Source organism: Streptomyces sp. YIM 98790 (genome assembly GCF_011421595.1).
Lineage (GTDB): Bacteria > Actinomycetota > Actinomycetes > Streptomycetales > Streptomycetaceae > Streptomyces.
On record NZ_WTLH01000030.1, the window covers coordinates 1 to 44,154 of the forward strand.

General features: G+C 73.4%; 33 protein-coding genes and 3 pseudogenes. 15 read left to right on the forward strand and 21 right to left on the reverse strand.

The window, feature by feature from the left end; all coding sequences use genetic code 11:
- The first annotated feature begins 114 nt into the window (after positions 1-114).
- On the forward strand, positions 115-726 hold the full coding sequence (locus GQS09_RS07965) for a TetR/AcrR family transcriptional regulator (RefSeq protein ID WP_399552442.1): 612 nt from the start codon (positions 115-117) through the stop codon (positions 724-726).
- Between the two features lie 52 nt (positions 727-778).
- Here GQS09_RS07965 and GQS09_RS07970 read toward each other — a convergent pair whose 3' ends face one another.
- The 3 genes from GQS09_RS07970 to GQS09_RS07980 all read right to left on the reverse strand — a co-directional run bounded on the left by GQS09_RS07970 (position 779) and on the right by GQS09_RS07980 (position 4,416).
- Positions 779-2,806: a thioredoxin domain-containing protein gene (locus tag GQS09_RS07970; RefSeq protein ID WP_165985293.1), complete on the reverse strand. Its 2,028-nt coding sequence runs from the start codon at positions 2,804-2,806 to the stop codon at positions 779-781.
- Between the two features lie 440 nt (positions 2,807-3,246).
- Complete coding sequence (greA, locus tag GQS09_RS07975) at positions 3,247-3,744, reverse strand: transcription elongation factor GreA (RefSeq protein WP_165985294.1); 498 nt, start codon at positions 3,742-3,744, stop codon at positions 3,247-3,249.
- A gap of 258 nt (positions 3,745-4,002) precedes the next feature.
- Entirely contained in the window at positions 4,003-4,416 is a 414-nt protein-coding gene (locus GQS09_RS07980) for a DUF4307 domain-containing protein (RefSeq protein WP_165985295.1), read from the reverse strand.
- 165 nt (positions 4,417-4,581) lie between these two features.
- Between GQS09_RS07980 and mca the strand changes: the two genes are divergently transcribed.
- Complete coding sequence (gene mca / locus GQS09_RS07985; protein ID WP_165985296.1) at positions 4,582-5,457, forward strand: mycothiol conjugate amidase Mca; 876 nt, start codon at positions 4,582-4,584, stop codon at positions 5,455-5,457.
- A gap of 126 nt (positions 5,458-5,583) precedes the next feature.
- On the opposite strand, the gene GQS09_RS07990 is transcribed toward mca, so the two are convergent.
- From GQS09_RS07990 to ilvA, 5 genes are all read right to left on the reverse strand, one after another.
- Positions 5,584-5,763, reverse strand: coding sequence for a hypothetical protein (locus tag GQS09_RS07990; protein ID WP_165985297.1), 180 nt, complete (start codon positions 5,761-5,763; stop codon positions 5,584-5,586).
- A 126-nt stretch (positions 5,764-5,889) separates the two neighbouring features.
- Positions 5,890-9,147 carry a tetratricopeptide repeat protein gene (locus tag GQS09_RS07995; protein ID WP_243761216.1) on the reverse strand — a complete coding sequence of 1,086 codons (3,258 nt, stop codon included), beginning with the start codon at positions 9,145-9,147 and terminating at the stop codon, positions 5,890-5,892.
- 276 nt (positions 9,148-9,423) lie between these two features.
- Positions 9,424-10,290, reverse strand: coding sequence for an ABC transporter permease (locus GQS09_RS08000; RefSeq protein ID WP_165985298.1), 867 nt, complete (start codon positions 10,288-10,290; stop codon positions 9,424-9,426).
- Positions 10,287-11,348: an ATP-binding cassette domain-containing protein gene (locus tag GQS09_RS08005; protein ID WP_165985299.1), complete on the reverse strand. Its 1,062-nt coding sequence runs from the start codon at positions 11,346-11,348 to the stop codon at positions 10,287-10,289. Before GQS09_RS08005 ends, GQS09_RS08000 begins: the two co-directional genes overlap by 4 nt.
- 219 nt (positions 11,349-11,567) lie before the next feature.
- Positions 11,568-12,863, reverse strand: a complete 1,296-nt coding sequence (ilvA, locus tag GQS09_RS08010) for a threonine ammonia-lyase (RefSeq protein ID WP_165985300.1) — start codon at positions 12,861-12,863, stop codon at positions 11,568-11,570.
- Positions 12,864-13,127: 264 nt separating this feature from the next.
- Between ilvA and GQS09_RS08015 the strand changes: the two genes are divergently transcribed.
- Complete coding sequence (locus tag GQS09_RS08015) at positions 13,128-13,619, forward strand: MarR family winged helix-turn-helix transcriptional regulator (RefSeq protein WP_165985301.1); 492 nt, start codon at positions 13,128-13,130, stop codon at positions 13,617-13,619.
- A gap of 298 nt (positions 13,620-13,917) precedes the next feature.
- Here GQS09_RS08015 and GQS09_RS08020 read toward each other — a convergent pair whose 3' ends face one another.
- Entirely contained in the window at positions 13,918-15,096 is a 1,179-nt protein-coding gene (locus GQS09_RS08020) for a cystathionine gamma-synthase (RefSeq protein WP_165985302.1), read from the reverse strand.
- A gap of 148 nt (positions 15,097-15,244) precedes the next feature.
- On the opposite strand from GQS09_RS08020, the gene GQS09_RS08025 reads away from it, so the two are divergent.
- On the forward strand, positions 15,245-16,459 hold the full coding sequence (locus tag GQS09_RS08025) for a hypothetical protein (RefSeq protein ID WP_165985303.1): 1,215 nt from the start codon (positions 15,245-15,247) through the stop codon (positions 16,457-16,459).
- 12 nt (positions 16,460-16,471) lie between these two features.
- Positions 16,472-17,161, forward strand: coding sequence for a peptide-methionine (S)-S-oxide reductase MsrA (gene msrA, locus GQS09_RS08030; protein ID WP_165985304.1), 690 nt, complete (start codon positions 16,472-16,474; stop codon positions 17,159-17,161).
- Between the two features lie 230 nt (positions 17,162-17,391).
- Here msrA and GQS09_RS08035 read toward each other — a convergent pair whose 3' ends face one another.
- The gene (locus tag GQS09_RS08035; RefSeq protein WP_165985305.1) at positions 17,392-18,615 is read right to left on the reverse strand and encodes a helix-turn-helix domain-containing protein; all 1,224 of its coding nucleotides are present in this window, start codon (positions 18,613-18,615) and stop codon (positions 17,392-17,394) included.
- A gap of 168 nt (positions 18,616-18,783) precedes the next feature.
- Here GQS09_RS08035 and GQS09_RS08040 point away from each other — a divergent pair, with 168 nt between their 5' ends.
- Positions 18,784-19,059, forward strand: coding sequence for a hypothetical protein (locus GQS09_RS08040; protein ID WP_165985306.1), 276 nt, complete (start codon positions 18,784-18,786; stop codon positions 19,057-19,059).
- Positions 19,056-19,370 (forward strand): hypothetical protein, encoded by a 315-nt coding sequence (locus GQS09_RS08045; RefSeq protein ID WP_165985307.1) that lies wholly within the window; start codon positions 19,056-19,058, stop codon positions 19,368-19,370. Before GQS09_RS08040 ends, GQS09_RS08045 begins: the two co-directional genes overlap by 4 nt.
- A gap of 105 nt (positions 19,371-19,475) precedes the next feature.
- On the opposite strand, the gene GQS09_RS29215 is transcribed toward GQS09_RS08045, so the two are convergent.
- Both GQS09_RS29215 and GQS09_RS30625 read right to left on the reverse strand, forming a co-directional pair.
- On the reverse strand, positions 19,476-19,919 hold the full coding sequence (locus GQS09_RS29215) for a recombinase family protein (protein ID WP_399552443.1): 444 nt from the start codon (positions 19,917-19,919) through the stop codon (positions 19,476-19,478).
- Positions 19,883-20,050, reverse strand: a pseudogene (locus tag GQS09_RS30625) (recombinase family protein); the annotation flags it as partial. The pseudogene GQS09_RS30625 and the gene GQS09_RS29215, both read right to left, overlap by 37 nt.
- Before the next feature lie 571 nt (positions 20,051-20,621).
- Between GQS09_RS30625 and GQS09_RS08055 the strand changes: the two are divergent.
- Complete coding sequence (locus GQS09_RS08055; protein ID WP_165985308.1) at positions 20,622-21,116, forward strand: hypothetical protein; 495 nt, start codon at positions 20,622-20,624, stop codon at positions 21,114-21,116.
- A gap of 93 nt (positions 21,117-21,209) precedes the next feature.
- The gene (locus GQS09_RS08060; RefSeq protein WP_165985309.1) at positions 21,210-22,379 is read left to right on the forward strand and encodes a hypothetical protein; all 1,170 of its coding nucleotides are present in this window, start codon (positions 21,210-21,212) and stop codon (positions 22,377-22,379) included.
- Between the two features lie 194 nt (positions 22,380-22,573).
- Here GQS09_RS08060 and GQS09_RS08065 read toward each other — a convergent pair whose 3' ends face one another.
- The 4 genes from GQS09_RS08065 to GQS09_RS08080 all read right to left on the reverse strand — a co-directional run bounded on the left by GQS09_RS08065 (position 22,574) and on the right by GQS09_RS08080 (position 25,995).
- Positions 22,574-24,148: an AarF/ABC1/UbiB kinase family protein gene (locus GQS09_RS08065; protein ID WP_165985310.1), complete on the reverse strand. Its 1,575-nt coding sequence runs from the start codon at positions 24,146-24,148 to the stop codon at positions 22,574-22,576.
- Between the two features lie 130 nt (positions 24,149-24,278).
- Positions 24,279-24,860 (reverse strand): hypothetical protein, encoded by a 582-nt coding sequence (locus tag GQS09_RS08070; RefSeq protein ID WP_165985311.1) that lies wholly within the window; start codon positions 24,858-24,860, stop codon positions 24,279-24,281.
- A 100-nt stretch (positions 24,861-24,960) separates the two neighbouring features.
- Positions 24,961-25,515 (reverse strand): sigma-70 family RNA polymerase sigma factor, encoded by a 555-nt coding sequence (locus tag GQS09_RS08075; protein WP_313896043.1) that lies wholly within the window; start codon positions 25,513-25,515, stop codon positions 24,961-24,963.
- A gap of 111 nt (positions 25,516-25,626) precedes the next feature.
- Positions 25,627-25,995 (reverse strand): hypothetical protein, encoded by a 369-nt coding sequence (locus GQS09_RS08080; protein WP_165985312.1) that lies wholly within the window; start codon positions 25,993-25,995, stop codon positions 25,627-25,629.
- Positions 25,996-26,218: 223 nt separating this feature from the next.
- On the opposite strand from GQS09_RS08080, the gene GQS09_RS08085 reads away from it, so the two are divergent.
- Positions 26,219-26,512 carry a hypothetical protein gene (locus GQS09_RS08085; protein ID WP_165985313.1) on the forward strand — a complete coding sequence of 98 codons (294 nt, stop codon included), beginning with the start codon at positions 26,219-26,221 and terminating at the stop codon, positions 26,510-26,512.
- A 23-nt stretch (positions 26,513-26,535) separates the two neighbouring features.
- Here GQS09_RS08085 and hutH read toward each other — a convergent pair whose 3' ends face one another.
- The 5 genes and pseudogenes from hutH to GQS09_RS08110 form a co-directional block, all read right to left on the reverse strand.
- Positions 26,536-28,107 carry a histidine ammonia-lyase gene (hutH, locus tag GQS09_RS29225; RefSeq protein ID WP_243761220.1) on the reverse strand — a complete coding sequence of 524 codons (1,572 nt, stop codon included), beginning with the start codon at positions 28,105-28,107 and terminating at the stop codon, positions 26,536-26,538.
- A 570-nt stretch (positions 28,108-28,677) separates the two neighbouring features.
- A pseudogene (locus GQS09_RS29230) lies at positions 28,678-29,661 on the reverse strand (diguanylate cyclase domain-containing protein); the annotation flags it as partial.
- A gap of 124 nt (positions 29,662-29,785) precedes the next feature.
- Positions 29,786-30,610 carry an enoyl-CoA hydratase-related protein gene (locus tag GQS09_RS08100; protein WP_313896044.1) on the reverse strand — a complete coding sequence of 275 codons (825 nt, stop codon included), beginning with the start codon at positions 30,608-30,610 and terminating at the stop codon, positions 29,786-29,788.
- Positions 30,611-30,708: 98 nt separating this feature from the next.
- Positions 30,709-31,896: an adenylate/guanylate cyclase domain-containing protein gene (locus GQS09_RS08105; protein ID WP_165985314.1), complete on the reverse strand. Its 1,188-nt coding sequence runs from the start codon at positions 31,894-31,896 to the stop codon at positions 30,709-30,711.
- 261 nt (positions 31,897-32,157) lie between these two features.
- A complete protein-coding gene (locus tag GQS09_RS08110) occupies positions 32,158-33,057 on the reverse strand; it encodes a biotin--[acetyl-CoA-carboxylase] ligase (RefSeq protein ID WP_165985315.1) in 900 nt (299 codons plus the stop codon).
- Positions 33,058-33,183: 126 nt separating this feature from the next.
- Here GQS09_RS08110 and GQS09_RS08115 point away from each other — a divergent pair, with 126 nt between their 5' ends.
- From GQS09_RS08115 to GQS09_RS30315, 5 genes and pseudogenes are all read left to right on the forward strand, one after another.
- A complete protein-coding gene (locus tag GQS09_RS08115) occupies positions 33,184-34,779 on the forward strand; it encodes an acyl-CoA carboxylase subunit beta (protein ID WP_165985316.1) in 1,596 nt (531 codons plus the stop codon).
- Positions 34,780-34,915: 136 nt separating this feature from the next.
- A complete protein-coding gene (locus tag GQS09_RS08120; protein ID WP_165985323.1) occupies positions 34,916-35,125 on the forward strand; it encodes an acyl-CoA carboxylase subunit epsilon in 210 nt (69 codons plus the stop codon).
- Positions 35,126-35,244: 119 nt separating this feature from the next.
- Positions 35,245-35,397: a morphogenic membrane protein MmpB gene (gene mmpB / locus GQS09_RS08125; RefSeq protein WP_165985317.1), complete on the forward strand. Its 153-nt coding sequence runs from the start codon at positions 35,245-35,247 to the stop codon at positions 35,395-35,397.
- A 240-nt stretch (positions 35,398-35,637) separates the two neighbouring features.
- Positions 35,638-39,195 carry a S8 family serine peptidase gene (locus GQS09_RS30310; RefSeq protein ID WP_165985318.1) on the forward strand — a complete coding sequence of 1,186 codons (3,558 nt, stop codon included), beginning with the start codon at positions 35,638-35,640 and terminating at the stop codon, positions 39,193-39,195.
- Between the two features lie 1,031 nt (positions 39,196-40,226).
- A pseudogene (locus tag GQS09_RS30315) lies at positions 40,227-42,996 on the forward strand (S8 family serine peptidase).
- Positions 42,997-44,154 lie beyond the last annotated feature (1,158 nt).

Consider the following 44,154-nt stretch of genomic DNA (forward strand, 5'->3'; position numbering starts at 1 on the left):
GGCGGGCCGGCCGGCACCGCGGGGGGCGCGGAACCCGCCGGCAGCGGCCGCACGCCCGGTCCCGGCGGCGGCGCCTGACAGGGCGCGCCGCACACATGCCGGAAAATGGCACGCATGACCGCTCTTCCCTCCTCCACCAAGCTCGGCCTGCGCGAGCGGAAGAAGCTCCGCACCCGGCAGGCGATCCGGCACGCCGCCTACCGGCTGTTCGCGGAGCGCGGCTACGACGGCACCCGGATCGACGAGATCGCCGAGGCCGCCGAGGTCTCCCCCAGCACGGTCTTCCGGTACTTCCCGACCAAGGAGGACATCGTCCTCACGGACGAGTACGACCCGATGCTGGTGGCCGCGCTCCGGGCGCGGCCCGCCGAGGAGCCGCCGATGACGGCGCTGCGGCGGGCCGTCCGCGCCTCCATGGGGGAGCTGATGGCGGTGCCCGGCGTGGTGGAGGAGACACGCCAGCGGATGCGGCTGGTGATGGGCGTTCCCGCGCTGCGCGCCCGGATGTCCGAGGGGATCGCGGCCACCGGTGACATGCTGCGCGGCGTGCTGGCCGAGCGCACCGGCCGCGCCCGGGACGACCTGGAGCTGCGGGTGGTGGTCGGCGCCGCGCTCGGGGCCATGACCGAGATGCTGTTCCACTGGTCGGAGCACAACGCCGAGGACGACCTGCTCGACCTTCTCGACCGCACCTGGAGCGCCCTGGAGGACCCCTTCCCGGGCTGACCGGCCGGCCGGGCCGGCCGGGCCGGCCGGCCCGGGGTCCCCGGCCCGGTTCTCAGTCGGGGGACGCCGGCGTGAGCTGGGCGGTCAGCGTGCCGGGGTCGGTGGTCGGGGCGGCGCAGACGAAGCGGCGGCAGACGTAGGCCGTGGCCCGGCCGTCCCGCGGCGGGCGGTCGTGCAGCAGCGCGGGCCGCTCCTCCTCCGGGGTGTCCGGCTCGGCCAGCGCGATGACCGCGCCGGGCGCGGTGGCGCGCAGCGCGGCGGCGTGCAGCGCCGAGGCCCGCGGATCGTCCCCGGCGCCGACCAGCGCCACCTCGCGCGGCCCGTCCAGCGCGGCCTCGGCCACCGCCAGGCCCCAGCCGATGTACCGCGGGGCCCGCCCGGCGAGCACCCGCACGATGCCCAGCGCCTCCTCGGCCGCGGCGCGGTGGCGCTCGCTGCCGGTGAACGCGGCATAGGACAGCAGGGCACCCGCGGCGGCCGTCCAGCCGGAGGGTGTCGCGTTGTCGGTCGGGTCCTGCGGGCGGCGGATCAGCCGCTCGGCGTCGTCCGCGGTGTCGAACAGCGAGCCGTCCTCACCCCGGAACCGGGTCAGCACGGTCTCCAGCAGGGTGCCGGCAAGGTCCAGCCAGGCCGTTTCGCCGGTCACCGAGCACAGCGTGAGAAAGCCCTCGGCGACGTCTGCGTAGTCCTCCAGGACCCCCGCGCCGCCGCCGGGCACGCCGTCGCGGGAGGTGCGGAGCAGCCGGCCGTGCTCGTCGAGATGACGGGTGACCAGCAGATCCGCAGCGGCGACCGCCGCCTGCACCAGGTCGGGGCGGTCGAAGCAGGCACCGGCCTCGGCCAGCGCGGCGACGGCCAGGCCGTTCCAGGCGGCCACCACCTTGTCGTCCCGGCCGGGCCGGGGGCGCTCGGCGCGCGCGGCCAGCAGCCGCTCGCGCAGCCGGTCCGGGACCGGCTCACCGGGCAGCCGGAGCACCGAGGTGCCGTGCTCGAAGGTGCCCTCCTCGGTCACGCCGAGGAGTCCGGCCGCCGCCCGGCCGTCCTCCTCGCCCAGCACCCGGCGCAGCTGGGCGGGCGTCCAGACGTAGAAGGCGCCCTCGGCCTGGCGGCCGTCCGCCTCGCTGTCCGCGTCCAGCGCGGAGGCGAAGCCGCCCTGGGCGGTGCGCAGCTCCCGCACCATGAAGTCGGCGGTCTCCAGGGCCACCCGCCGGGCCTGCTCGGAGCCGGCGGCCCGCCAGAGATGGGTGTAGACCCGGCACAGCAGCGCGTTGTCGTAGAGCATTTTCTCGAAGTGCGGAACCACCCATTCCGCATCCACCGAGTAGCGGGCGAAGCCACCGCCGAGCTGGTCGTAGATTCCGCCACGGGCCATGGCGTCACAGGTGCGCTCGGCCATCTCCAGCGCCCCGGCCGCGCCGGTCCGCGCATGGTGCCGCAGCAGGAACTCCAGCACCATCGACGGCGGGAACTTCGGTGCGCCGCCGAACCCGCCGTGCACCTGGTCGAAATCCCGGGTGAGCGCCAGCAGCGCGGCCGCCTGGTCGCTCTCCTCGGGCGGGCGGGGCGCGTCGTAGCTCAGCCTGCGCCCGGCCAGTTCCCGGGTGATCCGGCCCGCCACCTCGCCGACCTCCGTGCGGCGGTCCTGCCATGCGCCGTGCACTCCGGCGAGGAGCTGCCGGAAGGACGGCATGCCGTGCCGGGGCTCGGGCGGGAAGTACGTGCCGAAGTAGAAGGGTTCGCCCTCCGGGGTCATGAAGACGGTCATCGGCCAGCCGCCGTGCCCGGTCGCGGCCTGCACCGCCTCCATGTACACGGAGTCCACGTCCGGGCGCTCCTCACGGTCCACCTTCACGGCCACGAACCGCTCGTTGAGGTACTCGGCCACCTCCGGGTCCTCGAAGGACTCGTGCGCCATCACATGACACCAGTGGCAGCTGGCATAGCCGACGCTGAGGAGGACCGGAACGTCCCGGCGCCGCGCCTCGGCGAAGGCGTCGGGCGACCAGGGCCACCAGTCCACCGGGTTGTCCGCGTGCTGGAGCAGATACGGGGAGGTCTCATCGGCGAGTCGGTTGGCCATAGCCCCATCCTGCCCGACTGCCGCCCGCCCGGCCGCCCGGAGACGCTCCCGGCGGGGCGGCCCGGTCCCGGCCCGGCCCGCCGGCCGTGATCGCCGGCGGTGATCGCCGGGGCCCGGCCCGGACCCGTGTTCCCGGTGGCGGAGCCATTCCGCACTCCGGCCTCATGCCGGGGCGGGCTGAGTAAGCGCGGGTAAGGGGAGCGGACACGCGCCGGACGGCCGCCGAAACCGCGCTCTCTCACCACGCGTGAATATCCCCGGAGCGGTGGCGTACTTCTTCCGGCACGGCAAACGATGCCGTGGCGCGGGATTGCCGCCGCTCCCGGCCGGGGACCCGCACGGAATTGCCGGGACCGGGCGCCGCGTGATGTGCGGCGCCCGGTCCGGTTCATGTCTGCGCGGGCGGGCGGGCCCGGCCGGCCGGGCCGGGGATCGCGTGCTCAGCCCTGGTAGGGCTTGGCCTCCAGGATCTTCACCATGGCCTGCTTGCCGTTGGGGAGCTCGTAGTGCGCGTCCTCGCCGACCTTCTTGCCGTTGACCCCGCTGCCCATGGGGGACTGCGGCGAGTACGTCTCGATGTCCGAGGTCGCGAACTCCCGGGAGGCGAGCAGGAACGTCAGGGTGTCGTCCTCGTCGCCGTCGAAGGCAACGGTCACCACCATGCCGGGGGCCACCACGCCGGTGTCCGCCGGGGCCTCGCCGACCTTGGCGCGTTCCAGCAGCTGGCGGAGCTGGCGCACGCGCGCCTCCTGCTTGCCCTGCTCCTCCTTGGCAGCGTGATAGCCGGCGTTCTCCTTCAGGTCGCCTTCCTCACGAGCCGCTTCGATCTTCTTCGCGATCTCGGTGCGTGCAGGACCCTCCAGATACTCCAGCTCGCTCTTGAGCTGGTTGAACGCCTCCTGGGTCAGCCAGGTAACGTTTTCGCTGGTCTGGGTCACAAGTGCTCCTTGGGTACGTGTTCTGCTAAAAGCAACGCCCGCCCCGGATGACGTCGCCTGGCGGTCTTTCCGGGTGGGCGAAACATCGATCATAACGAAGGCCGATCGAGTTTCGGAAGAATTACCCTCCGGGACCAGACGCAAACCGGTGACCCGCGGTCGAAAAGTGGCAGGTCCGGGCCTGACCCCGCGGGACCGGCGGGGCCGCGGGACCGGGCGGGCCGAAGGCGGGCCGGCGGCCGGGACGCGGCCCGCGGATCAGTCCGGGGCCGTGGTGCAGCCCAGCAGCTCGGCGGTGGTGGCCCGGCCGATGGTCTTGAGGGTGACCGCGCGGTGCACCTGATCGGCCTCGTCCTCGAAGCGGAACTCGGCCCGGCCGACCTCCAGGCCGTCCACCGCCTGTGACCGGACCGTGCACAGGGCGGCGGTCCCGGCCGGTTTGCGCACCTGGATACTGGCCTCGACCTCGGTGTCCGAGAGTACCTGGAAGCCGGTGAGCTCGCCGGAGACCGGATTCTGCGTGACGTGGCTCCAGCCGGCCCAGACCACCCCGGCGGTCAGCAGGGCGCCCAGGACCGCGCCCAGCTTCTTCAGCCGCCGGTCGGTGCGGGCGTCGGCACCGGCCGGGCGTCCGTACCGGCCCTGCGGCGGCTGCTGCGGAGCGGTCGGCATGATCACTTCCTCGGGGCGGCGGGGAACACCCGGATTCCGGAATACGGTCGGCGGGACGGGCGCTGAGCCTGTTGTCAGACCCTTCGGCAACTATAGAAGCCACTGGCCGGGCACCGCCGACCGGACCGGCCGGATCCAGGACCGCGAGACGACAGGGACCGAGCCTTGACTGAGCAGCTTCGGCTCATGGCGGTGCACGCGCACCCCGACGACGAATCGAGCAAGGGCGCCGCGACGATGGCGAAGTACGTCTCCGAGGGCGTCGATGTGCTGGTGGTCACGTGCACCGGCGGGGAGCGGGGGTCGATCCTCAACCCGAAGCTCCAGGGAGACACCTACATCGAGGCGAACATTCACGAGGTGCGCGCCCGGGAGATGGCCGAGGCGCGGGACATCCTCGGGGTGAGGCAGGAGTGGCTGGGCTTCGTGGACTCCGGGCTGCCGGAGGGCGACCCGCTGCCGCCGCTGCCCGAGGGCTGCTTCGCCCTGGAGGACGTCGACGTCGCGGCCGGGCGGCTGGTGCGCCAGATCCGCGAGTTCCGCCCGCACGTGGTCACCACCTACGACGAGAACGGCGGCTATCCCCACCCGGACCACATCATGACGCACAAGATCACCATGGTGGCGTTCGACGCCGCGGGTGATCCGGAGAGGTATCCGGAGGCCGGGGAGGCCTGGCAGCCGCTGAAGCTGTACTACAACCAGGGCTTCAACCGTCCCCGCACCGAGGCGCTGCACAACGCGCTGCTGGAGCGCGGCCTGGACTCGCCCTACGGCGAGTGGCTCAAGCGGTGGGACGAGTTCAGCCGCAAGGAGCGGACGCTGACCACGTTCGTGCCCTGCGCGGAGTTCTTCGCCACCCGGGACAAGGCCCTGCTGGCGCACCGGACGCAGATCGATCCGGACGGCGGCTGGTTCGCGGTCCCGCTGGAACTCCAGCAGGAGATCTGGCCCACCGAGGAGTACGAGCTGGCCAAGTCCCTGGTGGAGACGACGGTCCCGGAGTCGGATCTGTTCGCCGGAATCCGCGGGCGGGTCTGAGCGGAGGCGGTCCGGCGGGCGCCGGGGGAACGGAGGGCCGTCCGGTCACACCGCGGGCGCGGGTGACCGGACAGGCGGGCCGCAGGAAGGGGACGCACGGCGGGACACGCAGGTGCGCACGGCGGGTCAGTGGTTCTCGGGGTCGCGGCTCTCCTTGAAGTCGATCTTGTTGAGCTGCCGGGTCATCGACTTCAGCAGCAGCCACACGGCCAGGCCCATCACGGCGAACACGACGAAGCCGAGCACGCCGGGTGTCACCGTGTACTCGTTCAGCTCACGTGCCGCCAGGGGAACAAGCTCACTCATACCGCCATTGTCTCCCCACCGGCCCGGAACACCGCAAGCACCCCGTGCAGCCGCTCCCGGCCCGTCCCGCGCGGGGCCGTTCCGCAGGCCGGGCCCGCCGCGCATCCGGCTCGGAGCGCGGCGGGCTCAGAGCACGGCGAGGACATCGCGGGCCGCGCGGCGGGGCACCATGCCCAGCCGCCAGGCGGCCCAGCCGTCCTCCGGGCCCCGGCCCCGCTCCAGCATCAGGCCGTAGGTCTCGGCGGCGTCCGCCAGCCGCGGATCGCGCAGCGGGTGGGCGGCGGCCAGAAGCTGTTCCAGTTCCTGCTGGGCGACGGCCTGCCCCACCTCCGAGCCGCCGGGCGAGGCCAGCGGCAGCAGGGTGCAGCGCAGGAAGGCCGCCCAGTCGGCGCCGCGCCGGTCGGGCCGGCCCTCGCCGTACCCCTCGGTGAACAGCGCCAGGGCCTGGTCCGTCAGCTCCAGGGCGGCGGCGAAGCGTTCGTTTCCGGCCTCGATGACGGCCAGCTCCACCGCCGACCAGGCCTCGCCGTGCGGGGCTCCGGAGCGTCGGTAGTCGCGGCGGGCATCGGTCAGGAGCTGCCGGGCGAAGCCGCTGTTGCGCAGCGATCCGGTGGCCTCGGCCCGCAGGTCCCTGGTCACCCGGCCGGAGTGGTGCCGGGCCGAGGCCAGGCCGTAGCTGTCCGGCATCCGGCTGAACATGGTGCGGGCCTGTTCCAGGGTGCGGACGGCGCCGTCGAGGTCCCCGGAGTCCTCCAGGGCCTGGCCCAGGTTGTACAGCGCCCAGGCCTCGCCACGGGCGTCCTCGTTCTCCCGGTGGCGGGCGAGGGCGGCGCGCAGTTCCTCGGCCGCGGCGGTGGACTCCCCCTCGTGGATACGGACCACGCCGAGCTGGGTGAGCGCCCACGCCTGGCCACGCGCGTCGCGGGACTGCTCGTACAGTGCCAGGGAGGCGCGCAGCTCCGTGCCGGCCTCCCCGGGTGAGCCGCGGCGCAGCAGGTTCTGGCCCAGCTGGAAGCGGGCCCAGGCCTCGCCGTGCACGCTGCCGCTGGCCCGGTGCAGGTCCAGGGATTCGGCGAGCAGCGCGAAGGCGGAGCCCACCCGGCCGCGCTCCCTCTCCACGGCGGCCAGCGCGTGCAGGGTCCAGGCGCGGTCGCCGGCCAGGGGCTCGCCGCGCTGGAGCTCCAGGGCCTCGCGCAGCTTCTCACCGGCCTGCGGCAGGACACCCTGGTGCTGGAGGGTGATGCCGAGGTCCCGCAGGGCGCGGGCGGCGCCGGGTGCGTTGTGCGCCTCCTGGTAGAGGCCGACCACGGTGGACAGGGTGGTGCGGGCCTTGTCGAGCTCGCCGAGCTGCCGCTCGGCCACGCCGGTGCGCCATTTGACCGAGCGGGTCAGCATGGACTGGTTGACGGCCTGGGTGAGCTCGTTGAGCTCGCCGAGCCGGTAGAGGTCGCCGCGCAGCAGGCAGTGGTCGCACAGCGCGCCCAGCAGGTGCTGGACCACCTCCCGGTCCACGGCCGGGTCGGCGTGGCGCAGGGTGGCGGTGATGAAGCTGGACTCGTCGTCCAGCCAGCTCAGCGCGGCGTCCAGGGACTTGAAGCCGTGCCCGCCGGCCGCGGCGGGCAGGAGCCCGGCGCGGGTGGAGGTGTTGCCGTCCACCAGCCGGAGGACGGTGTCGGCGAGTTCGGCGTAGCTGCGGATGAGGCGCTCCTGCGCGGCGATGCGCTCCTGCGGGGTTTCCTCGTCCCGCATCCGGGCGCGGGCGAAACGGCGCACCAGGTCGTGCAGCCGGTAGCGGTTGCCGCGCACCTGCCGGATCAGCCCGGCCCGGGTCAGCTCCTCCAGCCGCAGGGCGCCCTCCCGCTGCGAGGTGTCCAGCAGCGCGGCGGCGGCCCGGGCGCCCAGGCTCGCCCGGCCCACCAGGGCGAGCCGGCGCAGCAGCCGGCGGGCGGGCTCGGGCTGGTCGGCGTAGCGCAGCCGCAGGGTGCGCTCCACCGGGTCGGTGCCGGTGCCCGCGGGGCCGTGGGCCTCCAGGTCGTCGGCGAGGATCTGCGGGGTGCGCTGGTCCAGGGCGGCGCCGGCCAGGTGCAGCAGCAGCGGGCGGGCGTCGCACAGCTCGATCACCCGGGCCCAGGCGGGGTCTGCCGAGGGGGTGGCCGGCCCGGGGCCCTCGCCGCCGGCCGCGGCGCGCAGCAGGGCCTCGGCGTCGGCCCGCTCCAGGGGGCCGAGCGGCAGGTGGTGGACGGAGGCGTGCAGCTCCGGGTCGAGGGCGAGCGGCTCCTCGGCGGTGACCAGCACCAGGGAGTTGGAGCGCTCCGGGACGAGGGCCCGGACCTGTGCGGCGTCGGTGGCGTCGTCCAGGATGATCACCACGCTGAGGTCGGTGAGGTGCTGGTGGTAGCGCTCCAGCAGGCGGCGCAGCCGCTGCTCCTCGCCGCCGGGGCCGCCGCCCTCGCGGAACAGCAGCTGCTCGCGGGGGGCACCGAACCGGTTGAGCAGGTGCAGCACGGCGTCCCGGGTGGGCAGCGGGTCCTGGCTCTCCCCGCGCAGGTCGACCAGGCAGGCGCCGCGGAAGAGTTCCCGCATGTCGTGGGCGGCCCAGCGGGCGAGCATGGTACGGCCCGCGCCGCAGGGTCCGTGCACCATCACCACGGTGGGGCGGGTGTCGGTGCGGGCCCGGTCGCGGTGCACCCACTGGGTGATCTGGGCCAGCTCGCGGTTCCGGCCGATGAAGGGGTGGCCGCGGTCCGGCAGGCGGTCGAAGGACCTGGCCAGGACCGCGCGGGTGCGGGCTGCCCCGCCGCGGCCGGGCTTGCTGCGGCGGGGCGGCGGCTCGCCGGCCGGGGTGTCGGCCCGCCGGGGGGCGATGACCCGCTGCTGTTCCATCCAGGGCCGGATGCCGCGGACCTCGGCGGCGGTCAGCCAGGCGAGCCGGAGCTGTTCCACGCCGCCGGGCTGGTGGCGGCGGCCGGCCTGGGACTCGGTGGACCACCCGTGGGCCAGCAGGGCCTGGCAGGTGAAGCCGAGGAAGGCGGCCAGGGCGACGACGGCGGCGCCGGAGAAGGCGGGGCCGGCGTCGGTGTGGCGGCCGATGAGCAGCAGCGCGGCCAGGGCGGCGGCCAGCGCGGCGGCGGTGAGGCCGCCGAGCGCCCGGCCGTTGAAGCGGTCGGCCAGCCGCCCGGGGGCGTGGGCGAGCTCGGCCTGGCGGTAGTGCTCCCACTCCTCGGCGGCGGGACGGACGATGTCGGCCATGGCGTCCCGGGCGCGTTGCAGCAGCAGCCGCCCGTCGACGGTGTCGCCGGAGCGGCGCACCTCTTCCTCCACCGCCCGGGCGAGGAGCCGTTCCACGTCCGCACGGTGCCGGTCGGTCATTTCCACTCCGGCCATCACTTCCCCCTCCGTGCCTTTCCTGTAGCAGGAGGCGTTCCCTCCACGGTGGTCCATCAAGCTGATTTTGAGGGGGGTTTGAGGCATTGCCCCGGATGGGGGGCCGCGCGGTGGGTAGTTGTTCATGTTCGCCCGGCGGCGGACACGCCGGGAATCAGGGGCAGGGTCAGGAGCGGGGCAGGAAGCAGGAGCGGGGCAGGACGGCCGCGGCCCCGCTCCGGCGCCGGGCGGGCGCGGGGCGGGGCCGCGGGAGGTGCGGTGGCGGCGGGCGGCGGCTCAGCCGGCGTTGCTCTTGTACTTGCGCACCGCCAGCGTGCGGAAGACCGCGATGATCAGCACCGAGTAGATCACCGAGGCCAGCACGGGGTGCTGGAGCGGCCAGGCGTCGGGCGCCTCGTAGCCGGGGGGCAGGTTGCCGAACAGGTCCCGGACGGCCATCACCACGGCGCTGAACGGGTTGTACTCGGCGACCGGCTGGAGCCAGCCGGGCATGTTCTCCGAGGGCACGAAGGCCACCGAGATGAAGGTCAGCGGGAACAGCCAGATCAGCCCGGCCGAACCGGCCGCCTCGGGGCTGCGCACGGACTGGCCGATGAGCGCGCCGATCCAGGTGAAGGCGTACCCCAGGAGGAGCAGCACGCCGAAGGCGGCGAGCGCCTTGAGCGGGCCCTCGTGGATGCGCCAGCCGACCAGGAAGGCGACGATGGCCAGCACCAGCAGGATGAGCGCGGTCTGCACCAGGTCGGCGAGGGTGCGGCCGGTGAGCACCGCGCCGCGGGCGACGGGCAGCGAGCGGAACCGGTCCACGATGCCCTTGCTCATGTCCTCGGCGATGCCGATGCTCGGGCCGGCCACCGCGAAGGTGACGGTCTGCGCGAAGATGCCGCCCATCAGGAATTCCCGGTAGGCGTTGGGGTCCAGCCCGGCGCCGGGGATGTTGATGGAGCCGCCGAAGACGTAGCTGAACAGCACGACGAACATCACCGGCTGGATGAGCCCGAAGATCACCACTTCGGGGATCCGCTTCATGCGCAGCAGGTTCCGCTTGGCGATCACCAGGGAGTCGTGCACGGTCTGGCCGACGCCTATCTTCCCGGACACGGGGGCCGGGGCGGCGGCGGGCCGGTCGGTGGTGGCGGTCACTTGGTCACCTTCTCCTTCGCCGCGTCCTCGGCGGCCTTCTCGCCCTTGCCCCGGGCGCCTCTGCCCCGGCCGCCCGCGGCGGCCGTGCTGCCCTCCGCGTCCTCCTCGCTCCCGGCGTCCTCGGCGGTGTGGCCGGTGAGGGAGAGGAAGACGTCGTCCAGGGTGGGGCGGCGCAGTCCGATGTCGTCGATGGGAACGCCCCGGGAGTCCAGCTCGCGGATGATCTCGGCGAGCAGCTTGGCTCCGCCGGCCGCCGGCACGGTGAGCTTCCGGGTGTGGCCCTCCAGCTTGGCCTCGCCCTCGCCGAGCCGCTCCAGGATTTCCCTGGCCACCGGGATCTGGTCGCGGTCGTGCACCACGACCTCGATCACATCGCCCCCGGTCTGGTCCTTGAGCTGGTCGGAAGTGCCGCGGGCGATGATCCTGCCGTGGTCCACCACCGCGATGGTGTCGGCCAGGTGGTCGGCCTCCTCCAGGTACTGGGTGGTGAGCAGCAGCGTGGTGCCGCCGGCCACCAGCTCCTGGATGACCTCCCACAGCGCCTGCCGGTTGCGCGGGTCCAGGCCGGTGGTGGGCTCGTCCATGAACATCACGGGCGGGCTGACCACCAGGGCGGCGGCCAGGTCGAGGCGGCGGCGCATGCCGCCGGAGTAGGTCTTGGCGATGCGGCCGGCGGCCTCGGTGAGGTTGAACCGCTCCAGCAGTTCCTGGGCCCGCTGCCGGGCCCGCTTGGCGGGCAGCTGGTAGAGCTCGCCGACCATCTGGAGATTCTCCAGGCCGGTCAGATACTCGTCGACCGCGGCGAACTGGCCCGACAGGCCGATCGAGCGGCGCACCTCGTTGGGATGCCTGAGCACGTCGATGCCCGCCACCTCGGCGCGGCCGCTGTCCGGCTGGAGCAGGGTGGTGAGCACTCGCACGGTGGTGGTCTTGCCGGCTCCGTTCGGCCCGAGCAGGCCGAGCACGGTGCCTTCTGGTACGTCGATGTCTACGCCGTCCAGTGCCCTGACATCGCCGAAGGTCTTGACAAGGCCCTCGGCGTATATGGCGCCTGGCATGTTGTCTCCCGGTTGGGGGTCTGATCGGTTTCCCGGGTGGTCCGGCCCGGTCGGCGGGTTTCAGGCTGGCCCGCGCAGGGCGCCGCCGCCACTTCACACTATCGCGATGTATCGCGTTATACGCAAGGCGCCGGCCGCACCGCGCGGTCCGGCACGGCGGCCGGACCGCCTCCCCCGTGGGCGGCCCGGCCGGGTCCGGCAGAGGCGGACGGCAGGCCCTCAGCCGAGGACCGTGTAGCCCGCCCGGTGCAGGGCGGTTCTCACCTCCGCGCAGTGCTCATGGCCCTGCGTCTCCAGTTGCAGTTCCACCTCCGCCTCGTCGACCCGCAGCCGCGGGTCCGTCCGCACGTGATTGACGGAAAGGACGTTAGCGTCGGCCACTGACAATTCCGCGAGCAGCGCCGCCAGCACCCCCGGACGGTCCGGCAGCCGCAGCCGCAGCGACAGGTACCGGCCCGCCGCCGCCATGCCGTGGCGCAGCGTGCGCTGAAGCACCAGCGGATCGACATTGCCCCCGGAAAGCACCGCCACCACCGGTCCGTCGAACGACTCCGGCGCCGACAGCAGGGCCGCCACCGGGCTGGCCCCGGCCGGCTCCACCACCAGCTTCGCCCGCTCCAGGCAGAGCAGCAGGGCGCTGGAGAGCTCGTCCTCGGTCACGGTACGGATGTCGTCGACCAGAGCGCCAACGATTTTGAACGGCACATCGCCGGGCCGGGCCACCCGGATGCCGTCCGCCATGGTGGACGCCGCCTCCAGCGCCACCGGACGGCCGGCGGCCAGCGAGGGCGGATAGGCGGCGGCCCCCTTCGCCTGCACGCCGACCACCGAGACGTCGGGCCGCAGCGACTTCACCGCCAGCGCCACCCCGGCGGCCAGCCCGCCGCCGCCCATGCCGAGCACGATGGTGCGCACCTCGGGGCACTGTTCAAGAATCTCCAGCCCGATGGTCCCCTGCCCCGCGATCACATCGGGATGATCAAAGGGGTGAATGAAAACTGCACCTGTTTCCTGGGCATACTCCTGTGCCGCGGCCAGCGTTTCGTCCACCACTTGACCGTGCAGTCGCACATCCGCGCCGTACTCCCGGGTAGCGGCGATCTTCGGCAGCGCCGCCCCGGCGGGCATGAAGACGGTGGCCGGCACCCCGAGCAGGGTGGCCGCCAGGGCCACGCCCTGGGCATGGTTGCCGGCGCTGGCCGCGACCACTCCCCGGGCCCGCTCCGCGGGGCCGAGGGCGGCGATCCTGGTGTACGCGCCACGGATCTTGAACGAGCCGGTGCGCTGGAGATTCTCGCACTTCAGATGCACCGGAGCGGAGACCAGCCGGCTCAGGTGGCGGCTGCCCTCCAGGGCGGTGACGCGGGCCACTCCGGCCAGCGTCTTCTGGGCGGCGAGGATGTCCTCCAGATCCGGCGGGGAGACCGGGTCGCGGTCGGCCGGGAGCGGACGGTCGGTCGGGGCGGGGGTACCGCCCGGGGCGTTGCTCGCGGGGTTCGCGGAATTCGCAGCCATGCGGCAAGTCTGGCAGCCGGCCCGCGCGGCGGCTCGGGCGAGCCTCCCCCGCCGCACTCCGCACAACGCCCCGCAGGCCCCGTCAGCAACCATCCGAAACGTTCCAAGGCGACCATTTCGTTGCCGGGCCAGTCCAGTTATCGAATGGTGTTGTCAGAGGTTTACGCAACGGTGTCCGCACATGGTCTGCGGCGCGTACTCTGTGGCGCACCGCACACACAAGCCCTTCTTCTACCCTCACCCCTCCTAACGCAACCGTTGGAAATGAAGCCTGAAACAACTGCACCCCAGGACCAGATCAGTCCCCACCTCGACGCGCTCCAGCACGAAGTGGCGATCTTCGCCCGGCGCGCGGAACAGACCCGCCTCGGCGGTCTGGGCCCCGCGCGCAACTCCATGGACCGCGCCGCCTACCTGCTGCTCAGCAAGCTCGACCAGCAGGGCCCGACCGGGGTCAAGGCCCTGGCCGCCGGCATGGGCATCGACTCCTCGACGGTGACCCGGCAGGTCGCCCCGCTGGTCGAATCCGGGCTGGTCACCCGTACCGCCGACCCCGACGACGGCCGGGCCGTCGTCCTTCAGCTCTCCCCCCGGGGCAGTGTGCGCCTGGCGGAGGTGCGGCGTTCGCGCTGCAAGCTGATGACCCGGCTGACCGAGCACTGGTCGGACGACGAGCGCGAGGTCTTCCGCGAGCTGCTCACCCGGTTCAACACCGCCGTGGCCGAGTGGCAGAACAACTACACCCTGCCCGAATAGGCCCGCCGGCCGCGGGGCACCGGCCGCCGGCGCCCGCCCGGTGACCACCAGCACCAGCACCGATACCCGTACGAATACCAGCACGAGCACCAGTACCAGCACGAACTGCACGGAGAACCCACCGGGGCGGTACGGTCCGGGCCGCTGATGCGGCGGCGGCACGGACCGGGACAGCGCCCGGCAGACAGGGCCGGCGGCCGGACTCAGCCCCGCACCGCCGGCCCCCTTCCGTGCCCTCCACGCACGCCGTACCCGGGCCGGAAGCCGCGGCACACGGCGGTACGGCGCGGCACGCGGATCAGCCGAGGGCGCCGAGCGCCTGGCCGAGATCGGCCAGCAGATCCTCCGCCGCCTCGATCCCCACCGACAGCCGCACCAGGTCGTCCGGCACCTCCAGCGCCGTACCGGCCGCGGAGGCGTGCGTCATCCGCCCCGGGTGCTCGATCAGCGACTCCACCCCGCCCAGCGACTCGCCCAGCGTGAACACCCGCGCCCGGTCGCACACCTCGACCGCGGCCCGTTCCCCGCCCGCGACCCGGAACGACACCATGCCGCCGAAGCCGCGCATCTGCTTGGCCGCGGTCTCGTGCCCGGGGTGGGACTCCAGGCCCGGGTAGTAGACCCGGGTCACCTTCGGGTGCGCGGACAGCATCGCGGCCACCCGCGAGGCATTGGCGCAGTGCCGGTCCATGCGCACCGCCAGGGTCTTGATGCCGCGCTGCACCAGCCAGGCGTCGAACGGCCCGGCCACCGCCCCCATCGCGTTCTGGTGGTAGGCCAGCTCCTCGCCCAGCTCCTCGTCCGCCGTGACCAGCGCGCCGCCGACCACATCCGAGTGCCCGCCCATGTACTTGGTGGTGGAGTGCACCACCACATCCGCGCCCAGCGCCAGCGGCTGCTGGAGATAAGGGCTGGCGAAGGTGTTGTCCACCACCAGCCGGACCCCGGCGGAGCGTGCGATGTCCGCCAGCAGCGCCAGGTCGGTGATGCCCAGCAGCGGATTGGACGGGGTCTCCACCCAGATCAGCTTCGTCTCCGGGCGGAGCGCCGCCCGCACCCGGTCCGGGTCGGAGGTGTGCGCGACCGTCCAGGTCACCCCCCAGCGCTCCACCACCTTGGCGATCAGCCGGAACGTGCCGCCGTACGCGTCGTCCGGGATGACCAGGTGGTCGCCGGGACGGAGCACGGTGCGCAGCAGACAGTCCTCGGCGGCCAGACCGGAGGCGAAGGCCAGGCCGCGGCGCCCGCCCTCCAGCGCGGCGAGGTTCTCCTCCAGCGCGGTGCGCGTGGGGTTGGCGGACCGGCTGTACTCGTAGCCGCCGCGCAGGCCGCCGACGCCGTCCTGCTTGTAGGTGGAGACCTGGTAGATCGGCGGCACCACGGCGCCGGTGGCGGCGTCCGGCTCCTGGCCGGCGTGGATGGCAAGGGTTTCGAAACGCGGCCGGTCGCCGCCGGTTTCCTGCTGCTGCGGTTGCATGGCACCACCGTAGACCGCCGTACCGTGGAAGGAGGAAAGCGACCGGCCGTATCCGCCGCCGCGCCCCTGCCGTAGCTTGTGTGCTCGCCGTCCGTGCCCGTCACCGTCCGTCCGTCCGTTGTCGTCCTCCACCGGAAGCCGCACCGCCATGGAACTCCTGCTGGTGATCTTCGCCGTCGCCGTCCTCGGCTCGATCGTGGCCAGGCCCGCGATTCTGCGCCGCCTCGAACGGCGGCACTACGAGCGGGCCGCCGCCTCGTCGCCGCCCCCGCCGCTCGCTCCCGACGCCTCCCAGGCCGCCCCCGGCGACGGACCGGTGTCGTTCCGCAAGGACGGCGACGGGCCGGGCCGGGTCACCGAGGGCGGCCTGGTGCCGGTGGAGAACCTCGACCAGCGGCTGCCCGGCCCGGACGACGCGCTGATCGAGGCCCTGGAGCAAAGCCAGCGCACACAGGACTGGCGCCCGGCGGGGCAGCTCCTGGCGATGACCGATGACGCCGAGCTGCGCTGGCAGCGGGTGCAGTCGCTGGCCGGGGCCGCCGCCATGGAGCTGGCGCAGTGGCAGCGGGCGCAGGGCTCCGCCGGACCGGCCGAGCAGCCGGGCGGGGCCGCCGCGCCCGGCACCCCCGGCGGGGACCAGGGTGATGCCGGCTGGCTGCGCGAATGGCGGCGGGAACAGCCCGCCGACCCCGGCGGCGCCCAGGTCTACGCCCAGTTCCTGGTCTGGCAGGCGGTCTCCGACCCCGGCTCGCCCAGCCACCGGATCATCCTGGAAGAGGCCCGCACCGTCTGCCGGGAGGCCGCCCGCCTTGCGCCGCAGGACCCGACACCGCTGATCACCGAGCTGATGGTGGCCCGCGCCCTGGGCTGCGACCGCCAGGAGTTCGAGGCGCTGTGGCAGCGCGTCGCCGGTCTCGCCCCGGACCACATGGGCGCCCATCTCGCCGCCCTGACCTACTGGTCCGAGAAGTGGCACGGCTCCCGGAAGGAGGCGTACGCCTTCGCCGAGCGGGCCGCCGCCGGGGCCGCCCCCGGCAGCCTGCTGCCCGCCCTGCCGCTGTTCGCGGTCTACGACCACCTGCCCGACGTGACCTTCGCCGAGGGCGTCTACCAGGGCAAGGTCGTCACCGACGCGATCGAGGCGGCGCACTACGCGCTGCACCACGCCCGCGCCGGGCACCCCGTGCTGCCGCATGTGCAGCACCTTCTGCTGTTCTTCCTGGTGCGTGCCGAGCGGTACGCGGAGGCCGCGGAACAGGTGCGCGCGGTGGATGGTTATGTAGGTGCCCTCCCCTGGGTGAACAGCGAGAACCCGGCCCGTCAGTACGCCGCCTACCGGGCCCTGGCCATCGGCGGTCATTAAGGAGTGATCCGCGTGCGCTTCCGCGTCAAGGACCGACTGCCCACCCCGGAGGAGGCCCTGCCGGGCCGCGACGCCCCCGCCTTCCCGGTACCCGACCGGCACACCGTGCTGGGCAATCCGCTGCTCCCGCCGTACCCGGAAGGGCTGGAGACGGCCGACTTCGCCCTGGGCTGCTTCTGGGGCGCGGAACGGCGCTTCTGGCAGACCCCGGGCGTGTGGACGACCCTGGCCGGCTACCAGGGCGGCCACACCCCGAACCCGACCTACGAGGAGGTCTGCTCCGGCCTGACCGGGCACACCGAGACGGTCCGGGTGGTCTTCGACCCGTCGCGGGTCTCCTACGAGCGGCTGCTCCAGGTCTTCTGGGAGGCCCACGACCCCACCCAGGGCTTCCGCCAGGGCAACGACGTCGGCACCCAGTACCGGTCGGCGGTCTTCACCCACTCGCCGGCGCAGCAGGAGCAGGCGTCGTTCTCCCGCACCGCCTACCAGCAGGCGCTGACCGCGGCCGGACACGGAGTCATCACCACCGAGATCCTCCCGGCCGACGGCCGCCCCTTCTACCCGGCCGAGGACTACCACCAGCAGTACCTGGACAAGAACCCGGCCGGCTACTGCGGCATCGGCGGCACCGGTGTCAAGCTAAGTGACCCGATCGACGGCGCTTCCTGCCCGACCGGCATCCTGCCCGCCGACGGCTGACCTGCGCCGCGCCACGTACCGCCCGCACGTGCCAGCGCGGGCGGTCGGAGGGACTTTCGGGCGGGAGCTGCCATGGGGGGAGAGATCGGGTGCCCGTACGCTGGCTCCGCGAATCGGGCGGGCTTGTGGCCTGCCCGGTATGTAGCCCGATGGGCACCCGGCCTTCGAGGCTCCCCCCATGGTGGCTGCCTAAGAGTCCCGGAGACCGACCGCCCCAACCACCGTCCGTGTCAGGCGCATTGCAGCACCTCGCCCAGCTCTCGGATGCCGGGATCACTGCTCATTCTCCGGCTGAGAAGGCCGTGGAGCGTGCGAAGGTCGTCGGCCGCGTAGCGGTTGAGTCTCACCGCGTCCGGGGCGAAGGTCCGGGCCGTCTGGCTGGCGGCGTCCAGATCACCGGCCGCCGAGTGAGCGCGGGCCAGGCAGGCGCCGTACCACGCGCGGTCCCGCACGTAGCTGGCCGGAAGCTGATTCAGGAAGAGCTCAAGGGGAGCGATCGCCTGGGAGGCGTCGCGGCCGGTCCGCTCCACCAGGTCGAGCATGATCATGCCGCGCTGGCCCGCCAACCAGGTTTCGCCGTAGAAGTACATCCATGACGGCTCGTCCTCGGGGTGCTCGGCGGCGCGGCGGATCAGCCGCTCTGCGGTGTCCAGGGCGGCCAGGGTGGCGCTGGCGTCTCCGCCCAGGGCATGACCACGGGCGGTCATCTGGGTCGCCATGCCCTGTACCCCGGGTGTGATGCGCCCTTCGTGCCAGCGGGCGGCCTCGCTCAGCCTGACGGTGCGGGACGGGTTCCCGACGCTCCAGGCAAGGTGTGCCTTCATGCTGAGAGCGGTGGCGGCCATGCTGGCGTCACCGGCCTCCATGGCCCAGTCATGCGCGCGGTCGTACCACCCCAGCGCAGCCGCCTTGTCGCCCAGGTCGTTGCACATCCAGGCGACGAACTGCGCGTACTGGGCAACGAGACTCGTGAGCTGATCGGCAAGCGGGCCGGAAGCGTTCCGGGTGAGGGCCGAGACCGAGGACAGTTGCGCCCGTACGACTGCGATGACCGGTCCGGCGCCGATGGTGTCCTCCGCTTTACGGTGTTCGGCAAGGCACCGGTGCAGCCACTCGGCCACAGACGCGTCGACGTGGTGGCGCGGTCGCTCCATTGTCCGGGTGATGCGGTCGTTGAGGTCGGGGTCAGGTGCCAGACCCGGAAGCGACAGGACTGGTACAGGTGGTTCGGGCGACTGGTCCGGTGAGGACTGCTTGGCCCCGAGCCGGTAGAGCGCTCCGCCGGACTCGGTGAGGTCGTCGAGCATCCGGGCAAGTCGCAGCGAAGGCTGTTGCTTCCTGCTGAGCACACGACTCAGGAACGCCCGGTCGTAGTTGAGTGCCCGTGCTGCGGCGGTTATGGAGTACCCGCTGTGTTCGAGTGCTTGCCTGGCTCGCTCCGCGAAGTCACTCACTGCAATCAGTCCTCACTGAGGGGGTGACTGACAACTCCTCAGTGTAGTCACGCTGGTCACCTGTTGAGTCACACACGGCGGCGCAAACCATGGTCACGCAAGCACGTACCCCCGCGACGTGGCGACGTCCGGGGGCGTGGCCAGACGCTGACAAGGAGCGCTGACGGAATGAAGAGTAACGCCGGGTCGCCGGTGGGTGGTGCGGCCGGGAGCGGGAAGCGGCCACCGGAGCTGCGTACGGGTGTGGTGGCCCGTGACACCGTGCGGGACAGGGTCGGAGAAGTGATGGACTTCGACCGCATCTGGGTGCACCTGCGCCCGCTGGGAGGCGGCCGGGAGTGGCAGGCGGACCGTGAGGACGTGGTGGTCCTCGGCGATCCTGCGTCGCTCAGCGCCCGGGTGGCCGTGACGAACAACCGGTCACGGCGGGGGACGCTGCGATGAGCCGGGCTGTCATCAGAACGGCCGAGTGGACACTGACGCTGGACCCGTCGCCGGAGATGCCCCGGGCGGAGTTCGCAGCCGAATGCGCGGACTGCGGTGCGAAGTCGCTGACGGCACGGGATGAGCCGCTGTCGGTAGAGATGTGGGCGATCAAGCACACGGGGCTGAACCCCTCGCACCGGCGGTTCGCGCTGCGGATTGAACAGCGCTGGGTGGTGGAACCGGCGCCGGGCAACCCCTACTACGACAGTGACGCAGCAGAGCGGCGCGACTGGGCGTCTGGGATGAGGTTGTCGGGTAGCGACCGGTGATGGTTCCCCGGGGGCTTCTTCGCGCACCGGCTCCCGGGGTTGCGGCGGATGGCTGTCCGTCGTGTGCGGTCCGGTTCCCGCTGTGGCTCACGGGGACCGGGCCGCTTACCTGCGTCTGCGGCCGGGGTTGGGCTGGTGGTGGTTCAGCGGTGGGTGAGGGCCGCCGCGGATGCCGCGCTGCTGCCAGTCCCGGCAGATGCTCGACAGGCTCTCCCCCGCCAGCGCCCGGCCGGCGCCCTCGCGGATGGTCTCGGCCTCGGCCTCCCGGACGGTGACACGGTCGTCCTCGTAGCCGAACGGGCGCATACCTCCCCCGGCGACCTTGCCGCTCTCGGCGGCCTGTCGGCGCTGGCGCTTCTGGCGCTCGGCCTTGTGCTCCGCCTCATGCCGGGCGGCGGCGCCCAGCATCCGGGCCACCATGCGCCCGGTCGGGGTCGCCAGATCGATTTCCCCGCTGACGTGGCCAGTTCGAGGCGGTACCGGTCCGCCAGATCGATCACGTCTTCCAGTTCGCGGGGCGAGCGGGTAAGGCGGTCCACATGCCAGCACACGACCGCATCGACGTAGCCGCTGTGGATGTCCCGCAAGAGTTCCTGCCACTTCGGCGCGGGGCTCCCGAATAGGCGCTGACGTCGTTGTCGGGGTGGACGGCGATGACTTCCCAGCCCTTGCGGGCGCACAGGGCACGGCAGTCCTCCTCCTGGCGGGCCACCCCAGCCCTGCGCCGCCCCGGTCCTGGCTGATCCGGCAGTAGATCGCTGCTCGTCGGCTCACGGGATACATAGGGTTCAGGCTCGTAGGCACCGGTGTCTTCTGCCCCGTGGGCTTCTTCCCCGCCGAGAGCGGGCCCGGGGCCTTCCCCGGCCGGTCGCACCCGGCTCGGCGCACGGCCCCGTTGCGGACGATCCGCTCGTCCGAGAGGGGGTCGTTCGCTTCCCCTTCGAGGAAGTGGCTCAGCAGGAGCCGCTGTGTGTGGCGCATCAGACGGCATCGCGGCGGCGCCCGGCTCGGCGCACGTCCGGGCGCTCCCGGGCTGGCACGCTCGACCTGCGCACCCGGGCGCACACCCCCGGGTCCACGGGCACGTCCTCGCCAGGAGTGATGGGAGGTGCGTCCTCCGGTCCGGTGGTTCCGGTGGTCCTGATGGGTGATGCGGTGGGCGCTGCGGCGCGCCACCGGGCGGGGCCGCGGGCAGCCTGCGGGACCGGGCGGCATCAACCGGGCCGCCCATCCTGACGGGACCGGACCGGCATGTACTTCAGACATCTGGCACACGGGGTACGGGCCTCGCTGCGCAACAACGGGCAGGCGTACGGGTTCTCGGTGTCGATCACGGCATCGCTGGCGCTGCTGAACGCCGAGGCGAGGCTGTCCGGAGCGGTGCACATCATCTACTTCGCGCTGGGCGCGGCGGCGGCGTTCAGCATGCTGGAGGCGCTGGGGTCGGCGGGATTCCGCCGGCCGCTGGAGCGGGAGCCGGGCACGGTCACGGCCCTGGGCATCTCGCTCAGCCCGGTCTCCGTGGGCAGCTCGGCGCTGCTGGCGTGGGCGGTCGCCCACTTCGTCGGCGGGCTGGCGGCCTGGCCGCTGACCGGTTTCCTGGTGTCCGTCGGGTACTCGACGGTGGCCGGGGTGGAGCTCGCCCTGGCCCAGCGGGCACAGGAATCGTCGGAGCACGGCACGGAGACCGAGCGGGAGGCCACCGAGGAAGAGGAGGAGCACCGCCGCGGCGGCGAGGGGGAGTAGCCCGGCGGCGGGACGGCCGGGCATCCGGCGGCTTCTTCCGCCGGCGGCAGCGTCCGGTGAGGGTCTGTCAGTGCGGGGTGGGATGGTGGAGCCATGGAAGTGGCGGGGTTGGTGACGGTGGACCGGGAGTGTCCGCCGGCCGGCGTGCGGGTCGACTGGGGGGCGGTGGAGGAGTGGCTCGGCGTGCGGCTGCCGGGCGCCTACAAGGCGCTGGCCGAGGCCTGGGGGCCGGCGGATGTCGGTGAGCATGTGTGGCTGCATGTGCCGTGCCGCCAGCAGGGCCGGTTCGACTACGGCGACTGGCTGCGCTCCACGCACCGCATGTGCCGGATACTCAGCCGGGAGGCGGGTGGCGGGCGGGCGCCGGAGTTCCGGCCGTCACCGGGCGGGCTGCTGGCCTGGGGGACGACCCGCTCCGGCGAGGAGCTGTTCTGGGACACCTCGGCGGCGGACGACCCGGACGGCTGGACGGTCGCGGTGTTCCAGCGGGACGCCCTGTACCGGGGAGCCGCTCCGTGGTGGAGCACGGGGCTGACCCTGCCGGAGTTCCTGGCGGCGGTGGTACGCGGACCGGTGACGCCGCCGGCCGGCACGGCGATCGGGCCGCTGCCCGCGGTGGTGGCCCGGAACCGGCTGCTGACCAGGCCCGAGCCCTGGGTTCCGCCGCCGCGGCGGGAGCCGCTGCCGCCCGGCCGGCGGCGGTTCGCGCTGGAGACGGGCCGCGGGATGGCGGCGCTGCGGGTGCTGGTGCCGCCGCCGGACCGTGCCGAGCCGGGGAATCTGGGCTGGGAGTGGCTGGCCGGGGAGCTGGGCACCCGGCTGCCGCGGGAGTACGCGGAGCTGATGCGGGTCTACGGCGCCGGGGTGTGGGCCGAGTGGCTGCGGTTCCGGCCCCCGCTGGACGGCGGCGAGGCGGGGCTGGTCGCGCTGGCCCGGGCGGAGGCGCGGGCCTGCCGGGAGCTGCGGGCGGAGTTCCCGGAGGAGTATCCGCTGCCGGTGTGGCCGGAGCCGGGCGGGCTGCTGCCGTTCGCCGACTCGGTGGACGGTGATGTGCTGGGCTGGCTCACCGGGGGCGAGCCGGACACCTGGCCGCTGGTGATCCGCCCCCGGCATACCGGCCGGGGCGCGGTGCTGCGCGGCACGTCGCTGGTCGGGATGGTGCTGAGCTGGCTGCGCGGCGAGGGGCGGATATCCGGCCTCCCGGCCCTGGACCGGGACGACGATCCGCTGGAGTTCGCCACCTTCCGGCAGCCGTTCCGCTGACCGGGCCGGAGCGGCCGGGCCGCCCCGGCATCCGGCCGTTCACGGAGCACGGCGGTCCGGGCCTGCCGGCTCCGGCCGCCTGCCGCGGCACCGCACCCCTCGGCACCCCGCTGCCCGTCCCCGGCCGTGGCCACCACCACGCACCGCTCCTCCCTGGCCGCCCTCGCTGCTGCGCCCGGGACCCGGTGCGCGGGTCAGCGGATGCGGCGGCGGTGGTCGAGGAGCAGCGCCAGCGCGCCCAGCGCCAGCAGCCCCGCGTACCGGCCGCGGCCGGCGCCGCGCTCGGCCGGCCCGGGCAGCGGATGCCGGATGTCCAGCGCGATGCGGCGGTTGGCGGCGTCGCTGAGCACGCTGCGGAACTGGTCGGGCGCCACCACCCCGGCCAGCATCAGTTCCATCGCCATCCGGCCGAGCTGCGGCAGCGAGACCATCTCGCCCACCAGCGCCATCAGGATGGTCCGCACCTCGCTCTGGAAGACCTCGGACAGCGCGAGCTCGGGCGCCAGGCAGCGCACCGAGCCCTCCAGATTGGCGAAGGACTTGCCGAGCAGGGAGATGGTGGGGGCGGAGGCGATGCCGCGCTTGGTGGCCTTCTCCAGGACGGTGGTGAAGGAGACGCCGAAGTTCAGCTCGTCCAGCGAGGCGCTGCTGACCCGGGGGATGAACGCGGCCATGTCGGAGGCGAAGGCGGGGAAGTTGGCCCAGGACGTGGAGCGGCCCATCTCGGCCCAGTGCCGGGCCAGGCCGTGTCCGTCGTTGGTGGCCAGCGCCATCAGCAGCGGCATCAGCTGGAGGCTGGTGCGCCGGTCCAGCCGTCCGACCATGCCCCAGTCGATCAGGGTGGCCGGGCCGCCGGGCATCGCGAAGACGTTCCCGGCGTGCGGATCGGCGTGGAAGAACCGGTCCACGAAATAGCCCCGGTACATGAAGGACAGCAGCTCGCGGCCGATCTCCTTGCGTTCCCGCTCGCTGAACGCCCGCTTGTCGGTGTAGCGCACCGACTCGCCCGGTGCCATGGACTGCACCAGCACCCGCGGGGTGGCGTGCAGCACCTCCGGCACCTGGAGGGTGCGGTACCTGTGCCGCCGGATGTTGGCCCGGGCGGTGTCCATGTGGGCCGCCTCACCGGTGAAGTCGAGCTCCGGTTCCATGGCGTCGAAGACCGAGCCGAGCATGGCTTCGAGGTCGATGAGTTCGTTGAACTTCGGTGCGGTGCGAGCCACGATCCGGGCCGCCTTGCGCAGCAGCGCCATGTCGGCCAGCACCGACGCCCTGATGCCGGGGCGCTGGATCTTGACCACAGCCCTCCGGCCGCCGGGCAGGCGCGCCCGGTAGACCTGGGCGAGCGAGGCGGCACCCAGCGGCTCCACGGTGTCGATGTCGTCGAAACGGTACTTCCAGTCGGGGCCGAGATCGCGCTCCAGCTGGGGCTCGAACACCGAGAACGGCCGGACGTCCACCTGGTCGTGCAGATTCTGCAGCTCCGCGATCATGGCGGGCGGGACCATGTCGGGCCGGGTGGAGAGGATCTGGCCGAGTTTCACGTAGAACGGGCCCAGGCTCTCCAGGGCGTGCCGGACGGCCTTGGCCCGGCGCTGCTCGGCGCTGACCGGGTCCTCCGCCGGATCCGACTGGGGCGGCGGCGGTACCTCTCTGAGCATCGGCAGCGGCCACCGGCGGTCCCGGGCCAGCTCGCCGACTTCTGCGGCGACGAGCTGGCCCAGGATTCTCACCACCAGACGCAGACGATCGCCGACCTTGGCGGCCACTGCCTCGGTGCCTCCCTGTTCGCGGACGGAAGTGATCGGGACGGGCGGTTCGCGGAAGGACGGGCTGCTGAGCAGCCGTCTGCCCGGAGCACCGCGCGGCGGATCACCGGACGGCGTGCGCAGGTGGTGGTCAGCCGACGGCCTTGGCGCCGCCAGGAGTGGGTGTCAGGGCGTTGACGCTGGCCTGGAGCGCCTCCAGGGTTCCGGCCATGGAGGCCATGAGTTCAGTGAGCCGGTTGAGCTGCGCGGGCATGGCGGCCAGCCCTTCCATCGCGCCGACGGCGCCGAGCGGGCTGCCCGCACCGCCGCCCCCCGCACCGCTCGCGAGCTGCCCGGCCGCGTTTCCCGCGCCGCTGGTCAGCTGCCCGACGGCGCCGAGCGGGCCGGCGGCTCCGCCGCCGGACGCGCCGGTCGCCGCACCGAGCGCGGTCAGCGGGTTGATTCCCAGCTGGGTCAGCGCTCCGACGGTGCGCAGGGTGTCCTCCGGCAGCGCGGAGACCCAGTTTCCGAACCGGTCCCGGCGGCGGTCCCGGTCACGGTCCCGGTCCCGTTCACGGTCCCAGTCCCAGCCCCGGTCGCGGTCACGGCCGCGGTCCCGGCGGCGGTCCCGCTCGTCGCGATCGAGGATTTCGTCGAAGGCTTCCTTGCAGGCGTCGACGGTGTCCCCGATCAAATCCTTGAGTGTTTCCTGGGTGTTTTTCCTGTCGGACATGTTCTCTTCTTCCCTTCCGTAAGGCCCGGAAGGCGCCGGCCCGCCGGCCGCGGCCGGCCGCGGCCCGGCGTGTTCTCCGTGGATGTCCCGGCGGCCGTGGTCATTCCAGGGCCTTGGAACACACCATGCGCAGTCGCGCCCGGCCCCGGGTGAACGCGCCCTCCGCGGCCTTGACGGAAATCTCGTGCATGCGGGCGAACTCGGCGGTGGATATGCCGTCGGCCCGGGCGAGTATCACCTGCTGCTCACGGCCCCGCAGGGACCGGGCCTGTTCGAGCAGCCAGCGGCCGAATTCCCGGTCGCAGACGCCCTCCTCCGGGGTCTCCGACTGCTGAGGACCGAAGGCGCGTTGCAGCAGGCGCTTTCTGCGCTCCGCCTCCCGGTAGAAGTCGATGCACAGCCGTACGGCAACCGAGGTGAGAAACGGGCCGACACGTTCCTCGTCCAGATTCCGGTGCATGGCCGCGCGCAGCATGATCTCCTGCACGCAATCCTCGGCATCCTGAGAATTCGGTATCCTCCGGCGGACCAGCCGCAGCAGACGATCCTGGTGAGGGAGGATCCCCTCCCAGGGGCTCGTTCGATCTGGATCATCCATGAGCTTCCCTGGAGTCACTCGACCGGCGCGACCTGCGGGTGTGCGGTCGCGCTGCATGACTAGCCAGTTACGCACTGCGACAAACGGCGGTCAGGGCGAATCACACCTCCGAAGGAAGCTGTGTTGAAAGGGGATTGAGAACGTACACCCCGTGTTATCAGGGCCGGTTCAGCGGACGTCCGGCTCGGGCAGCTCTCCTTCCCCGGTGTCGCCCTCCTCGGTGTCCCATTCCTCTTCCTCGTCGTCCCAGGGCCATTCCTCCTCCGGGTCGTATTCGGCCAGCTCGCTGCTCCACGAGGCCTGCGCCAGTTCCACCCCCGGCACCTCGCTGACCAGGTCGATCGGGTCGACCAGATACGCCAGGGCCTCGGCCGCGTCCTGCGACACCGCCTCCAGGGCCATGCCGCGCTCCTCGTCGGGCATCAGCTCGTCCTCGGCGATCCGGGAGCGGGCCGCCTCGATCAGCAGCAGGACGTCGGAGGCCTCCAGCACCATGTCGATGCGGAGACGGACATATTCGGACTGTTCCTCACTCATGTTTCGGAGGGTACGGCGCCGGGCCGCCGCCACTTCCCCGCGACCCGCAGCGCCTCGTAACATCACTGCTCACGCCTCGCTCCGCGGGCATGTTCCGGAGCGTGGCCTCCCCTGCGCAAGCACTCCCCCGCTCCGAACGTTCCCGTCCCCGCGTCCCCACGCACACGTCCCCACCGCAGTCCCCCCACCGCAGTCCCCGCACCGCACCACCCGGGAGCCCTCCGTGGCAGACCACCGCCGTATGGCCGACCGCCGCACCCTGATCACCGGCTTCGTGGCCGGCGGGGTGCTGTGCGGAATCTGGCTGATGCCGCCCGCGTCCGCGGGCGGTGACCCGCCCGCCGCCCCGGCCGCCGAGCAGACCGCCCCCGATCCGGACGACACCGCCCGGCCCGACGAGCCGGGAGCACCCGGCACACCCGGCACGTCCGGCGGGCACGGCGGCGACGGCCGCGGCGGGGAAGTCACGGCCGGTGACGGCAGTGCCGCCGCCTCCGCCGTCGTGCGGCCCGGCTAGCCGGGCCGCCCCGCGCCCCGCTGTTACACGAGCGGGCCGGTGACCTCCTCCGCGGCCCGCACCAGGCCGCCGCTCCGCACGAACTCCTCGGCCGCCGCCAGGTCCGGGGCCAGGAAACGGTCCTCGCCCGCGCCCCGGACACCCGCCGCGCGGGCCGCGTCCACCACCGCGCGCGCCGCCGGCCCGGGCTCCAGCCCGGGCGAGCCGGGCGAGCGCGGTGCGGCGCGCAGTTCCAGGGCGCGGGTGGCCGCGTACAGCTCCACGGCGACCACCCGGGTCAGAGCGTCCACCGCGGTGCGCAGCTTGCGCGCGGCCGACCAGCCCATGGAGACGTGGTCCTCCTGCATGGCGGAGGACGGGATGGAGTCGGCGGAGGCCGGGACGGCCAGCCGCTTCAGTTCGCCGACCAGCGCGGCCTGGGTGTACTGGGCGATCATCAGGCCGGAGTCCACGCCCGGGTCGGCGGCCAGGAAGGGCGGCAGGCCGTGCGAGCGGTTCTTGTCCAGCAGCCGGTCGGTGCGGCGCTCGCAGATCGAGGCCAGGTCGGCGGCGGCGATGGCCAGGAAGTCCAGCACGTAGGCGACCGGGGCGCCGTGGAAGTTGCCGTTGGACTCCACCCGTCCGCCGCCGTCCGGGGACAGCAGCACCACGGGGTTGTCGACGGCGGCGGCGAGTTCGCGTTCGGCCACGGTGCGGGCGTGCGCCAGGGTGTCCCGGCCGGCGCCGGTGACCTGCGGGGCGCAGCGCACCGAGTAGGCGTCCTGGACCCGGGGCGCGTCGTCCTGGTGATGGCCGGTCAGTCCCGAACCGGCGAGCACCTTGCGCATGTTGGCGGCGCTGTCGGCCTGTCCGGGGTGCGGGCGGATGGTGTGCAGTTCGGGGGCGAGCACCTTGTCGGTGCCGAGCAGCGCCTCCAGGGTGAGGGCGGCGGCGATGTCCGCGGAGGTGAACAGCCGGGCCAGGTCGGCGCAGGCCAGGGTGAGCATGCCGAGCATCCCGTCGGTGCCGTTGAGCAGCGCCAGGCCCTCCTTCTCGCGCAGCTCCAGCGGGGCGATGCCGTGGGCGGCGAGGAGTTCGGCGGCCGGGCGCACCGTGCCGTCGGGGCCCTCGGCCTCGCCCTCTCCGAGGAGGGTGAGGGCGCAGTGCGACAGCGGGGCGAGGTCGCCGGAGCAGCCGAGTGAGCCGTATTCGCGGACGACGGGCGTGATCCCGGCGTTGAGCACCGCGGCCATGGCGGCGGCCACCTCGGGGCGGACGCCGGTGTGGCCGGAGGCGAGGGTCTTCAGGCGCAGGAACATCAGCGCGCGGACCACCTCCCGCTCCACGGGAGGGCCCATGCCGGCGGCGTGCGAGCGGACGATGTTGCGCTGGAGGCGGGCGCGGAGCGACGGCGGGATGTGGCGCACGGCGAGGGCGCCGAAGCCGGTGGAGACGCCGTAGACCGGTTCGGGCCCGGCGGCCAGGTCGTCCACCACCCGGCGGGCGGCGGCGAGCGCGTCGAGCGCCGGACGGGACAGTTCCACCCGGGCGCCGTGGCGGGCCACGGCGACCACGTCGTCCAGCGAGACCCCGGAGGGGCCGAGCACCACATGCATAGCCATATTCAGAACCTTACGTCCTGAATCAATCCCCACTCCAGGCGCCCCCGCGCCGGCCGCACCGGAACCTGCGGCAGGACCGGAACCTGCGGCAGGACCGGAGCCGGGACCGGAAGCAGTCTCCGGACCGGGACCGGGACCGGGACGGGAAGCGGGGGCGGGACGGGAAGCGGGGGCGGGCCCCGAGCCGGGACCGGGAGCGGGTTTCCGGCCGGAGGCCGGAGCAGGCCCCGCGTCCGGGAGACGGCCGGGCCCCGGGCCGGAGGCCCTGCCGGGCAGGCGGACCTCCCCCAGCCCGTGCCGCTTCAGCGGCGCGGCCCCGGCCGTCCCCGGAACCGGCCCCTCGTCCGCCCGCACCGCCGTGCCCTGCGCCGGGTGCCCCGCCGTGGCGGTGCCCGGCAGCGGGACGTCCCCCAGCCCGTGGTGCTTGAGCGGGGGACCCCCCGTGGGCCTGGCCGGGCGCGAGCGGAACGCGCGGCGCTCGGGGGACGCGGCCCGGGCGGTGTCGGCCAGCCGGCGGACCTCCCGCCCGGCCAGCACCGGCCCGGCGGAACGGGCCGCCTTGGCCCGGTACTGGGCGGCGTCCGCCAGCCGGAACAGCCGCCCGCCGGAGCGCAGCGGCCCGATGTCCGCGCCGGTGGAGGCGATGCCGCAGGCCACGCCCTCCCCCAGCCCCAGGCCGGCGGCGCGCTCGCACACCTCATCGGCGACCCGCACCACCTCGGCGGTGGCCGGCCCGACCGCGATCAGGCAGAACTCGTCCCCGCCCAGGCGGGCGGCGAGCGCGCCCGGAAGCTGCGCACCGCACCGGGAAAGCACCGAGCCGAATCGTTCCAGCAGGCGGTCGCCGGTGCCGTGGCCCAGGGTGTCGTTGACCTGCTTGAGGCCGTTGACGTCGCAGACCACCAGGCTGATCACGGCGCCGCTGCGGCGGTGCTCGGCCACCGCCTCGTCCAGCCGGGCGTCGACGGCACGGCGGTTGGCCAGGCCGGTGAGCGGATCGGTGAAGGCCAGCCGCCGCACCTCGGCCAGCCGCTCGTGCTGCATCAGCCCGGAGGCGGCGACCGCGGCCAGCACCGAGGCGAATTCCGCGTCCGCCCTGCCGAACGCGGCCTCGTCCCGGCCGCGCGCCACGTACAGCTCCCCCCAGGCACGGTCGTGCAGCACGATGGGCGCGACCACGCAGCTCCCGCGTCCGCGGCGGCGCAGCGCAGCGCCCCGTCGCGGGCAGTGCCGGCCCGGGCCCAGCCGCTGCCCGTCGGCGGTCTCGACCCAGGCGGCGGGCGGCAGTTCGGTGATGTCCGGGAACTCGTGCACCGGATAGGACTCGTCGGCGGGGAACTGCTCCTCGCCCTCGGCCAGCTCACCGGTGTTGACCAGCACCCGGAGTCTGCCGCGCTCCCGTTCCCAGGCGGAGACCGCGGCGAAGGAGCCGTGCAGGGCGTGGCGGGCGGCGTCCGCGGCGTCACGGGCGGCATCGGGCAGTTCCCGCGCCGAGGCCATCCGCTGCGCCAGTTCCACCACGGCCTGCAACCGGCGGTCTTCAGTCATAGCCCAAGGCTAGGAGGGTTTGACCCGTTTCGCGGCTTACCGTGGAGGAAGCCCCCCATATCCCGCACACCGGCAGGGGCGGCCGCCACGGCCCGCGGCGACGCTCCGGACACGCGCGGCGAGGTCAGGGCGTGGGCCAGACGGGGTCGCGCTTCTCGTTGAAGGCGGCCACGCCCTCGGCGCGGTCGGGCGAGAACGCCGCGGTACGCCAGGCGGCGTCCTCGATCTCCAGGCCGGTCGCCAGGTCCTGGCCCCAGCCGGTGCGCAGGGCGCGCTTGGCCGCGCGCACGCCGACCGGGGAATTGGCGGCGATCCGGGCGGCCAGCGCCAGTGCCTCGGCGCGGGCCCGGCCCGGCGGCGTCAGCCGGTCGACGAGCCCCAGTTCCCGCGCCTCGGCGGCCTCCACCCGCCGGCCGGTGAAGATCAGCTCCGCCGCCCGGGCGGCGCCCACCCGGCGCGGCAGCAGCTGTGTGCCGCCGCCACCCGGGATCACCCCGACCGTGACCTCGGGCAGCCCCAGCACCGCGGTCTCGTCCGCGACGATCAGGTCGCAGGACAGCGCCAGCTCGCAGCCGCCGCCCAGGGCGAAGCCGTGCACGGCGGCGATGGCCGGCACCGGCAGTGCCAGCACCCCGCCGTACGCGGCGCGGGCCACCGGCCGCTGGGCGGCGAGTTCGGCGTCGCTGAGCGCGTTGCGCTCCTTCAGGTCGGCGCCGACGCAGAAGGCGCGCCCGGCGGTGGAGGTCAGCACCACCACCCGCACCGTGCCGTCCGCGGAGAGCTCGGCGCAGGCCGCGCCGATCGCCCGGGCCAGTGCGGTGGAGACGGCGTTCATCGCCCGGGGCCGGTCCAGCACCAGCTCGGCGATGCCGTTCCCGGGCCCCTGGCGGCGGACCGCCACCCACTCTCCGTATCGAACCTCATCGGGCTGGCCGTCGGTGCCGGTCACGGGGCCTCCTGTTCTCCAGGTCCGCTGCTCCAGGTCCGCCTGGTTAACGAGCGCTCACTAGTGCCTGCCCGGCATCATCGCATGCCCCCCGCGGCCCGTCAGCCGCGGCCGCGGCGGGTGAGCAGCCAGGGCTCGATGATGCCCAGCCCCCGGACGGGCCTGCGGTAGAGCGGCTGGAGTGCGTAGCGGTACCCGGCCGCCCGCGGATCGCCCGCGTCGGTCTCCTTCTCCGAGTACGGGGCGGCCCCGGCCGAGGTCAGCTCCTCCCGCATGGCGTCGTCCACCAGCACCATGTCCTTCGGCGCTATGGAGGTGAGCCGGCTGGCCAGATTGACCGTGGTGCCGAAGACGTCTCCCATCCGGGTGGTCACCGTGCCGAAGGCCATGCCCACCCGCAGCTCCGGCATGGTCGGGTTCTCCGCCATGGTCTCCACCAGGCGCAGCCCGATCTCCGCGGCGATCCCGGCGTCGTCCGCGGTGAACAGCACCTCGTCGCCCAGCGTCTTGATCAGCCGGCCGCCCTCGGCCGCCACCTGGTCGGCGGCCGTGGTCTCGAAGGTCTCCACCAGCTCGCCGAGCTGCTCCTCCTCCAGCCGGCGGGTCAGCCGGGTGAAGCCGACCAGGTCCGCGAAACCGACGGCCAGCCGCCGGTCCACCATCTCGACGTCGTCCTGGGCCTGCACCACCCGCCCGGCCGCCGCCGCGAGCTGCCGCCGCCAGACATAGACCAGGAACTCCTCAAGCTCCGGCAGCAACAGCTCGACCAGCGGATATGCCACCTCGGTGCGGGTCATGCCGGGCTCCGGCGGCTCGGTCAGCGCCTCCAGGAAGGAATCGATCTGCCAGTCGGCCAGCCGGGCCGTGGTCTGGCCGGTGGACCGGGCCACCTGCACCGCCATGGACTCGCTCAGCAGCCCGGCCTCCACCAGCCCGGCCAGCCGCCGCAGGGCCAGCACATCGGCCTCGGTCAGCGCCTTGGCCTGGCCGATGTCGGGGAAACCCATGGCCCGCCAGAAGCGGGCGGCCAGATCCATCGGCACATCGGCCGCGCGGGCCGCCTGGTAGGGGGTGTACTGGCGCTCGTAGCCGACGATGAGCCGCTCCATGCGGAGCGCGATGTTCTCGTCGTCCTCCTCGGCGCCGGCTCCGGCGAAACCGCCGCTGCCGCCTCCGCTGCCGCTGCCGCTGCCGCCTCCGCCGGCACCCCCGCCGGCCGCCCCGGTGCCGTCCGGGTCCGCACCGGGCGGGGTCTCGCGCGCCGGGCCGCCCTCAGTCGGTTCCGCCACGGCCACCGCCCGCCTTCGCCAGAGTGGGAGTCTCCGCGCTGCGCACTTGCCCTACCGTTCCGCTCCCCCGCGCCCTGCGCGCGGTGTCACCGCCCCACCCTACGGCAGGTGTGCCGTATCTCACGCCCCCGAAGCCGGTCCCCGGCATGCGGCGCACGGGCCGTGCGGCAACGCCCGCCAGGCGGCGCGTACCCGGCCGGGCAACCGCACAAGCCCGCACGTCAGATGCTTTGCGGGTGCCCATCGCGGGCCGGGAGCCGGTCAGCCGGCGTCGGGACGGAGATGGACGATGTCGGCCGCGGCGACGGGCTGCTGCACGCCCTGTGCCGAGGCGATCACCAGCCGCCCGTCGCCGTCCAGCGCGACCGCCTCGCCGCGCAGCTCGTCACCGCCGGGCAGCAGCGCCCGCACCCGCCGGCCCAGGGTGGAGCATCCGGACGCGTACGCCTCCAGCAGGCCGGAGGCGGCCGGGTCGCCGCCCTCCGCCGTCCACCGCTCGTACCAGTCGGCCAGTGCGCGCAGCACCGCCCGCAGCAGCGGGTCCCGGTCGGTCACCGGTGCCCCGGCCAGCAGCAGCGAGCCCGCCTGCGCCACCGGCAGCTCGTCGGCGCGCAGCGAGACGTTGATGCCCATGCCCAGCACCACCGCGGCGGTGCCGTCCGCCAGGGCGGTGCGCTCGGCCAGGATGCCGCCCAGCTTCCGTTCCGTGCCCCCGACGGTGACGAGCAGGTCGTTGGGCCACTTCAGGGCCACCTCCACGCCCGCCACCCGGCTCAGCCCGCTCGCCGCCGCCACCCCGGCGAGCAGCGGCAGCCAGCCCCAGCGGTCCTCGGGCACGGCCGGCCCGGGGGTGAGCAGCACCGAGCAGAACAGCCCCGAGCGGGCCGGGGCGTTCCAGGTCCGGCCCAGCCGGCCCCGCCCCTGGGTCTGCTCCTCGGCGGCCAGCACCGCGCCGGCCGCGGCATGGCCCCGGCGTGCCCGCTCGCGCAGATCGGCGTTGGTGGAGCCGGTGACCTCGGCCACCTCCAGCCGGGTCCACAGGCTGTCCTCGGTGATCAGGGCCCGGCGCAGGGCCGCGGGGTTCAGCGGCGGCCGTTCCAGATCGGACCAGCGTCCGGACGGTCCGGAGGGGTCATAGGGACCGGAAGGGGGAGGAGTCATGGGGCAAGCCTAGAAGCCGGCCGCCACCGGGTGTGGCCAACGCCGCACTGTGCACCGTGCCCGTCAGGGCTACCCTACGGAGCAACCTACGGATCAGTAGCCCCCGACGACGAGGAGCCGCAGCCCGTGTCCGAGCAGGAGTTCCAGCCTGACCTTCATTCGACCGCGGGCAAGCTCGCCGACTACGAGCGCCGCGTGGACGAGGCGATCAACGCCGGCTCGGCCCGCGCCGTGGAGAAGCAGCACGCCAAGGGCAAGCTGACCGCGCGCGAGCGGGTGGCGCTGCTGCTGGACGAGGGCTCGTTCACCGAACTGGACGAATTCGCCCGGCACCGCTCCACCAATTTCGGGATCGAGAAGAACCGCCCCTACGGCGACGGCGTCGTCACCGGCTACGGCACCGTGGACGGCCGCCCGGTGTGCGTGTACTCGCAGGACTTCACCGTCTTCGGCGGCTCGCTGGGCGAGGTGTACGGCGAGAAGATCGTCAAGGTCATGGACTTCGCCATGAAGACCGGCTGCCCGGTGATCGGCATCAACGACGGCGGCGGGGCGCGCATCCAGGAGGGTGTGGTGGCGCTCGGCCTGTTCGCGGAGATCTTCCGCCGCAATGTGCACGCCTCCGGGGTGGTGCCGCAGATCTCGCTGATCATGGGCCCGTGCGCGGGCGGTGCGGTCTACTCCCCGGCGATCACGGACTTCACCGTGATGGTGGACCGCACCTCGCACATGTTCATCACCGGCCCGGACGTGATCAAGACGGTGACCGGTGAGGACGTCGGCTTCGAGGAGCTGGGCGGCGCCCGCACCCACAACACCACCTCGGGCGTGGCCCACTACATGGCGGGCGACGAGAAGGACGCCGTCGACTACGTGCGTGCCCTGCTGTCCTACCTGCCGTCCAACAATCTCTCCGAGCCGCCGTCCTTCCCGGAGCAGGCGAGCCTGGAGATCAGCGACACCGACCGGGAGCTGGACACCCTGATCCCGGATTCCGCCAACCAGCCGTACGACATGCACCGGGCCATCGAACACGTGCTGGACGACGGGGAGTTCCTGGAGACCCAGCAGCTGTTCGCGCCCAACATGATCACCGGCTTCGGGCGGGTCGAGGGCCGTCCCGTGGGCGTGGTCGCCAACCAGCCGCTGCAGTTCGCCGGCTGCCTGGACATCGACGCCTCCGAGAAGGCGGCCCGCTTCGTGCGCACCTGCGACGCCTTCAACGTCCCGGTGCTGACCTTCGTGGACGTGCCCGGCTTCCTGCCCGGCACCGACCAGGAGTACGGCGGCATCATCCGCCGCGGCGCCAAACTGATCTACGCCTACGCCGAGGCGACGGTGCCGCTGATCACGGTGATCACCCGCAAGGCGTTCGGCGGCGCCTACGACGTGATGGGCTCCAAGCACCTGGGCGCCGACCTCAACCTGGCCTGGCCGACGGCCCAGGTGGCGGTGATGGGCGCGCAGGGCGCGGTGAACATCCTGCACCGGCGCCGGCTGGCCGCGGTGCAGGGGGAGACGGAGCGCGAGACGCTGCGCGCCGACCTCACCCGGGAGTACGAGGAGGCCCTGCTCAACCCGTATGTGGCGGCCGAACGCGGGTATGTGGACGCGGTGATCATGCCGCACGAGACCCGGCGGGCGGTCGTGCGCGGGCTGCGGGCGCTGCGCACCAAGCGGGAGCAGCTCCCGCCCAAGAAGCACGGCAACATCCCGCTCTGACCGGCGGGCACGGCGGCACGGCGGCACGGCGGTCACGGCAACGGCGGCACGGCAGTACGGCAGGCACGGCGGAGAGAGCACGGAGGCCCCGATGAGCGGTTCCAGCACAGCCGAGACGCGGACGGCCGGCCCGGCCGTGGTGCGGGTGGTGCGCGGCAATCCCACCCCGGAGGAGCTGGCCGCCGCCATGGCGGTGGTCCAGGCCCGGATGGCGGCCGTGGCCGCCGCCTCCGGCGAGGAGCCGCCCCGGGCCCTGCCGGTCTGGTCCGACCCGGCCCGTACCGTCCCCGGCCGTCCCCCGGCTCCCGGCCCGGACGCCTGGCGCACCAGCTTCTGGCCCGCCTGAGCCGCCACGTCCCCCGCCGGATGCCCGGATGCCCGGATGCCCGGATATGCCCGGGCCGTCCGGCACATCTGAGTAGGAGTACTCAGGCGCACGGCCGTCCGTTCCGGCAGCATCGACGCATGCTGTGGTCGGATCTGGGCGAGGACGGAGAACCCGCCGTCCGGATGTCCCGGGAGCAGCGGGCCGCGCGGGCCATGCTGCGGCGCGCGGGCTGGGTGATCGCCGTGGCGATGGTCCTCGCCGCGGTGCTGCTGCGGCCCTTCGGCGCCTGACGCCGCCGCGTCCGGTCCCGCGCCCCGCCCGCCGCCGGGCCGGGCCCGCTGCGGGACCGGACGTCTCGCACACATCGCCGGCACCGGTACGCCACCCTCCTGTTGCCGCTCGGCTCTCGACATCGACCGCCCCAACCCTGTGTAGTGAGAACCCAGTTGCCCACCGCGGGGAGGGGAGGGCGGTGAGGCCCCTGCCGCGGTGCGCGGTCCGTCAACCGCATCGAGCCACCAGGGGATCTCTTGCCCGACATCAAGAACAGAACCGCATACCGGACGGCCGCGGCGGCCCTCGCCGCGGCCTGCGCATTAGCACTCGTCTCCGCCGCCGGCCCCGCGAACGCGGCCGGCCCCGACGCCGCCCGCGCGGACACGGCCCATGCCCGGCCGTCCGCCACCGCCACCGCCACCGGCGCCGGGACCGGCACCGCGGTTCCGCTGATCACCGGCGACCGGGTCCTGCTCGGCCCCGACGGCCGGGTCACCGGACTGCTGCGGGCCGAAGGGCGGGAGCACATACCCGTCCGCGTCCTGCCGCCCGACGCCACCGGCGACATCCACGTCCTGCCGCTGGACGCGCTGCCCCTCATCGAGGCCGGCACGCTGGACCAGCGGCTTTTCAATGTCACCGAACTGAGCCGGGAGGAGTACGCGGCCACCGGCGGGGTGCCGCTGATCGTCACGTACACCGACGGCACCCGCCGGGCCGGCCGGGCCCGGCAGGAGCTGCACCAGGATGCCGGCCCCGAAGTCCGGGCCGAGCTGGAGAGCCTGGACGGCGAGGCGCTGGTGGTGGACGACGACGAGACCGCCGACGCCTGGCGGGCGCTGACCGACGCGGAGGCCGGTGCGGCCGCCCCGGGCATCGCCGGCATCACGCTGGACGGACTCCAGCGGGTGCTGCTGGACCGCAGCACCGGCCAGATCGGCGCGCCCTCCGCCTGGGCGGCCGGCCTGGACGGCACCGGCGTGGCCGTCGCCGTGCTGGACACCGGGGTCAGCACCGGCCACGGCGACTTCGAGGACAAGCTGCTCGCCGAGGCGGACTTCACCGGCGGTGACGACCCGGGCGACCAGTTCGGCCACGGCACCCATGTGGCGTCGATCGCGCTCGGCACCGGGGCCCGCTCCGGCGGCACCTACCGGGGCGTCGCCCCCGGGGCCGGCCTGCTCAACGGCAAGGTGCTCGACGCCGAGGGCAACGGCTTCGAGTCCCAGGTGATCGAGGGCATGGAATGGGCGGTGGACCAGGGCGCCGACATCGTCAACATGAGCCTGGGGTGGCCCTGGGTGGAGGGCGCCGACCCGCTGGGCGAGGCGATGGACCGGATCACCGCCGAGACCGATGTGCTGTTCGTCGTCGCGGCCGGCAATGAGGGCTTCGACGGCGCCGGGAGCCTGCGCACCCCGGCGACCTCCGAGGGCGCCCTCACCGTGGGTGCCGTGGACCGCGACGACCGGCTGGCCGACTTCTCCTCGCGCGGCCCGCGGCGGGTCGACGGCGCGCCCAAGCCGGACCTCACCGCGCCCGGGGTGGACATCGCCGCCGCGGCAGCGCCGGGCAGCCTCGTGGAGGCGGCCGGCGAGAGCGTCGCCGACGGCTATGTGGCCATCCCCGGCACCTCCATGGCGGCGCCGCATGTGGCCGGGGCGGCGGCGCTGCTGGCGCAGGCGCACCCGGAGTGGAACGACGAGCAGCTCAAGTCCGCGCTGCTGGGCTCCGCGCTGCCGCTGGCGGGCTACTCCGTCTTCGAGGCGGGGGCCGGGAGGCTGGATCTGGCCCGTGCGATGGAGCAGCGGGTGACGGCCGGTCCGGCCTCGCTGTACTTCGGGCGGGTGGAATACCCGCATGACACCGCCGACCCTGTGGTGCGCGATCTGGCCTACACCAACACCGGCGCCACCGACATCACCCTGGACCTGTCGGCCGACGGCATCGGCCCGCGGGGCGGTCCCGCCCCCGAGGGCATGTTCACCGTCTCCCCGGAGCGGGTGACCGTACCGGCCGGCGGCACGGCCACCGTCCGGGTCACCGCCGACACCGCGCCCGGCGGCGAGGTCTACGGCGGCTACACGGTGTTCGTCACCGCCGAGGGCGACGGCCAGCGGGTGCGCACCGCGGGCGCGGTGCACCGCGAGCCGGAGAAGGCGGAGCTGACCATCGCTGCCACCGGCCGGGACGGCGAGCCCGCCGCCTGGTGGCAGGCCACCGTCACCGACCTGGCCACCGGCGAGATGCTGACCGTCCACGGCGGGCCGGGGGCCGCCGGCCGGCGGCTGCCGGTCGGCGAGTACCTGGTGGAGACGCTGATTCACCACGGTGACCCCGCGGACCCGGCTCCGCTCGGCACCGACCTGCTGGTGCGGCCGTATCTGTCCCTGGAGGCGGACACCACCGTGGAGTTCTCCGCGGAGAAGGCCGGGGAGATGGTGCTCACCATGCCGGATTCCCGGCTCGGAACGCCCGACCTGTCGATGTTCTACGAACTGTCCGACGACTCCGGGTCCCGGTTCCCGGTCCAGGGCCAGCACTTCCTCGGCGAGCTGCCCGAGGGGGTGCGCACCGCCCAGGTCGGGGACGTCCCGCCGGGCTGGTCGCTGTCCTCCGGGGTCAGCGCCTACTGGGACCTGCCGGAGGCCGGCCGGGAGTACATCGATTACCACGCCCGGGAGGACGGCTTCTACACCGGCCTGGAGCAGCACACCCGCAAGCGGGATCTGGCGAAGGTCACCACCCGCATCGGCAGCAGCGTCGAGGGCAAGCAGGGTGTGGTCTACACCTCGCCGGATGCGGCCGGCGGCCTGGTGGCCGGCCGGGAGCGGCCGCTGCCGCAGGTCTCCGATGTGTGGCTGCGGGCCGCCGGTACCGGGTGGCACCAGTCGTTTCTCCAGTTCGAGGACGATTTCCTGGAGGTGATCTCGACCGCCAGGGAGGAGAGGTTCCGGCCGGGCGGGAGCTACCTCCGCACCTTCAATACCGGGGTGATGGGGCCGACGCTGCGGGACAAGGACGGCAGGCTCGGCATCAGGCGCTCGGGCGACACCCTCTCCGTCCTCATCTCTCCCACCGCGGACGGCTCCGGCCGGCTCGACTCCGCCGAGTTCGACTCCGCGGAGACCGTGCTCTACCGCAACGGCGAGGTGTGGGCGAGGGTGCCGCTGCCGCTGCCGTGGACGGAGTTCGAGGTGCCGCCGGAGGAGGCCGAGTACCGGCTGGTGCACACCCTCAGCCGCAAGGACACGGGGGTCGCCGCGGTGACCACCGAGGCGGTGCTGGACTACACCTTCACCTCCGCCCGTGCGGACGGACCGGAGAGGGTGCCGGTCCCGGTCAGCGCGGTGCGCTTCACCCCGCATCTGGCGCTGGACTCCACCTCGCCCGGCGGCAGGAAGGTCAAGGTGCCGCTGAGCGTGGAGGGGTCGGCCTCCGGCGGCAACCTCGACTCGCTGGCCGTGGAGGTCTCCTTCGACCGCGGTGAGACCTGGCAGGACCTCACGGTCCGCAGGAACAGGGTGACCGTGACCAACCCGCCCGCCGGGGGCAGCGTCTCCTTCCGGGCCACCGTCACCGACAAGCAGGGCAACACCTCGGCGCAGACCCTGATCGACGCCTACCTCACNCTGGCCGTGGAGGTCTCCTTCGACCGCGGTGAGACCTGGCAGGACCTCACGGTCCGCAGGAACAGGGTGACCGTGACCAACCCGCCCGCCGGGGGCAGCGTCTCCTTCCGGGCCACCGTCACCGACAAGCAGGGCAACACCTCGGCGCAGACCCTGATCGACGCCTACCTCACGCGCTGACACAGAAGCTGCACACACCGCACAATGCCCGCACATCACGGCGGCCCGCCCCGGTCCGGCACCGGGGCGGGCCGCCCGGCGTGCGGCAACACCCAAACCTGGGTCATCAGGTGTTTCCACAACCTTCAAGATCGGCCGCACCCCTGGGCGGAGGCCCTCATTCCGCCACTGACAAGGCAACTTACTGAGTATGTTAAATGGCGGGCGGGGAACGGTTACTGGGGGTCCCCGCCATGTGCTGAAACACACTCACAGGGGGTACCTTGCGCAATCACCGGAAACCGGCGAGCGGCGTCGCCGTCGCGATCGTCACCGCGCTGGCGCTCACCGCGGGAATCACCTCCGCGGCCGCCTCGCCCCAGGGGGGCACGCTCCAGGAGGGCCGGGACCCGTCGGGCCCGGCCCGCTCCGGAGCCCACCAGATCACACTCGTCACCGGCGACCGGGTCCTGGTCGACGCACAGGGCCAGGTCGCCGGCCTGCTGCGGGCCGAGGGACGGGAGGGCATACCCGTCCGGGTCCTCGAAACCGAGGACGGNGGCATACCCGTCCGGGTCCTCGAAACCGAGGACGGCGTCCACGTGCTGCCGCTGGACGTGCTGCCGATGCTTGCCGACGGCACACTCGACCGGCGGCTTTTCCATGTCACCGAACTGAGCCGCGAGCAGTACCGGGAAGCCGGCGGCGTGCCGCTGATCGTCACCTGGGACAGCGGCTCCGCCGGGACCCGGAGCGATCTCCACCGGCAGGCCGGACCCGAGGTCCGGGCCGAGCTGGAGACGATCGACGGCGAGGCGCTGCTGATCGACGAGGAGCGGACCCACGCCGCCTGGGAGGCACTGACCGACCCGGCGGACGGCACCGCGGACGGCACCCGCACCGCCGGGGTGCCCGCCACCGGGCCCGCGCCGGGCGTGGCGGCCATCTCGCTGGACGGTGTCCAGCAGGCCGCGCTGGACACCAGCACCGCGCAGATCGGCGCCCCGGACGCCTGGGCGGCCGGTCTGGACGGCACCGGCGTGACCATCGCCGTGCTGGACACCGGCATCGACACCGGCCACGGCGACTTCGAGGACAAGGTGGTGGCCGAGGCCAACTTCACCGACGCGCCCTCCACCGACGACCTGTTCGGCCACGGCACCCACGTGGCCTCCATCGCGGCCGGCACCGGCGCCCGCTCCGGCGGCACCCACCAGGGCGTCGCCCCCGGCGCCGCCCTGCTCAACGGCAAGGTCCTCGACGACGACGGCTCGGGCTTCGACTCACAGATCATCGACGGCATGGAATGGGCCGTCGAACAGGGCGCCGACATCATCAACATNCGCCGCCGGCAACGGTGGTCCCGGAACGGGCACCATCGCCTCTCCCGGCACCGCCGACGCGGCGCTGACCGTGGGCGCGGTGGACGACGACGACGAGCCGGCGTTCTTCTCCTCCGCCGGACCGCGCCCGCGCGACGGTGCCCTCAAACCCGACCTCACCGCACCGGGCGTGGACATCGGCGCCGCCGCGGCCGAAGGCAGCACCATCGCACAGGAAGGCGAACCCGTGGCCGACGGCTACGTCGCCATCTCCGGCACCTCCATGGCCGCCCCGCACGCCGCCGGCGCCGCCGCCGTCCTGGCCCAGCAACACCCCGACTGGACCGGACAGCAGATCAAAGCCGCCCTGACCGGCTCCACCCTGAGCCTGGAAGGCCACTCCGCCTACCAGACCGGCTCCGGCCGGCTGGACCTCTCACGCGCCCTGGAACAACAAGTGATCACCCAGCCCGGCACCCTCTCCTTCGGCGCGGTGCCCCACCCCCACGACACCGCCGAACCGGTCACCCGCGACCTCACCTACCACAACCTCGGCGACACCGACATCACCCTGCACCTCACCACCGAAGGGCTCAACCCCGAAGGCGAACCCGCCCCCGACGGCATGTTCACCCTCTCCACCGGACACATCACCGTCCCCGCAGGCGGCACCACCACCGTCCAGGTCACCGCCGACACCACCCCCGGCGGCGAACTCCACGGCGGCTACAGCCTCTTCATCACCGCCCAGGGCGACGGCCAGACCATCCGCACCGCCGCCGCCGTCGACCGCGAACCCGAGAAATTCACCCTCACCGTGAACGCCGTCGACCGCGCGGGCAGCCCCGCCGACTGGGCCCAGGNGGTCACCGCCGACACCACCCCCGGCGGCGAACTCCACGGCGGCTACAGCCTCTTCATCACCGCCCAGGGCGACGGCCAGACCATCCGCACCGCCGCCGCCGTCGACCGCGAACCCGAGAAATTCACCCTCACCGTGAACGCCGTCGACCGCGCGGGCAGCCCCGCCGACTGGGCCCAGGTGGTCATCGTCGACCTGGAGACCTACGACTTCCACTACCCGCCCGTGACCGGCGGTTCCGTCAGCATGCGGCTGCCCGAGTCGGACTACACGGTCGAGAGCCTGATTCTCGACGGCGAGCAGGAGGAGTTCCAGCTGAACGGGCTGGACCTGCTGATGACTCCGCCGTTCCGGCTCACCGGGGACACCGCGCTGGAGCACTCCGCGCAGGAGGCCGAGGAGGTGTCGATGTCGGTCTTCGACGACGACGCCGGCATGCGCTCCCTGGGCGTGGAGTACACCGTGTCCGGCGAGGAGTCGGCACTGGGCAGCGGAATCGTCGTGGACAGCCTGCCCGGCGGCCTGCGCACCGCCCAGGTCGGCGAGCCGGCGGACAACTGGTCGGTGCGGTCCTCGGCCGCGGCCGAGTTCGAGCGCCCGGACGCCCCGGTCGAGTACCACTCCCTCGCCTTCCACGAGGGCGGCCTCTTCACCGGCCTCACCGATCATCTGCGCCGCAAGGAGGCGGCCAAGGTGGTCTCCCGGATGGGCACCTCGGTGCCCGGCAAGGAAGGCGCGCTGTTCACCTTCGCGGCCGGGGTGGGCTTCGCCTCGGCCACGGGCCAGGAGCTGCCGCAGGTGCGCGACATCTATGTGGAGGCCGCGGGCACCGCGTGGGCGCAGGAGTTCGTCCAAGGGCCGGACTTCGAGGTCTACTCCGCCGGTGAAATGGAGACCTTCCGCGCGGGGAAGACCTATGTCCGCACCTTCAACACCGGTGTGATGGGCCCGACCGTCGGCGCGGAGGGCGGCATCTTCCGCTACGACAACTACCTCTATGCCGGCATTCCGTACTTCGCGGACGGCCCGGGCCGGTACAGCGACAGCCTGTTCGACTCCGCGGAGACCGTGCTCTACCGCAACGGCGAGGAGTGGGCGCGCCATGACTCCCCGCTGAGCTGGGTCGACTTCGAGGTGCCCGCGGAGGAGGCCGAGTACCGGCTGGTGTCCACGGTCAGCCGCAAGGACGCGGGGGTCGCCGCGGTGACCACCGAGGTGGTGCTCGACTACACCTTCACCTCGGCCCGGCCGGAGAACGAGGAGGAGGCGGTCCCGCTCGCCTCCAGCGCGGTGCGGTTCAACCCCTCGCTGAGGCTGGACTCCACCTCGCCCGGCGGCAGGAAGGTCAAGGTGCCGCTGAGCGTGGAGGGGTCGGCCTCCGGCGGCAACCTGGACTCACTGGCCGTGGAGGTCTCCTTCGACCGCGGTGAGACCTGGCAGGACCTCACGGTCCGCAGGAACAGGGTGACCGTGACCAACCCGCCCGCCGGGGGCAGCGTCTCCTTCCGGGCCACCGTCACCGACAAGCAGGGCAACACCTCGGCGCAGACCCTGATCGACGCCTACCNCTGGCCGTGGAGGTCTCCTTCGACCGCGGTGAGACCTGGCAGGACCTCACGGTCCGCAGGAACAGGGTGACCGTGACCAACCCGCCCGCCGGGGGCAGCGTCTCCTTCCGGGCCACCGTCACCGACAAGCAGGGCAACACCTCGGCGCAGACCCTGATCGACGCCTACCTCACCCGGTAACCGGACACTCCTGCAACCGCTACAACACCCGCACAGCACGGCGGCCCGCCGGAGCACCCCGCTCCGGCGGGCCGTCCACGTGCGCGGATGCCCGGAGGATTCCTTCGCATACGTCCCCGCGATGTTCACAGACGCAACTCATGCACCGGAGCCCGGGGACCGGCGGGGTTCCAGGCCGCCCGCGGCGGACACATACTCCGCAGGACAGAGATGCGGGAGCGCTCCCATGCCGATCGGAACACCGACCGACCCACACATCCTCCAGGGGGTACCGGTGCGTACCAGAAGGAAACCGGCGGGAATCATCGCGGCCGTCGCCGTCGCCGTCACCGCGCTCGTGGCGTCCACGGGGCCGCCCTCCCCGGTGACCGCCTCGCCCTCCTCCGGACCACACCCGCTCGCCGACGCCGCCCGGTCCGGCGGCACCCGCATCCCGCTGGTCACCGGCGACCAGGTGCTGACGGACGCCGAGGGCCGGGTGACCGGCCTGCTGCGGGCCCCGGGGCGGGAAGACATCCCGGTCCGTGTCCTGGACTCCGGCACGGCNGTCCGTGTCCTGGACTCCGGCACGGCCGTCCACGTGCTGCCGCTGGACGTGCTGCCGATGCTGGAGAACGGCACCCTGGACCGGCGGCTGTTCGACGTCACCGAGCTCAGCCGCGAGGAGTACACCGCGGCCGGCGGCCTGCCGGTGATCGTCCGCTACACCGAGGGCCCCAGCGCCCGGGAGGTCCTGCACGAGGAGGCCCGGCCCGAGGTCCGGGCCGAGCTGGAGTCCCTCAACGCCGAGGCCCTGCTGCTCTCCGGCAGTGTGACCGCCGCCGCCTGGGAGGCACTCACCGACCGCCGCGGCGCCACCGGCACCGGGGGCGGGCTCTCCTCCAGGGCCGCGCCGGGCGTGGCGGCCATCTCGCTGGACGGTGTCCAGCAGGCCGCGCTGGACACCAGCACCGCGCAGATCGGCGCCCCGGACGCCTGGGCGGCCGGTCTGGACGGCACCGGCGTGACCATCGCCGTGCTGGACACCGGCATCGACACCGGCCACGGC

Coding starts and splice junctions, on each gene's coding strand:
- GQS09_RS08055 (WP_165985308.1), top strand. CDS start 20,622: ATGTACTTCAGACATCTGGCACACGGGGTACGGGCCTCGCTGCGCAAC.
- GQS09_RS08070 (WP_165985311.1), bottom strand. CDS start 24,860: ATGTCCGACAGGAAAAACACCCAGGAAACACTCAAGGATTTGATCGGG.
- GQS09_RS07995 (WP_243761216.1), bottom strand. CDS start 9,147: ATGGCCGGAGTGGAAATGACCGACCGGCACCGTGCGGACGTGGAACGG.
- GQS09_RS08005 (WP_165985299.1), bottom strand. CDS start 11,348: ATGCCAGGCGCCATATACGCCGAGGGCCTTGTCAAGACCTTCGGCGAT.
- GQS09_RS08020 (WP_165985302.1), bottom strand. CDS start 15,096: ATGCAACCGCAGCAGCAGGAAACCGGCGGCGACCGGCCGCGTTTCGAA.
- GQS09_RS08015 (WP_165985301.1), top strand. CDS start 13,128: ATGAAGCCTGAAACAACTGCACCCCAGGACCAGATCAGTCCCCACCTC.
- GQS09_RS07990 (WP_165985297.1), bottom strand. CDS start 5,763: ATGAGTGAGCTTGTTCCCCTGGCGGCACGTGAGCTGAACGAGTACACG.
- GQS09_RS07970 (WP_165985293.1), bottom strand. CDS start 2,806: ATGGCCAACCGACTCGCCGATGAGACCTCCCCGTATCTGCTCCAGCAC.
- ilvA (WP_165985300.1), bottom strand. CDS start 12,863: ATGGCTGCGAATTCCGCGAACCCCGCGAGCAACGCCCCGGGCGGTACC.
- GQS09_RS08080 (WP_165985312.1), bottom strand. CDS start 25,995: ATGAGTGAGGAACAGTCCGAATATGTCCGTCTCCGCATCGACATGGTG.
- GQS09_RS08025 (WP_165985303.1), top strand. CDS start 15,245: ATGGAACTCCTGCTGGTGATCTTCGCCGTCGCCGTCCTCGGCTCGATC.
- GQS09_RS08040 (WP_165985306.1), top strand. CDS start 18,784: ATGAAGAGTAACGCCGGGTCGCCGGTGGGTGGTGCGGCCGGGAGCGGG.
- GQS09_RS08060 (WP_165985309.1), top strand. CDS start 21,210: ATGGAAGTGGCGGGGTTGGTGACGGTGGACCGGGAGTGTCCGCCGGCC.
- GQS09_RS07980 (WP_165985295.1), bottom strand. CDS start 4,416: ATGCCGACCGCTCCGCAGCAGCCGCCGCAGGGCCGGTACGGACGCCCG.
- hutH (WP_243761220.1), bottom strand. CDS start 28,107: ATGCATGTGGTGCTCGGCCCCTCCGGGGTCTCGCTGGACGACGTGGTC.
- mmpB (WP_165985317.1), top strand. CDS start 35,245: ATGCTGTGGTCGGATCTGGGCGAGGACGGAGAACCCGCCGTCCGGATG.
- GQS09_RS08045 (WP_165985307.1), top strand. CDS start 19,056: ATGAGCCGGGCTGTCATCAGAACGGCCGAGTGGACACTGACGCTGGAC.
- GQS09_RS08110 (WP_165985315.1), bottom strand. CDS start 33,057: ATGACTCCTCCCCCTTCCGGTCCCTATGACCCCTCCGGACCGTCCGGA.
- GQS09_RS07965 (WP_399552442.1), top strand. CDS start 115: ATGACCGCTCTTCCCTCCTCCACCAAGCTCGGCCTGCGCGAGCGGAAG.
- GQS09_RS08075 (WP_313896043.1), bottom strand. CDS start 25,515: ATGCAGCGCGACCGCACACCCGCAGGTCGCGCCGGTCGAGTGACTCCA.